At 62.1% G+C, this 56,222-nt stretch carries 56 protein-coding genes (2 of these 56 running past the window's edge); 13 read left to right on the top strand and 43 right to left on the bottom strand.

Annotated elements, in window-relative coordinates; all coding sequences use genetic code 11:
- The 4 genes from ASD07_RS32160 to ndk form a co-directional block, all read right to left on the bottom strand.
- Window positions 1-847, bottom strand: the 5' portion of a protein-coding gene (locus ASD07_RS32160; protein ID WP_055931587.1) for a helix-turn-helix domain-containing protein. Its footprint begins 341 nt before the window's first position; only the first 847 of its 1,188 coding nucleotides appear in the window; its start codon is at window positions 845-847; its stop codon lies off the left edge, out of view.
- Between the two features lie 13 nt (window positions 848-860).
- Window positions 861-1,676 (bottom strand): type IV pilus biogenesis/stability protein PilW, encoded by an 816-nt coding sequence (gene pilW, locus ASD07_RS15080; protein WP_055931584.1) that lies wholly within the window; start codon window positions 1,674-1,676, stop codon window positions 861-863.
- On the bottom strand, window positions 1,676-2,848 hold the full coding sequence (gene rlmN, locus ASD07_RS15075) for a 23S rRNA (adenine(2503)-C(2))-methyltransferase RlmN (RefSeq protein ID WP_055931581.1): 1,173 nt from the start codon (window positions 2,846-2,848) through the stop codon (window positions 1,676-1,678). Before rlmN ends, pilW begins: the two co-directional genes overlap by 1 nt.
- A gap of 88 nt (window positions 2,849-2,936) precedes the next feature.
- Window positions 2,937-3,362 (bottom strand): nucleoside-diphosphate kinase, encoded by a 426-nt coding sequence (ndk, locus tag ASD07_RS15070; RefSeq protein WP_050412223.1) that lies wholly within the window; start codon window positions 3,360-3,362, stop codon window positions 2,937-2,939.
- Between the two features lie 214 nt (window positions 3,363-3,576).
- On the opposite strand from ndk, the gene ASD07_RS15065 reads away from it, so the two are divergent.
- Both ASD07_RS15065 and ASD07_RS15060 read left to right on the top strand, forming a co-directional pair.
- On the top strand, window positions 3,577-4,260 hold the full coding sequence (locus ASD07_RS15065; protein ID WP_055931578.1) for a Bax inhibitor-1/YccA family protein: 684 nt from the start codon (window positions 3,577-3,579) through the stop codon (window positions 4,258-4,260).
- An 86-nt stretch (window positions 4,261-4,346) separates the two neighbouring features.
- A complete protein-coding gene (locus ASD07_RS15060) occupies window positions 4,347-5,306 on the top strand; it encodes a PHB depolymerase family esterase (protein ID WP_055931575.1) in 960 nt (319 codons plus the stop codon).
- A gap of 6 nt (window positions 5,307-5,312) precedes the next feature.
- On the opposite strand, the gene rlmD is transcribed toward ASD07_RS15060, so the two are convergent.
- The 7 genes from rlmD to ASD07_RS15025 form a co-directional block, all read right to left on the bottom strand.
- Entirely contained in the window at window positions 5,313-6,653 is a 1,341-nt protein-coding gene (rlmD, locus tag ASD07_RS15055) for a 23S rRNA (uracil(1939)-C(5))-methyltransferase RlmD (protein WP_055931572.1), read from the bottom strand.
- A gap of 67 nt (window positions 6,654-6,720) precedes the next feature.
- Window positions 6,721-7,734 carry an RNA polymerase sigma factor RpoS gene (gene rpoS, locus ASD07_RS15050; RefSeq protein WP_055931568.1) on the bottom strand — a complete coding sequence of 338 codons (1,014 nt, stop codon included), beginning with the start codon at window positions 7,732-7,734 and terminating at the stop codon, window positions 6,721-6,723.
- 10 nt (window positions 7,735-7,744) lie between these two features.
- Window positions 7,745-8,635, bottom strand: a complete 891-nt coding sequence (locus ASD07_RS15045) for a peptidoglycan DD-metalloendopeptidase family protein (RefSeq protein WP_055931565.1) — start codon at window positions 8,633-8,635, stop codon at window positions 7,745-7,747.
- 16 nt (window positions 8,636-8,651) lie between these two features.
- Window positions 8,652-9,533 (bottom strand): protein-L-isoaspartate(D-aspartate) O-methyltransferase, encoded by an 882-nt coding sequence (locus ASD07_RS15040; RefSeq protein ID WP_055931563.1) that lies wholly within the window; start codon window positions 9,531-9,533, stop codon window positions 8,652-8,654.
- Entirely contained in the window at window positions 9,530-10,267 is a 738-nt protein-coding gene (surE, locus tag ASD07_RS15035; RefSeq protein WP_055931561.1) for a 5'/3'-nucleotidase SurE, read from the bottom strand. The genes ASD07_RS15040 and surE overlap by 4 nt, the downstream gene beginning before the upstream one ends.
- Window positions 10,268-10,321: 54 nt before the next feature.
- Window positions 10,322-11,374, bottom strand: a complete 1,053-nt coding sequence (locus tag ASD07_RS15030) for a KGGVGR-motif variant AAA ATPase (protein ID WP_055931559.1) — start codon at window positions 11,372-11,374, stop codon at window positions 10,322-10,324.
- 22 nt (window positions 11,375-11,396) lie between these two features.
- Window positions 11,397-12,002: a toll/interleukin-1 receptor domain-containing protein gene (locus ASD07_RS15025; protein ID WP_055931556.1), complete on the bottom strand. Its 606-nt coding sequence runs from the start codon at window positions 12,000-12,002 to the stop codon at window positions 11,397-11,399.
- A 114-nt stretch (window positions 12,003-12,116) separates the two neighbouring features.
- On the opposite strand from ASD07_RS15025, the gene ASD07_RS15020 reads away from it, so the two are divergent.
- Complete coding sequence (locus ASD07_RS15020; protein WP_055931553.1) at window positions 12,117-13,091, top strand: NADPH:quinone oxidoreductase family protein; 975 nt, start codon at window positions 12,117-12,119, stop codon at window positions 13,089-13,091.
- A gap of 266 nt (window positions 13,092-13,357) precedes the next feature.
- Here the strand turns inward: ASD07_RS15020 and ASD07_RS15015 are convergent, their stop codons facing one another.
- Genes ASD07_RS15015 through ASD07_RS14975 form a run of 9 tightly spaced genes read right to left on the bottom strand, consistent with a single transcriptional unit; the run spans window position 13,358 to window position 18,958 of the window.
- Window positions 13,358-13,744 carry a hypothetical protein gene (locus tag ASD07_RS15015; RefSeq protein ID WP_156397999.1) on the bottom strand — a complete coding sequence of 129 codons (387 nt, stop codon included), beginning with the start codon at window positions 13,742-13,744 and terminating at the stop codon, window positions 13,358-13,360.
- A gap of 39 nt (window positions 13,745-13,783) precedes the next feature.
- On the bottom strand, window positions 13,784-14,518 hold the full coding sequence (locus ASD07_RS15010; protein ID WP_373922079.1) for a DUF899 domain-containing protein: 735 nt from the start codon (window positions 14,516-14,518) through the stop codon (window positions 13,784-13,786).
- Window positions 14,519-14,520: 2 nt separating this feature from the next.
- The gene (locus ASD07_RS15005; RefSeq protein ID WP_055931544.1) at window positions 14,521-15,174 is read right to left on the bottom strand and encodes a glutaminyl-peptide cyclotransferase; all 654 of its coding nucleotides are present in this window, start codon (window positions 15,172-15,174) and stop codon (window positions 14,521-14,523) included.
- 49 nt (window positions 15,175-15,223) lie between these two features.
- A complete protein-coding gene (locus ASD07_RS15000; protein WP_055931541.1) occupies window positions 15,224-16,435 on the bottom strand; it encodes a hypothetical protein in 1,212 nt (403 codons plus the stop codon).
- 6 nt (window positions 16,436-16,441) lie between these two features.
- A complete protein-coding gene (locus tag ASD07_RS14995; protein ID WP_200953798.1) occupies window positions 16,442-16,909 on the bottom strand; it encodes a hypothetical protein in 468 nt (155 codons plus the stop codon).
- Window positions 16,906-17,268 carry a GFA family protein gene (locus ASD07_RS14990; RefSeq protein WP_055931538.1) on the bottom strand — a complete coding sequence of 121 codons (363 nt, stop codon included), beginning with the start codon at window positions 17,266-17,268 and terminating at the stop codon, window positions 16,906-16,908. The genes ASD07_RS14995 and ASD07_RS14990 overlap by 4 nt, the downstream gene beginning before the upstream one ends.
- Entirely contained in the window at window positions 17,265-17,879 is a 615-nt protein-coding gene (locus ASD07_RS14985) for a DUF6683 family protein (RefSeq protein ID WP_229207145.1), read from the bottom strand. Before ASD07_RS14985 ends, ASD07_RS14990 begins: the two co-directional genes overlap by 4 nt.
- A 33-nt stretch (window positions 17,880-17,912) precedes the next feature.
- Complete coding sequence (locus ASD07_RS14980) at window positions 17,913-18,296, bottom strand: hypothetical protein (RefSeq protein ID WP_055931531.1); 384 nt, start codon at window positions 18,294-18,296, stop codon at window positions 17,913-17,915.
- Window positions 18,293-18,958 carry a DUF6683 family protein gene (locus ASD07_RS14975; protein WP_055931529.1) on the bottom strand — a complete coding sequence of 222 codons (666 nt, stop codon included), beginning with the start codon at window positions 18,956-18,958 and terminating at the stop codon, window positions 18,293-18,295. Before ASD07_RS14975 ends, ASD07_RS14980 begins: the two co-directional genes overlap by 4 nt.
- Window positions 18,959-19,068: 110 nt before the next feature.
- On the opposite strand from ASD07_RS14975, the gene ASD07_RS14970 reads away from it, so the two are divergent.
- A complete protein-coding gene (locus ASD07_RS14970) occupies window positions 19,069-19,833 on the top strand; it encodes an alpha/beta hydrolase (protein WP_055931526.1) in 765 nt (254 codons plus the stop codon).
- Here the strand turns inward: ASD07_RS14970 and ASD07_RS14965 are convergent.
- From ASD07_RS14965 to ASD07_RS14950, 4 genes are read right to left on the bottom strand one after another with little or no spacing between them, the layout of a single operon-like run.
- Window positions 19,830-20,672 (bottom strand): alpha/beta hydrolase, encoded by an 843-nt coding sequence (locus tag ASD07_RS14965; RefSeq protein ID WP_055931523.1) that lies wholly within the window; start codon window positions 20,670-20,672, stop codon window positions 19,830-19,832. The genes ASD07_RS14970 and ASD07_RS14965 overlap by 4 nt on opposite strands.
- Window positions 20,669-21,712, bottom strand: a complete 1,044-nt coding sequence (locus tag ASD07_RS14960) for a hypothetical protein (RefSeq protein ID WP_055931521.1) — start codon at window positions 21,710-21,712, stop codon at window positions 20,669-20,671. The genes ASD07_RS14965 and ASD07_RS14960 overlap by 4 nt, the downstream gene beginning before the upstream one ends.
- Before the next feature lie 15 nt (window positions 21,713-21,727).
- On the bottom strand, window positions 21,728-23,743 hold the full coding sequence (locus ASD07_RS14955; protein ID WP_055931519.1) for an ATP-dependent DNA helicase: 2,016 nt from the start codon (window positions 23,741-23,743) through the stop codon (window positions 21,728-21,730).
- A 26-nt stretch (window positions 23,744-23,769) separates the two neighbouring features.
- On the bottom strand, window positions 23,770-23,970 hold the full coding sequence (locus ASD07_RS14950) for a YdcH family protein (protein WP_055931517.1): 201 nt from the start codon (window positions 23,968-23,970) through the stop codon (window positions 23,770-23,772).
- A gap of 135 nt (window positions 23,971-24,105) precedes the next feature.
- Here ASD07_RS14950 and ASD07_RS14945 point away from each other — a divergent pair, with 135 nt between their 5' ends.
- Complete coding sequence (locus ASD07_RS14945) at window positions 24,106-24,912, top strand: PP2C family serine/threonine-protein phosphatase (RefSeq protein ID WP_055931514.1); 807 nt, start codon at window positions 24,106-24,108, stop codon at window positions 24,910-24,912.
- Here ASD07_RS14945 and ASD07_RS14940 read toward each other — a convergent pair.
- The 7 genes from ASD07_RS14940 to ASD07_RS14910 form a co-directional block, all read right to left on the bottom strand.
- On the bottom strand, window positions 24,909-25,625 hold the full coding sequence (locus ASD07_RS14940) for a hypothetical protein (protein ID WP_055931511.1): 717 nt from the start codon (window positions 25,623-25,625) through the stop codon (window positions 24,909-24,911). The genes ASD07_RS14945 and ASD07_RS14940 overlap by 4 nt on opposite strands.
- A gap of 13 nt (window positions 25,626-25,638) precedes the next feature.
- The gene (zapE, locus tag ASD07_RS14935) at window positions 25,639-26,736 is read right to left on the bottom strand and encodes a cell division protein ZapE (protein WP_055931508.1); all 1,098 of its coding nucleotides are present in this window, start codon (window positions 26,734-26,736) and stop codon (window positions 25,639-25,641) included.
- 75 nt (window positions 26,737-26,811) lie between these two features.
- Window positions 26,812-28,245: a dihydrolipoyl dehydrogenase gene (lpdA, locus tag ASD07_RS14930; protein ID WP_055931504.1), complete on the bottom strand. Its 1,434-nt coding sequence runs from the start codon at window positions 28,243-28,245 to the stop codon at window positions 26,812-26,814.
- Between the two features lie 12 nt (window positions 28,246-28,257).
- On the bottom strand, window positions 28,258-28,587 hold the full coding sequence (locus tag ASD07_RS14925; RefSeq protein ID WP_055931501.1) for a PspC domain-containing protein: 330 nt from the start codon (window positions 28,585-28,587) through the stop codon (window positions 28,258-28,260).
- Between the two features lie 132 nt (window positions 28,588-28,719).
- Complete coding sequence (gene odhB, locus ASD07_RS14920; protein WP_055931498.1) at window positions 28,720-29,958, bottom strand: 2-oxoglutarate dehydrogenase complex dihydrolipoyllysine-residue succinyltransferase; 1,239 nt, start codon at window positions 29,956-29,958, stop codon at window positions 28,720-28,722.
- Window positions 29,959-30,034: 76 nt separating this feature from the next.
- Window positions 30,035-32,890: a 2-oxoglutarate dehydrogenase E1 component gene (locus ASD07_RS14915; RefSeq protein ID WP_055931494.1), complete on the bottom strand. Its 2,856-nt coding sequence runs from the start codon at window positions 32,888-32,890 to the stop codon at window positions 30,035-30,037.
- Window positions 32,891-33,064: 174 nt separating this feature from the next.
- Window positions 33,065-33,964, bottom strand: a complete 900-nt coding sequence (locus tag ASD07_RS14910) for a LysR family transcriptional regulator (protein WP_055931491.1) — start codon at window positions 33,962-33,964, stop codon at window positions 33,065-33,067.
- 100 nt (window positions 33,965-34,064) lie between these two features.
- Here ASD07_RS14910 and ASD07_RS14905 point away from each other — a divergent pair, with 100 nt between their 5' ends.
- The 3 genes from ASD07_RS14905 (at window position 34,065) to ASD07_RS14895 (ending at window position 36,801) form a co-directional block, all read left to right on the top strand.
- Window positions 34,065-34,913: an MBL fold metallo-hydrolase gene (locus ASD07_RS14905; protein ID WP_055931488.1), complete on the top strand. Its 849-nt coding sequence runs from the start codon at window positions 34,065-34,067 to the stop codon at window positions 34,911-34,913.
- 198 nt (window positions 34,914-35,111) lie between these two features.
- Complete coding sequence (locus ASD07_RS14900) at window positions 35,112-35,483, top strand: BlaI/MecI/CopY family transcriptional regulator (RefSeq protein ID WP_055931485.1); 372 nt, start codon at window positions 35,112-35,114, stop codon at window positions 35,481-35,483.
- Window positions 35,484-35,529: 46 nt separating this feature from the next.
- On the top strand, window positions 35,530-36,801 hold the full coding sequence (locus ASD07_RS14895; protein WP_055931482.1) for a leucine-rich repeat-containing protein kinase family protein: 1,272 nt from the start codon (window positions 35,530-35,532) through the stop codon (window positions 36,799-36,801).
- Window position 36,802: 1 nt separating this feature from the next.
- Here ASD07_RS14895 and ASD07_RS14890 read toward each other — a convergent pair whose 3' ends face one another.
- The 10 genes from ASD07_RS14890 to ASD07_RS14845 all read right to left on the bottom strand — a co-directional run bounded on the left by ASD07_RS14890 (window position 36,803) and on the right by ASD07_RS14845 (window position 48,035).
- Window positions 36,803-40,198 (bottom strand): S41 family peptidase, encoded by a 3,396-nt coding sequence (locus ASD07_RS14890; protein WP_229207144.1) that lies wholly within the window; start codon window positions 40,196-40,198, stop codon window positions 36,803-36,805.
- A gap of 175 nt (window positions 40,199-40,373) precedes the next feature.
- The gene (locus tag ASD07_RS14885) at window positions 40,374-40,892 is read right to left on the bottom strand and encodes a hypothetical protein (protein WP_055931476.1); all 519 of its coding nucleotides are present in this window, start codon (window positions 40,890-40,892) and stop codon (window positions 40,374-40,376) included.
- Window positions 40,893-41,269: 377 nt separating this feature from the next.
- Window positions 41,270-42,058: a DUF6585 family protein gene (locus tag ASD07_RS14880; protein WP_055931473.1), complete on the bottom strand. Its 789-nt coding sequence runs from the start codon at window positions 42,056-42,058 to the stop codon at window positions 41,270-41,272.
- A 139-nt stretch (window positions 42,059-42,197) separates the two neighbouring features.
- The gene (gene gltA, locus ASD07_RS14875) at window positions 42,198-43,502 is read right to left on the bottom strand and encodes a citrate synthase (RefSeq protein ID WP_055931470.1); all 1,305 of its coding nucleotides are present in this window, start codon (window positions 43,500-43,502) and stop codon (window positions 42,198-42,200) included.
- A 44-nt stretch (window positions 43,503-43,546) separates the two neighbouring features.
- A complete protein-coding gene (locus ASD07_RS14870; RefSeq protein WP_055931468.1) occupies window positions 43,547-43,828 on the bottom strand; it encodes a succinate dehydrogenase assembly factor 2 in 282 nt (93 codons plus the stop codon).
- Window positions 43,829-43,833: 5 nt separating this feature from the next.
- Window positions 43,834-44,544 (bottom strand): succinate dehydrogenase iron-sulfur subunit, encoded by a 711-nt coding sequence (locus tag ASD07_RS14865; protein WP_055931466.1) that lies wholly within the window; start codon window positions 44,542-44,544, stop codon window positions 43,834-43,836.
- A 16-nt stretch (window positions 44,545-44,560) separates the two neighbouring features.
- Window positions 44,561-46,339, bottom strand: a complete 1,779-nt coding sequence (gene sdhA / locus ASD07_RS14860; protein ID WP_055931463.1) for a succinate dehydrogenase flavoprotein subunit — start codon at window positions 46,337-46,339, stop codon at window positions 44,561-44,563.
- A 3-nt stretch (window positions 46,340-46,342) separates the two neighbouring features.
- Window positions 46,343-46,708, bottom strand: coding sequence for a succinate dehydrogenase, hydrophobic membrane anchor protein (sdhD, locus tag ASD07_RS14855; RefSeq protein WP_055931459.1), 366 nt, complete (start codon window positions 46,706-46,708; stop codon window positions 46,343-46,345).
- Window positions 46,709-47,131 (bottom strand): succinate dehydrogenase, cytochrome b556 subunit, encoded by a 423-nt coding sequence (sdhC, locus tag ASD07_RS14850; protein ID WP_055931456.1) that lies wholly within the window; start codon window positions 47,129-47,131, stop codon window positions 46,709-46,711.
- A 127-nt stretch (window positions 47,132-47,258) separates the two neighbouring features.
- On the bottom strand, window positions 47,259-48,035 hold the full coding sequence (locus ASD07_RS14845) for a GntR family transcriptional regulator (protein ID WP_055931453.1): 777 nt from the start codon (window positions 48,033-48,035) through the stop codon (window positions 47,259-47,261).
- 174 nt (window positions 48,036-48,209) lie between these two features.
- Here ASD07_RS14845 and ASD07_RS14840 point away from each other — a divergent pair, with 174 nt between their 5' ends.
- The 5 genes from ASD07_RS14840 to ASD07_RS14820 all read left to right on the top strand — a co-directional run bounded on the left by ASD07_RS14840 (window position 48,210) and on the right by ASD07_RS14820 (window position 54,833).
- The gene (locus ASD07_RS14840) at window positions 48,210-49,199 is read left to right on the top strand and encodes a malate dehydrogenase (protein ID WP_055931451.1); all 990 of its coding nucleotides are present in this window, start codon (window positions 48,210-48,212) and stop codon (window positions 49,197-49,199) included.
- Window positions 49,200-49,292: 93 nt separating this feature from the next.
- The gene (locus ASD07_RS14835; RefSeq protein WP_055931449.1) at window positions 49,293-50,294 is read left to right on the top strand and encodes a CoA ester lyase; all 1,002 of its coding nucleotides are present in this window, start codon (window positions 49,293-49,295) and stop codon (window positions 50,292-50,294) included.
- Entirely contained in the window at window positions 50,294-50,695 is a 402-nt protein-coding gene (locus ASD07_RS14830; RefSeq protein WP_055931447.1) for a hypothetical protein, read from the top strand. The genes ASD07_RS14835 and ASD07_RS14830 overlap by 1 nt, the downstream gene beginning before the upstream one ends.
- 16 nt (window positions 50,696-50,711) lie before the next feature.
- Window positions 50,712-53,420 carry an aconitate hydratase AcnA gene (acnA, locus tag ASD07_RS14825; RefSeq protein ID WP_055931445.1) on the top strand — a complete coding sequence of 903 codons (2,709 nt, stop codon included), beginning with the start codon at window positions 50,712-50,714 and terminating at the stop codon, window positions 53,418-53,420.
- A gap of 144 nt (window positions 53,421-53,564) precedes the next feature.
- The gene (locus ASD07_RS14820) at window positions 53,565-54,833 is read left to right on the top strand and encodes a DUF2863 family protein (RefSeq protein WP_055931443.1); all 1,269 of its coding nucleotides are present in this window, start codon (window positions 53,565-53,567) and stop codon (window positions 54,831-54,833) included.
- Between the two features lie 180 nt (window positions 54,834-55,013).
- On the opposite strand, the gene ASD07_RS14815 is transcribed toward ASD07_RS14820, so the two are convergent.
- Together ASD07_RS14815 and ASD07_RS14810 are read right to left on the bottom strand one after the other, a co-directional pair.
- Entirely contained in the window at window positions 55,014-55,484 is a 471-nt protein-coding gene (locus ASD07_RS14815; RefSeq protein ID WP_055931440.1) for a CYTH domain-containing protein, read from the bottom strand.
- Window positions 55,485-55,488: 4 nt separating this feature from the next.
- On the bottom strand, window positions 55,489-56,222 hold the 3' portion of the coding sequence (locus tag ASD07_RS14810) for a M14-type cytosolic carboxypeptidase (protein WP_055931436.1). It continues 391 nt past the right edge of the window; the window shows 734 of its 1,125 coding nt (coding positions 392-1,125); its start codon lies off the right edge, out of view — the gene reads right to left on this strand; its stop codon occupies window positions 55,489-55,491.

Genomic DNA, 56,222 nt, shown 5'->3' with positions numbered 1-56,222 from the left:
TGACCGGAATCAATCCTGGCGAAGCGGGAGCCGTGCCTGCCGCCGGTACGGTGCCAGCGGCCGGTGCGCCGCCAACGGTCGGCGCGGCACGGTTGGCTGGCGCCACGCCCGCAGCAGGCGCACCTGCGGCATTGCCCGGCGCTGCAACGGCACCGGTAGTCGCGGCGCCCGGGGCAGCCGCCGGCGCAACGCCGCTCGCCTGCGCCGGCACGCCGACACCGGCCACCGCGTCCGGCGCAGAATTGCTGCCTGGCTGCGGCGGAACGGAAATCAGCGGCACGTTCTGTGTCTGCATCGGCGCCTCAGCGGGCTGCGCGCTCGGCTGCGCCACCACCGGCACTGGCGGCTCGGCCGGAGCGGCTGGCCCCGTCAAGCCACCACGGGCCGCCAGCGTCAGCGGCGCCAGCACGCCCATCTGCCAGGCGGCAGCCAGTCCGACCAATGCCAGCACGCCCACGCCGGCCACGATGGCGCCCAGCGGCTTGCCGTTATTGCGTTCATTCAGCGAAGGGAAGCGCGACTCCTGGAACGATGCCTTGACCCGGGTCGGGCGCACGGTCGCGTCGGCGTGCCCGACTGCCCCTTCCACTTCCACCATCGCCACCAGCGGCGCCGGATCAAGCCGCACCGCCTTGGCGTAAGCACGGATGAAACCACGCGTCACTGCGCGGTTCGGCAATGCATCGAAATCACCTTGCTCGATCGCCAGCACCTGGCGCGGCGCCAATTTCAGTTGGTCGGCCACCTGCTCGACCGACAGCCCCATGGCCTCGCGCGCCGCGGCCAGTTCTGCCCCGGGCGCGGAGGCATGCTGCTGGCTGGCCGGCTTGTCCTGCTCAGAATCCATTGGTTCCCCGTTCTCACTCATCAAACGCCCCACGCTGATACGCTGCATATTCCGGCGACTGGGCGTGATGACGCCGCAATTGCGTCGCAAAGCTCTGCTCCAGGGCCTGGTCGCCCATCCTGTGCTGTACCTTGATCGCCAGCCACAGTACGTCGGCAGGCAGGCTATCCACTTTCGCCACCTTGTGCAACTGCGTGATAAAGAAGCTCGCGCGCGGGTAGTCGCGCCGCGCATAGTACACCTTGGCCAGGCCGATATTCGTTTCCGGCACTTCCGGGGTCAGCTTCAACGCATCCAGCAGGTAGCGCTCGGCCAGGTCGATATCCTTGATCTTCAGCGCGCAATTGCCCGCATTGTTCAAGGCGCCGGCCGGCGAGCGGTAATTGCGGTTCGCCAGCGCGGCATCGAAATGCTTGAACGATTCCTTGACGCGCTCGTGCTGGCACAGGAAGGAACCGTAATTATTGTTCAGGTCGGGATCGTTCGGCGCCAATTTCAGGGCTTGCAGGAAGTTGTCGTTCGCCAGTTCCTTTTCGCCCATGCGCATGTAGATGATGGCGCGCAGGCTGTAGCCGTTCACGCCCTGCGGATCGGCGGCGATCGCCTTCTTCACCTCATCGAGCGCGATCGGGTAGTTACCCTGCTCGAAATAGCCGATCGCTAGCTGCATGCGGATCTCGGCGCGCTTTTGCGCCGAAGTCTGGTCGGAAATGGTCTTCAGGTCTTCTCTGCCGCTGGGGCCTTGCCCCAAAGTCGCGCAGCCCGCCAATAAACTGGCCAGCGCGACCGCGGCCAGGCACTTGAAGCGGCGCTGGGCGAAATCGGTCATCAGGAACGAATCTCCACTATCTTGCCAAAATCGGCGCCGTACTTCTTCTGGTATTCGGTCATCTTTTCCATCCGTTCAGCCACGCGGGTGCGATCTTTCACTTCGCCCGCCAACTGTCCGCAAGCTGCGTCGATATCATCGCCGCGCGTCTTGCGGATGGTGGTTACGATGCCCGCATTCATCAGAATTTCAGCGAAGGCCTTGATGCGCGGGTTCTTGGAGCGCAGCAGGCCCGATTCCGGGAAGGGGTTGAAAGGAATCAAGTTGAACTTGCAATTGACACCGAACTCCGGATGATTCACCAGCGCGATCAGCTCGCGCGCATGCTCATCCGTGTCGTTGTAGTTATCGAGCATGCAGTACTCGAATGTGATGAAGTCGCGCGGTGCGAACTCCAGGTAGCGTTTGCACGCCGCCAGTAGCTCCTTCAGCGGGTACTTCTTGTTCAGCGGGACCAGTTCGTCGCGCAGCTTGTCGTTGGAGGCGTGCAGCGATACCGCCAGCGCCACCGGCACGTCCTGCGACAGCTTGTCGATGTTCGGCACCACGCCCGAGGTGGACAGGGTCACGCGGCGGCGCGACAGGCCGTAGGCGTTATCGTCCAGCATCAGCTTGAGCGCGGTGGCGGTTGGCCCGTAATTCAGCAGCGGCTCGCCCATGCCCATCATCACCACGTTGGTGATCTGGCGCTCGCCCTTCGGGCCGGGTTCGATGCCTTTGGTTGCGCGCAGCGCGAATTCAGCCATCCACAGCTGGCCGATGATTTCGCCCACGGTCAGGTTGCGGTTGAAGCCCTGCTTGCCGGTCGAGCAGAAACGGCAATTCACGGCGCAGCCGGCCTGGGTCGAGATGCACAGCGTGCCGCGGTTTTCTTCCGGGATGAACACGGTTTCCACGGCATTGCCATTACCCACGTCCACCAGCCATTTGCGGGTGCCGTCGGTCGACGTATGGTCGCTGATGACGGCCGGCGCCACGATGTGGGCGCGCGTCTTCAGCTTCTCGCGCAAGGACTTGGCGAGGTCGGTCATGCTGTCAAAGTCGGAGGCACCGAACTGGTGGATCCAGCGCTGCAGCTGTTTGGCACGGAAAGGCTTCTCCCCCAGCTCGGCGCAGTAGGCGACTAGTTGTTCCGGATCGAAATCCAGCAGATTGGTGAGGGACGTTTCCATGCTTTTTTACTCAATTTCAAAAACGGCTTTGCCCCGGACCGAAGACCCGGGGCAAGGCGCAATACTACTTTACTACTTTTCCGTAAGATTAACGGGAGTAGACGTTCAGTGCTGGGAAGTAGTAGGCGATTTCCACGGCAGCGGTTTCAGCAGCGTCGGAGCCGTGAACAGCGTTGGCATCGATCGAATCAGCGAAATCAGCACGGATGGTGCCTTTTTCTGCCTTCTTCGGATCGGTAGCGCCCATCAGGTCGCGGTTCTTCAGGATTGCGCCTTCGCCTTCCAGAACCTGGATCATGACAGGACCGGAAACCATGAAGTCAACCAGGTCCTTGAAGAAAGGACGCTCGCGGTGCACAGCGTAGAAGCCTTCTGCTTCAGCGCGCGACAGTTGAGCCATACGGGCAGCGATCACTTTCAGGCCTGCGCCTTCGAAACGGCTGTAGATCTGGCCGATCACGTTCTTGGCTACTGCGTCAGGTTTGATGATCGACAGGGTGCGTTCGATTGCCATTATGAAAAACTCCAATAAAAAGAAAGGTTTAAAAGAAGAAATTAGATTCTCGATCAACCCTAGATTTTAACATAGTTCATTCTCTATGCCCAAGGAAACACTTCCAGGGCATATATAAGGGCTTCCCCTAAGCGTTTTTAAGTATTTCCTAAGCCAGGAAGCCCCCATCTGGTCAGCGGCATGCTATGCTTTTTGGTAAAGGAGGCATTTAAATATGCAAAACGTACATCATTTTGGTAGCTCTGTCGCCACCGACAATGCGCTGATCCGCAACCGCGTGCTGCGCAACACCTACTGGCTGCTGGCCCTGTCGATGATCCCGACCGTGCTGGGCGCCGCCGCCGGCCTGTTCTTCAACATACCGATTCCACGCGGCTTCATCGGCTTCATCGTGTTCATGGCAATCGCCTTCGGCTTCTTCTGGGCCATTGAAAAGAACAAGGATTCCGGCGTGGGCGTTGCCCTGCTGCTGGGCTTCACCTTCTTCATGGGCCTGATGCTGACCCCGCTGCTCAGCCGCACCCTCGGCTATTCCAACGGCCCGACCCTGATCATGACGGCCTTTGGCGGTACCGGCGCGATCTTTGCCGCACTGGCCAGCTACGCCACCGTGACCAAGCGCGATTTCTCGATGATGGGCAAATGGCTGTTCGCCGGCGTGATCGTGCTGATGCTGGCGTCGGTTGCCAACATCTTCCTGGGCATGAGCGCACTGTCGATCGTGATCTCGGTGCTGGTGATTGCCGTCTTCTCGGCTTACATCCTGTTCGACGTGCAGCGCATCGTCAACGGCGGCGAGACCAACTACGTCTCCGCCACCCTGGCCCTGTACCTGGACGTGTACAACATCTTCACCAGCCTGCTGAACCTGCTGGGCCTGGCCGGCGACCGCGAATAAGCGCATCCCGCACCAACAAAAAGGCCGGCCCTGGTGCCGGCTTTTTCTTTGCCCGACCGCTTGTGGCACGGTGTTATCATAAACTCATGAAAACCCTGCCTTTAGCCGCCTTCACCGCCCTGCTGCCGTGCGCCCTGCACGCGGCGACCATCACCGCCTCCGACATCCAGCGCCCCGAGGGCGCCCGCCACTACCTGCTGGCGGAGCCGCAGCAGCCGGCAGCAGGCAAGCGTCCGCTGGTGCTGGTGCTGCATGGGCACGCCGGCTCGGCCAGCCTGGTATTTGGCCGCGAACGCCTGCGCGTGCCGATGCAGCAATGGCTGGCGATCGCCGACCGCGAGCAAGTCCTGGTCATCGCGCCGGATGGCGCCAAGGGCAGCGACAACAAATCCGGCTGGAACGACTGCCGCGCCGATGCCAGCACCAGCCCTAAAACCGACGATGTCGGCTTCATCGCCGCGCTGGTCGACAAGGCGATTGCCGAACACAACGCCGACCCGTCGCGCATCTACGTGATGGGCATGTCCAATGGCGGCGGCATGACTTACCGCCTGGGCGTGGAACTGGGCCCGCGCCTGGCCGGCATTGCCGCCATGGCCGCGGTGTGGCCCGCCAACAGCCTGTGCGCCCCTCCCGGCACGCCCTTGCCGGTGATGGTCATCCACGGTACGGCCGACAAGATCGTGCCGTACGGCGGCGGCGAAATCGGGGGCATGCTGCTGCGCGGGCGCGGCACCGCGCTTCCCGTGGAGCAAACGCTGGCACTATGGCGCAAGCTGGACCAGTTGCCGGATGCGGCAACGCAGGACAGCACCCTTTCCCATCGCAAGGAATCGGGCGACACCACCGCCCACCACTATGTATGGGGCAGCGATGCGCGCGGCTTGCAGGTGGAGTTTTTCAAAGTTGCCAATGGCGGGCACACGGAACCCAGCATCCAGCACCGCTTGCAGTGGTATGCCGGTTTCCTGCTGGGCGCGCAGAACGCCGATTTTGAATCGGCGGAAGAAGCATGGCGCTTCTTCCGCGACAAGCGCCGCCCGTAGACCGGCTTAGGCCAGGTCGAACACCGCCATCGACTCCACGTGGGAGGTATGCGGGAACATGTTCATCACGCCGGCCTGTGACATGCGGTAGCCGGCACGGTGCACCAGCACGCCGGCATCGCGCGCCAGGGTCGATGGCGAGCAGGAAACGTAGACGATGCGCTTTGGCAGCATGTCCGGATTGCTTTCCTTCAGCTCGGCCAGCGCCAGCGACAAGGCCATGGCGCCATCGCGCGGCGGGTCGATCAGCATGCGGTCGAACTTGCCGAGGGCGAGCAGGTCGTCTTTGGTGATTTCGAACAGGTTGCGGCACTGGAAGGTGGTGTGGCCGTCGACGCCATTGACTTTGGCATTGGCCAGCGCGCGCTCGGTCAGCGCGGTCGAGCCTTCAATTCCCACCACCTCGCGCGCCTGGGTCGCCAGCGGCAGCGTGAAGTTGCCCAGGCCGCAGAACAGGTCGGCCACGCGCTCTTCCTTCTGCGCGTCCAGCAGGCGCAGCGCCTTGTGCACCAGCACGCGGTTGATGTGATGGTTCACCTGGGTGAAGTCGGTCGGCTTGAAGGGCATCTTGACGCCGAATTCCGGCAGCGTGTAATACAGCTCCTTGCCGGCCGGGTAGAACGGATAGGCGGTGTCCGGGCCTTTAGGCTGCAGCCACCACTGGATCTTGTACTCGTCGGCGAAAGCCTTCAGCTTGTCTTCGTCGCCCGCGCCCAGCGGCCCCATATTGCGCATCACCAGCACGGTATTGTCTTCGCCGACGGCCAGTTCGAGCTGCGGCACCTTGTCGAAGATGCTCAGCGAGTGGATCAGGGCGCGCAGCGGCATCAGCATGTCCGACACGTGCTTGGGCAGGATCTGGCAGCTTTGGATATCGGCCACGAACACCGATTTCTTTTCATGGAAGCCGACCAGCACCGTGCCCTTCTTGGCCACATAGCGCGAGGACAGGCGCGCGCGATAGCGGTAGCCCCAGGTCGGGCCGTACATCGGGCGCATCATGGTGTCGGACTTGACCTTGGACAGGTGCCACAGGTTGTCTTCCAGCACGCGCTGCTTGATCGCCACCTGGGCCGAAGCTTCCAGGTGCTGCATGGAGCAGCCGCCGCAGATCTCGAAGTGCTCGCACTTCGGCTTGACGCGCATCGACGATTCCTTGTGCAGCGCCGTCATGCGGCCCTGCTCCCAGTTCTTCTTCTTCTTCTGCAGTTCGAAGCTGACTTTTTCACCCGGCAGCGCGCCTTCGATGAAAACGACCTTGCCCGGCGAGCCGTCTTCGTTCTCGATGTGGCCAACGCCACGGGCATCCATGTCCAGGGATTTGATTTCGACGATAGTGTCTTGCATAGCGGTTAAGGTTGCAGCCGGCGCGTTGCGCGCCCAAAGCCCGCTATGATAGCAGAGAAGCTGCCTCTTAAAGCAGCGAATCGCGGACCACGCCGCGCGCCGCCATGGCCCGCTTCAGCTTGACCAGCGCCTCCTGCTGGATCTGGCGCACCCGCTCGCGCGTCACGCCCATTTCCTCGGCCAGGGTCTCCAGGGTGGCGGGATCGTCGTTATCCAGCCCGAAGCGGCGCATGATGACGATGCGCTGCTTGTCCGGCAGCTTGGTCAGCCAGTCGCGCACCAGCACCGTCATTTCGTGGTGCTCGGCGCGCGCATCGGGCGCATCCTCGGAATCGCCCGGCAGCATGTCCATCAATGAAGACTGGGGATCGTTATCCAGCGGCGCATCGAGCGAGGTGGCATGCTCGGATAAGGCCAGGATGTCCTGCACCTCCTCCACCGGCCGCCCCACCAGGTCGGCGATGTCCTCCGCCGTGGCGTCCTTGCCATTGTGGTGCTGCGCCTCCAGGTGGTACTTCCCGCGCAGGATCTGGTTCAGTTCACGCACCATATGCACCGGCAGGCGCACCGTGCGCGCCTGGTTCATGATGGCGCGCTCGATGCTCTGGCGGATCCACCAGGTGGCATAGGTGGAAAAGCGGAAACCGCGCTCCGGTTCGAACTTGTCGATGGCGCGCATCAGGCCGATATTGCCCTCCTCGATCATGTCGAGCAGGACCACGCCGCGGTTGATGTAGTGCTTGGCGATCGACACCACCAGCCGCAGGTTATGCTCGATCATGGTCTGGCGCGCGGAGAAATCGCCCTGCTTGGCCAAAGTCGCGAAATGCACTTCCTGCGGCGCCGTCAGCAAGGGACGGGTGCCGATCTGGTTCAGGTAGTGCTGGGTGGTGTCGGTGGAGAGCTCCGCCGCCAGCACTTTTTTCAGCTCGTCGACGGTTTCGATGACGGCACTGCTGCCCTCCACCGCAACCTCGCCGTCCGACTCCATGGAATCGATGGCTACTTCATCGACCGGCTCGTCCGGGAATTCCTCAGGAATCGAGTCGTCTTCCAGTTGGTCATTCGGCGAGCGTGTCATGGGTGCTTATCTAGCGGTTAGGCAGGAATTTCGATGGATCCACCGGCTTGCCCTGCTGCCTTATCTCAAAGTGCAGCTTGACCGTGTCGGTATCGGAGTCCCCCATTTCAGCAATTGCCTGGCCCCTGCGCACTTCCTGCCCCTCCTTCACCAGGATGGAGCGGTTATGGGCATAGGCCGACAACAGGCTGTTACTGTGCTTCACAATGACGAGATTACCATATCCGCGGATGCCGCTACCGGCATACATCACTTTTCCTCGTTCGGCTGCCAACACTTGTTGCCCGGAGCGGCCGGCAATGTCGATACCCTTGTTCTTGCCTTCATCAAACTGGGCCACCACGCGGCCATCGGAAGGCCAGGTCCACGACAGGTCGCGGTCTTCCGCGCTGACTGCCGCCGCCACAGCCGGCACCGGGACCGGCGCCGCGCTGGCCACCTGGGCCGGTTTTTCCGGGCGCTCGTCGGTTTTCTGCAAATCCGCCACCGCGGCATCGGAATATGGACGCTTCTCCCCCTTCGGCGCCGACTTGCGCGGCGGCGGCGGGGTTTTCTCGATCTGCGGCGGGGTCGGCACGGCGGCCACTTGCACCCCTTCCGGCTGCGTCAGGCGCAATACCTGGTCGACCTTGATATCGTCCGGGTTGGCCAGGTTGTTCCAGGCCGCCAGGTCGCGGTAGTTCAGGCCGCGGTCGAAGGCGATGCGGATCAGGGTGTCGCCCTTGTGGACGGTGTAGTAGCCTTCCTTGTCTTTCGCTGGCTCCTCCGAGGCCGGTTTCGGCGACGTCGGCGCCAGCGGCGTCGAGCGATCCTCGACCGGGGCCGGCTGCGTCATGGTTTCACATGCGGTCAGCATGACCAGCGAGGCGGCCATCAGGAAAAGGGAATATTTCTTCGTCATTCTATTGATCTGTGTGTTAAACGGTGCCAGGGCGCAGCGGCACAAAATGGCAGTCTTCCAGCGTCTGGCGCACCCATTCGTTCTTGCTGACACGGGTCACCAGTTCGAGATGCTGGGTGCGAGCCCCGACCGGAGCGACCAGGCGGCCGCCGATATTCAGTTGATCCAGCAAGGCCTGCGGCACTTCCAGGCCGGCGGCGGCAAGGATGATGCCATCGAAAGGCGCCGCCTGCGGCAAGCCTAGCATACCATCTCCGTAGTGCAAACGCAGGTTCGGCACCCGCATCGGGCGCAAGTTGGCCTTGGCCAGTTCGTGCAGGGACTTGATACGCTCGATCGAATACACCTCTTTCGCCACGCAGGCCAGCACCGCCGCCTGGTAGCCGCAGCCGGTGCCGATTTCCAGCACGCGGTGCACATCCTGCCCGGCGCGCATCACCTCGATCATGCGCGCCACGATATAAGGCTGGGAGATGGTCTGGTGGTGGCCGATCGGCAGCGATGCGTCGATGTAGGCCTGGGGCGCCAGGCCTTCGTCCATGAACATATGGCGCGGCACGGTGTCGAGCGCGCCCAGCACCACCGGGTCGCTGACGCCCTGCTTGGCCACCCGCTGCACCATGGCGCGGCGCACCCCGTCCGACACCAGGGCATTCTGGCGCGGCGCCGGCATCGAGCCAAGCTGCACCTGGGCGCGCTCCTGGGCGTAGGAATGAGCGCGCGAAGGCGAGGCAACCGGCTGCGGGCGCCAGCCGCCGGCGTTGGCAGCGGCCGTGCGCGCGGCGTTCTGGGTTGCGGTTTGTGGCGTGGCCACGGTGTTGTAGACCGGCTTCTTCGCCGGGCTCTTGTCGGTAACGGATGACAGGGGCAGCGGGAAAGTGCGGGTCTTTTCGCTCATGCGATGGCCTTTGCCAGGGAATCGAGTTGTTGGCGATGGGTCAGGTCGATCTGCAAAGGCGTCAGCGACACGCGGCCATTGGCAACTGCATGGAAGTCGGTGCCCTCGCCGGCATCCTTGCAGGCGCCGGGCGGGCCGATCCAGTAGATTTCGCGGCCGCGCGGGTCGAGCGCCTTGACCACGGGTTCGGCCTGGTGGCGGCGGCCCAGGCGGGTCGGCGTCAGTGCCCCCAGCTGCTCATACGGCAGGTTGGGGATGTTCACGTTCAGCAGGTAGGGCCGCTCCAGCAATTCCAGGTAGCGCTGCACCAGGTCGCGCGCCACGCGGGCGGCGGCATCGACATTGGCCCAGCCGTAGGAGCCCTGCGAAAAGGCCATGGCCGGCACGCCGAACAGGTAGCCTTCGGTGGCGGCGGCCACGGTGCCCGAGTACAGGGTGTCGTCGCCCATATTGGGGCCGTTGTTAATGCCCGACACCACCAGGTCCGGCACATGGTCGAGCAAGCCGGTCAGCGCCACGTGGACGCAATCGGTCGGCGTTCCATTGACAAAATAGAAACCATTGGCCGCCTGGTGCACCGACAAGGGACGGTCCAGCGTCAGGGAATTGGAGGCGCCGGAGCGGTTGCTGTCGGGCGCCACAACCACGATATCGGCAATAGGCTGCAGGGCTTCTGCCAGCGCATTGATGCCAGGCGCCAGGTAGCCGTCGTCGTTACTGATAAGGATTCTCATACAGGGAATTTTACCTGAAGCAACGACTGGCGCAGCGCGCCGGCGCAGACAAATTTATATCGCCGCCGGCATTGGCCAGTAGACGGTGCGTTCCTGCTCGAGCGGCAAGGCATGGTGGTGGTTGAGGGTGGCCGGTGCGGCTTGGGGCAGGCGCTGCCAGGGGCAGAGCCCTTCGGAAAACCATTGCATGAATGCTGAATAACCTTGCTGCAGGGCCAAAGCCGGCAGCGGCTCGCCGCAAGCCAGGCTGGCGCAGTGCGGCAGTTGCACCGCATCGAAATAGGCTTCCAGCGACAGCCAGGGCAAGCCGTAGGCCTGGCCCAGCAGGCCTTCGAACAGGGGCTGGTAGCCGCCCGCCCCATCCGCTCCGCGCCGCCAGAGCGTGCATTGCCCCTCGTTCGAAGTATCGATGCGCGATGGCAGCGGGTAGACCAGCAAAGGCCGCTGTTCGTCCTCATGGCAGCTGCGGTAGCCGGTGGCGCGCGACACCAGGTCCTGCAAGCCATCCAGGTTCTGCCGGTTCGGCGCAAACACCAGCACCAGCCGCGTCGGCAGCAGCGTGGTGCAGATGGCCGCGCAGTCGGCGCGCCCGCTGCGGGCGTCGACCAGCACATGGCCGAAATGGCGCGCCAGGCGCGCGGCAAACGTGCGGAACAGCGCGGGGCATGCGTCGAACAGGCTTTGCCAGTCCAGCATTGCCGCACGTTCCGCATGGCTGCCGTCGCACCGCCCGGCGCGCAGCAGCCAGAGTGGCCGGTCATCGCATGCCCTGACCAGGTACTGCTCCCAACGGAGCGCGTCGACCACCGCATCGGCCAGCGCCTGCTCGCTGGCGTAGCGGCCGGCGCGCTCCTGGAGCTGGTCGCGGCATTCCTCGAACAGCTCCAGCACGCCCGCGGCCTGCGCGGCGCCGGGGAAGTAGTAATGCAGGCCGGGGGCTTCCAGGTCCCAGTCGACCAGCAATACCGGCGCCGTACGGCGGCAAGCCAGCATGTGCCCAAGGTTGGCCAGCGCCATGGTGCGGCCTGCGCCGCCTTTGTACGAGTAGAAAGTGGTGACTTCGCCGGCTGCGGGCAGCTCTGGCAGGTGCAGGCGTAGGTGATCCATGGCGCTCTCTCAGTGGATTTTTCTAGCGTGGGAAATGCGGTGGGGCCGGCGGGCGCCATTCCGGCGGTACCGGCGGCAGCACGAACTGCCTGCAGTCGTGGCCGGGCGGGATGCTCGCCTTCACGCAGTGGTAATGCATCGTGATGCGGTCCACGATGCGCCGGATATCGGGCAGGAAATCGGGGTTGGTCTTCAAGTCCCCGGTTGCCAGCGTGTAGCGCGAAAAATCGACATACATGCCGGGCTCGCTGATCTGGCGCGGCAGGTTCAGTGGATGGCGGGTCATGATGACGGGAATGATCAGGTGGCTGGGCAGCTCGTACCAGCCACTGCGCTCAGCCTCGATCATCTGCATGGCCGCGAATTCGCGCCGGGTATACGGGTGCGCCTCGTACTTCGGGGTGTAGATCACAATCATCGTGGCGCTCTGGCACATGGCCAGGGCGAGGCGGCGCTCGATATCGTCCCCGCCGCCCAGCTGCTCGCTATCGACAAAGAGTTCGGTCTCGTTGTCGAAATGGGGCTCAAGATAGCACTTCAGGGCATCGACCAGGTCGTCCTTGAAGTGGCTCATATATGCGTGCTGGCCATGCGCGTAACTGAAAAAGCAGCCGTACCGGATACTCATGGCAATCGCCTCCCCTGCCAGCCAAATGTATCCCCGGCGCGGGCGCTGAACTTTGTGCAGGCGCAAAGTGATCTCGGGCATAATCGTACGATCGTTCGATAAGGAGACTGTGACATGAAGGCTATCGTTTGCAAGGAGTGGGGTCTGCCCGACACGCTGGTGCTGGAAGAAGTGCCCGACCCGCAGCCCGGCCCGGGCCAGGTGGTGCTGCAGGTGATGGCAGCCGCCGTCAACTTCCCCGATGTGCTGATCATCCAGGGCAAGTACCAGTACCAGCCCACCCTGCCCTTCACGCCGGGCAATGAAGTTTCAGGCGTGGTGCTGTCGGTTGGCGAAGGCGTGCAGGGCTTCAAGCCGGGCGACAAGGCAATTGCCTTCTCCGCCCATGGCGGCTTTGCCGAACAACTGCTGGTGCCCGCGGCTTCGCTGATGCCGATGCCGCCGGGGATGGATTTCGATACGGCCGCAGCAATCACCCTGACCTACGGCACCTCGCACCACGCGGTGGTGGACCGCGCCCTGTTGAAGGCCGGCGAGACCATGCTGGTGCTGGGCGCCGCCGGCGGCGTCGGGCTGGCCGCAATCGAGATCGGCAAGGCGCTCGGCGCGCGCGTGATTGCCGCCGCTTCCAGCGAAGAAAAGCTGGCGGTGTGCAAAGAGCATGGCGCCGATGTCCTGATCAACTACAGCAGCGGCGACCTGCGCGAGGCGATCAAAGCCGCCACCGATGGCAAAGGCCCGGACGTGATTTACGACCCGGTTGGCGGCGAGTATGCCGAACCTGCCTTCCGCTCGATCGGCTGGCGCGGTCGCTACCTGGTAGTGGGCTTTGCCAACGGCGAAATCCCCAAGCTGCCTTTGAACCTGGCGCTGCTGAAAGGCGCTTCACTGACGGGCGTGTTCTGGGGCGAATTCGTCAAGCGCGAGCCAAAGGCCAACCTGGCGGGCATGATGCAGCTACTGGGCTGGCTGGGCGAAGGCAGGATCCGCCCGCACATTTCCGCGCGCTATTCGCTGGCGGACACGCCGCAGGCCCTGAACGCCATGGCGGCGCGCAAAGTGACGGGTAAGGTGATCATCAAGCCCTGACCGGGCTACTTCTTTTTCGCGCCGCGCAGTTGCTCAAGCGCGGTACATGCGCCAGCCCTGCATATCCGCCTCCAAAGGCACGCCGGGGGGGCCTGGATTGAATAATCGACCATCCCGTTCTGCGCAGCGGACTTTTTCTCAAGTACGTCACTCAGCTGCAAGGTCACCTTGTCTTTTTGCGCGAGTACCGTCTTTCCAGCGGAGGTTTGCCGGACAGTCTATGGCTTGTGCGGCAGGAAGTACTGCCAGGAGAAGCAAGGTGCATATCATGCGCATGGTGTCGCGAGCCGTTTTGTCAAGAAAAAGGCGATATATGCAATGACGCCGTTTGCTGCGAGCATAACCGCCATGTGGCTACCCATCGCGCACAGGGCAAGCAGCGCCGGCCCCACTGCGCCGCGCCCGCAGATCGTCATCAGGGACGGCATCAGCACGTAGCCGGCGCCATGGGCAGTGGACATGATAAAGGTCCACAGCGCCATGCCCACCGGCCCCGCCAACGCATGCCCCCGGCGCAAGCGGCAAGCCAGTGCAACGAGGAGCAGGACGCCGGCTCCCCATTGCATTGCGGGCCGGTCCAGCGGCAGCCGGAAGGCTACCGCCGCTGCCACTGCGGCCATCGATGCCAGATGGCCGCAGGCGATCGCGGACACGGCCCTCCAGGGCCGAAAGCCAGGCATGGCTTCCCCGCTTCAGCCGTGGGAGCAGCAGGAGCCGGCGGCCGGCGCCTGCTGGTAGCTGTCGTGGTGTTTCACCCAGGCCATCGTGTAGGGCAAGCCTTCCTCGTGCCGCCCCAGCGGCGTGATATCGAGGAAACGATAGGTGTGCATCATCACTTCCACGCCGCGGCCGAAGGTCGAATAGGTGTGGTAGACCACGCCCGCGTCGTCCTTGTAGAACACGCTGACGCCAGGCGCGTCTTCAAACGGGAATGCCTGCCCGGTGTAGTTGTAATAGACCTCGCCTGCGGCCATTTCTTCCGGCGCGAAGCTGACGTGGAAGTCGTAATTGAAATCGCTTGCGCCGGAGGACACCCACTTGAACTGCCAGCCCATGTCCCGGCGCATGCGCTCAAGGCTGGCCAGCGGTGCGCGCGACACCGCCACCAGGCTGACGTCGCGCTGCGCCAGGTGCGACAGCGCGCCGTCGGTATGGTCGGCCATGTAGGAGCAGTGCGCGCAGCCCCGCTCCTCCCCTGGCGCAAACATGAAGTGCTGCACAACTAGCTGGCTGCGCCCTTCGAACAGGTCGGACAGCGAACGCTTGCCCTGCGGCGTATCGAACACATACTGCTTGTCCACGCGCACCCAGGGCAGCGCGCGGCGGGCGCTGGCCAGCTGGTCCTGCTGGCGCATCAGTTCCTTCTCGCGCACCAGCAATTCCTTGCGCTGCGCAACCCATTGCTCTTGATTGACGACGGTATTCATGATCATGCTCCCCGCGGGCGGCGCACTGCGCGCACCTTGCCGCTGTTCTCGCCGCCTGCATAGAACAAGCCGGCGCCATCGGATTCCAGGCCGCTGACGAACACGCCGGGCGGCATTTCCAGCAGCTCCAGCACGGCGCCGCTCTGCGGGTCAACGCGCCGGATGTCGCTTTGCTCGCCCTCCCAGGTGCCGTGCCACAGCTCGCCGTCCACCCACGTCACGCCGGTGACGAAGCGGTTCGATTCAACCGTGCGGATTACCGCGCCGGTCTCGGGATCGATCTGGTGGATCTTGCGGTCGCGGTATTGCCCCACCCACAGGCTGCCTTCCGCCCAGGCCAGGCCGGAATCGCCGCCCTTGCCGGGCGCCGGGATCGACGACAGCACCGTGCCGCTGGCCGGATCGATCTTGTTGATCCGCTCCGCCGCGATCTGGTACAGGAACTTGCCGTCGAATGCCGTCCCCGCGTCGGCGGCCAGTTCCAGGGTCCGTGCCGGCTTGCCGTTTTCCGGATCGAAGCCGATCAGGCGGGCGCCGGTGGCCGCCCATACCAGATGGCCGTCGTAGGTCACGCCGCCGACCTTGCTCACGCCCTCGAACGGGCCGTACTCGCGCAGGACTTCAGCCTTGCGCACCTTGTTTGAATTGAGAGTCATTGCCTTGCTCCTTATGAGGCGCGCCGTTGATCGGCGCCGCAAGTGAACTTTATTCCAATGGCAGCGCGGAAGGGAGTAACAAGATTGTCGTGAATCCGGCCAGCGGCGGCGCCAGCCAGCGCCGGGTGCGGGCATGACCGATCGAGCGCACACGCCCGGCCGCTTCCAGCTCTGCCAGCGCGCGCTGCACGGTGCGCTGGCTGGCGTCCAGCGCCAGCGCCAGCGCTGAGGTCGACCAGGCGGCTCCGTCCGACAGCAGCGCCAGCAGCGACGCCTGCTCGCCATCGATGGGCGGCTCCAGCACGGCCAGCACGCTGCCATTCAGGGTCCGCATCGCAAAGCCGAGCGGCGTGGCGTCAATGCTGGCAAGGCCTTTGACCAGAGCACGCAGGCGGCCGATCTCGACCCGCAGCCGTGCGCGGTGGGTTTCGTCGGGTCGGCGGATATTGAAGGCCTGTTCGATCAGCAAGTCGCGACCGGCTTCCCCCGGCCAGGCCTCGGCCAGGGTACGGGCCAGCACGAACAGCACGGGTCTGCGCGCCAGCGGGCGCCAGGTGCCGCCGCCACCCAGACCGCGCCGGCAGGCGTCCAGCACCAGCGTGCCGGACGCCTGCAGCGCAGCCACCTCGTCGAGCGACATCTCGCCGCCGCCATGCCGTCGCGCGGCAGGACGCTGCAGCGCGGCGCCAGCTTCCATTACTTCGGCCAGCAGCTCCGGTACCCCCGAGCGCGCGGCGGCCGCCTGCGCATTTACCAGCGCCGCCCGGGCCTGCGCCGGGCGCAGCGAACGCATGGCCAGTTCGGCTGCCGCCAGCTGCGCCACTGCGGCCAGGGCCGGAGTCAGGGCCCGGATATCGAGTCGGGACAGTTCCGCGGCGGCGGCCTGCAGGCGGCCGAGCAGAAGGAGTTTTCTGGCGGCGATCAGGCGCGCCTGCAGCGCATTGCCATAGTCGCCATGCGCTTCCAGCACCGCCAGCGCCGCCGCCAGCACGCGCGGTGGGCCGCCGAAGTCGCGCATCGCCATCGCCACTTCGGCCTCGGCAACGACGCAGCGGGCACGGGCCAGTTCTTCATGCGCACCGAAGCCGCGCGCAGCGCGGCGCAGCAAGTCGCGCGCCTTGGCGAAATCGCCCAGCCGCGCCATGGCGATGCCGCGCAAGGCCAGCGCAGGCGGATCTGCACGCAGGGCGACATGCTTCAGGGCGCCCAGCACATCACCGCTGGCAAGGGAGCGGGCCGACGCGGTGATCAGGGAGTCCATCGCAGTTCAGGTCCTGAGCACGCGCGACGCCGCCGCACGCAACAGGATGCGCGAATAGAGCTTATGGAAACCAAGCAGCGCGCGAAACACGCCCCCCTGCCGCGATCGCACGACGGCCGAACCGAAGTACAGCCGCGTGCCCTGCCCGGCCGGCAAGGCCATCAGCCATGAGCGCGTGCTGCCGGCGTAATCGCACATCAGCAATTGGCCGGGCGCCCGCCCCTCCACCGACCAGGCGGCGAACTGCTGGCGCTGGCCGCTCGCCAGCTCGCGCGCTTCCGCATCGCGCGAAGGGCGCGCGACGAACAACGCCAGCAGCAGGCGCTCCAGCTTGAATACGGCCGACGTGTAGAAAGCTTCGACAAACGCCGCATGCGGCACCTGGCCCGGCACGTCGATGGCGAAACAATCGGTATAGGCGCCCTGCTCGCGGTAGCGCTGCAGCAAGGCGTCCTGCGGCAGGTCGGCGATCACAAGTAGGTCCAGCTGGCGGCGCCGTCGAACTTGCGCACTTCCAGCGCAGCGACAACTTCAGGTGCGAAGTTGGCCATATTGACGCCCATGCGGCCGTCGCCGTTCGGCTGCAGCGACTTCCAATGCGTGACGCAGCCGCAAGACCGGCAGCGCACCGTGCGCAGCGACTTGTCGCCCCAGACGTAATCCTCGGTGTGCGCCGGATCGCCCCCGACGCGAACCGCTTCTTCCGGGTAGAAGGCCCACAGGGCACGCGTGCGGCGGCAGATCGAGCAGTTGCAGTCGATCAGGTATGCCGGAGCATCGGGTACCTCGATCGTGATAGTGCCGCAGTGGCAGGAACCGTTAAGGATGGTCATTTGACAAGGATAACACCTCGCTCGTCGGTCTGCAGGCGCTCGGGGTCCGTCCCCAGGACCAGCTTCAGGTTTTCGCGCGCGCTGTCGCGCAGGTTGGCAGCCACATTATCCGGCTGCGCCTTTTGCTGCTGCGACTTATAGGCCAGCGCCATGAAGGCACCCACCATGGCACTCTTTTCGTACAGGTTGCGGATCGTTTCCGCGCTTTGCTGCTCGGCCACTGCCGCGAATTGCGCATCCTGTACTTCACGATTGGCGAACACCATGCAATTGCCGACGATGAAGGCGGCCATCGCACCATCCAGGTCGTCGCGCAGCCAGCCCATTTTGGCGGCGATCTGCTGGTAGATGTCCATGCTTTGCCGGAAAGCCTCGGCCATTGCAGCCTGGCTCGATGGCGGGAACACCCTGGCCACCTCCCGCGCATTGCGCTGTACCGCCGGCGGCGCATCCAGACGCGCCGGCTTGCTGCGCGAACGGCTGCCCGTGTTCATCGAATTGTTGTTCATCACCGCCATATTGGCGAAGTTGAGCATCGGCGCTGTCGTCATCGAGTAATCGGGTCCCAAGCCCACGAAACCCTGTGCCTGGGCCGCCGATGCCTCAAGCATTGCGGCGCACAACATGGCACGCAGCAGGCGCCCTCATGCGCTCATCACCTGGCTGGGCAGCAAGTCGGACATATTCTCCGCCACGCTGCGGGCATTGAAGCAGCGGAAGCGGAACTCGCCGCCATCTTCCAGTTCAACCACCACGATGCCGGTCAGGATGCCGAATACGCGCCGCACCGAACGCACGTCGCGCAGGGGGATATGCACCGGCTGCAAATCATCATGCACCGCCTTGTTCATGATGTTCGGAATCCAGTCCAGCGCGTCGGCCGACACGGTGACGATACCGCCGACCCATAAGCCGCCGATGGCGGCGCCTATTGCTTCGACACTGCGCCCCGCTGCCCCGCCGATGCGGCGATTGACCACCGCATCGGTGATGAAGGCATTGCACATCTTCTTGATGAAGATCGTCATTGGAACCTCATGCCGTTTTTGTCGATTGACAGGTTGCCCGGATCGCCTTTCAACACCAGCTGCAGGTTTTCGCGCGCCGCGTTGCGCATGTTTTCATGGACGACCGGCGGCTGCGGCTGCTGCTGGTGCGATTTATAGGCCAGCGCCATGAAGGCGCCGATCATGGCGCTTTGCTCGAAGACGTCGCGCACCTTGTCCGCCTCGTTGCGGTCATTGATGTTCTGCAGCCTGTCCTGTGCGCGGATCTGCCTGGCGACGGCGTTGAAGTCTTCGTCCGAAACTTCGGTGTTTTTCAACACCATGTAATTCCCGACCAGGAAAGCCGCCAGCCCGCCGGCCATGTCGCGCGGAGTCCAGCCCATTTTCTTTTCGACCTGGAGATAGACGTCCATGCTTTGCACATAGACTTTCTCCATCTCCGCGCGCTTATCGGCCGCGAAGTGCTGGGCAAGCTTGTGCGCGTTGGCCTGCACGGCTGGTTTCGATTTCGGCAGGATTGGCGGGGCCTTCTTCGCATTGGCGGCGGAAGGAACCGGGATGCGCAAATCCGGCTGCGGCCAGACCACAACGTTATCGTAGCTCATGCCATAGCCGCAACATTGGCTTTGCGCGGCGGGCGCCAGCGCAGTCGCCAGCACGCCCAGGATCAACTTGCACTTCATCGCGTCACCTCGACTTTTGCGTAAAATGTTGTCGGAGAATATACAATTTCAGGCAATGCGCCAATTGAATCAAGGTGCGTGAAAGTCACTCGGCACAGGAGGATTGTCCCATGGAGATTCGCACGCTGGCATTGCTTGCCCTCGCGCTGCACGGCGTAGTGCAGGCTGGTGAAGTCCTGCTGGATATCCCGACGCGGCCCGGCGCCACCGTGCGCGTGCTGGAGATGACTGGCGAGCACGCGGTCGGCCACGTCGTGCTCTACCTGGCGGGCGGCTCGGGCCAGCGCGGGCTGCAGGGCGCCTGGCCTGGCAGCCTGCCTGCCGATCCGGATACCTTGTTCGGTGCACAGCGCCAGATGGCGCAACAGATAGGAGCGATGGTGGCGCTGGACACCGCCAGCGACCATGAGGTGCTGGATATCGACAGTCGCCAGGGCTCCGCGCACCGGCAGGATATCGCCGCCGTAGTCGACTTCATGCGCAAGCGCCACCCGCAGGCGCGCATGGTCCTGATGGGCAGCAGCGACGGCGCCTTCTCGGCCGCCTATGCCGCGAACCGCCTGCCCGCTGTCGATGCCGTGGTGCTGGTCAACGGCAGCGCCGAGGCCTGGGCCGAAGTGCCGCACCTCAAGATTCCCGTGCTCGGCGTGCATCACCGCCGCGACGCCTGCCTGCCCTTTCGCGACAGCTATCGGAAAGCGCGCTTCTTTCCGCTGATCGCTGTCGACAGCGAAGCCTTCCCGCCGGTCCATGCCGGCACCCGCCGCGACTGCAGCCGTGAAAGCGCACACGGCCTGCAGGGCCAGCGCTCGCAAGTCTATCGGGCGATCGGCAACTGGCTCCTGAGCGGTCAGGTGGCGCCGGAACTGCACTAGCCCGGCGCAGCTCGCAGCGTATCGAGGAAGCGCAGCAGGCGAAGCCGGTATTCGGTCGGATGGAATCGGTAAAGGTCTTCGTGGGCTGCGCCCTCGACCAGCCAAAGGGTTTTCGCTCCGCCCGCCGCTTCGAACATATGCCGCGTTTCTGCCGGCGGAGTCTGGCTGTCGCGCGTGCCGCCAGCCACCAGCACAGGCGCCCGCACCCTGCTGATGGCCTGGACAGGGCGCAGTTCCTCGCGCCCTACGCCTGTGCGCAAGGGAAGCTGCCAGTAAAGGAGTGGCGCAGCAAGACGCCCCACAGCCCCGAAGCGGACTGCGAGCCGGTTGGCGACGGCGTCTTCTATGGTGGGATAGACCGATTCAAGCACGAATCCATCGGCCGCCACCGGGCCTTTGCCCAACAGGGCTGCGGCGCCGCCCAATGACTGGCCGATGACGGCCACGGTCGCACATCCCTGGGCGCGCAAATAGGCAACCCCATTGCGGGCGTCGGCAGCCTCGCGGTGGCCGAATGTAATCATCTCGCCTGGCGTTTCGCCATGCGCTTGCAGGTCAATTGCGAGGGCGGTCCAGCCGGCGTCACGCAGGAACGCAGCGCGCTCCGCCATCGCGCGCCGATCGCCGCGGATGCCATGCATCAGCAGTACGCAGCGTGTCGCGCCGGGCGCGCGCAGCAGGGAGCCGTGCGTCCCGCCAGCCAGCACCCGCTCGAAGCCAAGGGCCGCCGGCATGGCGACCGGATGATTGACCGGCTGGGAGAGCGCCCAGCCGACCGCCCACAGGCCGAGCAGCGCGCCAGCGGAAAACAGGAGTGCAAGCGCGTTGCGCAGCTTCACGCGGCGCGGCGTTCGACCAGCAGGCGCACGGGACCAGGCAGCAATTGGCGCAGGCTGGCGCCGATCCGCGCTTCGCGGCGCTGCCAGAACACGCCGGCGGCGATGATGGCAATGCCGATCGCAGTCAGTGCGACCGGGAACAGCAGGCTGTCGCGGAAAACGGTGTAAGACAAGTGGCCCAGGTAGCCAGCAAGGCCAAAGCCGCCGAATACCGCGAACACGCGGCGCGACAAGGCGGCGCCGAGACCGATCATCACGACGTTGATCAGGCAATAGACCAGCTTGCCGAACTCGCTGCCCGAGTCCATCGAAGACAAGGCGCCCCAGAACGCCAATACGCCCCAGATGTACAGCCAGAACGCATAATCCTTGCTGCTGCGGTTGCGCAGGTCGATCCACAGCGCGACCAGCGTCATGCCGACACCAAACACCGCCGAGATGATTTTGCCTTCACGGGAAAACAGGCCGTAATGGCCAAGCAGCATTTCGGCCACATCCATGCTCATGTACCACAGGGTCACCGCCAGCGGCATCACGGTGAACGGCATACGGTAGCGCCACAGCACCACCGCCCCGGCAGCCAGCGTGGCCAGCTCCATGAAGATCCAGCGCCAGTCGACGTAGTAGTGGTAGTTGCGATACGAACTGCCGGCTTCGCCGCCTGCCCACAGGCCGAGCATATGCTGCAGGCCATAGACCGCCAGCGGCACCAGCGCCACCGCGAACGCGGCCAGCACGCCCGCAGGCAGCACCAGGCCGCGCACGCGCAGCCATTCGACCGCGCCCAGCGCCGCCGCCATATAGCAAAGGGAGATGAACAGCAGGCCGGTGCCGCCGAACGACTCCCAGCCCAGCGTCATGAACAGCGACATGGCGCCGATGGCGATCAAGCCGCCCAGGTAATACAGGATGTGCGCCGGCTTGAAACCCGGCGTATGCTGCTCACGCTCCACCAGGAACTGCCACAGCCGCCCTGCCTGGCCTTCATCCAGCAGGCCCCGGCCTGCGGCTTCGTCCAACATTGCGCGTGTCAACTTCATTGACTCTCTCCGCGATTAATGACCCTTGAAAAATTCTATGACATCCGCCGCTTCGCGCGTGCGCTTGAACGGCGGCAGGCTTTGCCAGATGCGGCGGCCGTAAGGCTTGGAGATCACGCGCGGGTCGCACAGCATCAGCACGCCGCGGTCGCCTTCGTCGCGAATCAAACGGCCGGCGCCCTGCTTCAGGTTGATGATCGCTTCCGGCAGCGTATGACCCATGAAGCCGTTCAGGCCCTGGCGCTCCATCACTTCGATACGAGCGGCCAGCACCGGGTCGTCAGGCGGAGCAAAAGGCAGCTTGTCGATGATCACCAGCGAGAGCGCTTCGCCGCGCACGTCCACGCCTTCCCAGAAGCTCTGGGAACCAATCAGCACGCCGTTGCCGGCCTTGCGGAACTGGTCGAGCAGCTCGGTACGGCCACGGTCGCCCTGCACGAACAGCGGGAACTTCAGGCCGCGCTTGTCGAATTCATCGCGCAATCGCTCGGCCGCGCGCTTGACCGCGCGCAGCGTGGTGCACAGCAGGAAGGTGCGGCCGCCGGCCGCTTCGATGATCGGCAGCGCCGCATCCAGCACGGCGTCGGTGTAGCCCATCGAATTCGGGTCCGGCAGGCCCTGCGGCACGTACAGGAAGCCCTGCTCTTCGTAATTGAACGGGCTGGGCCAGTTGCGCGCGACTTCGTTCTCCAGCCCCAGTTGCTGGGCGAAGTGGGTGAAATCGTTTTTCACCGCCAGCGTGGCGGAAGTGAAGATCCAGCTGCGCGGCACGCCTTCGCGCTGGCCGTTGAAGATCGGCGCAATCGACAGCGGCGTCTTATGCAGCTGCAGCGAGCTTTGGAAGGCTTCCACCCAGAACACCGCTTCTTCGCCGGCAGCCACCTTGGCCTTCGGGTCGAACTTCCAGGCTTCCAGCTTGGCCGACAGCTCGCTGCCGCGCACACGGCATTGTTCGATGGTCTCGGCGCGCTCAGCGTTCTGCTCCAGCACGGCCACCATATCGATCAGTTCATCCTTCAGCGTCTGCAGCGCGGGGAAGAAATCGCTGGACGGCGCGATCTGCGGCAGCGACATGCGCACGATGTCCTGCGTGAAGGTCAGGCGCAGGTCGCGCGCCGCCTTCTCCACCGGGGTGACGACCTTGGCCCACTCGGCGCCGTCGCGCGCATGGGCCAGGCCCTCGGCCAGCACGTCGCGGCACAGCTCCAGTACGTGCGAAGTCGAAACGCTGTCGCCAAAGAACAAAGTGGCCGTATCGGGCAACTGGTGCGCCTCGTCGAAGATCACGGTATTCGCCGATGGCAGCAGCTCGGCCACGCCGGTGTCCTTCAGCGCCACGTCGGCGAAGAACAGGTGGTGGTTGACCACCACAACGTCGGCCTGCTGCGCCTCGCGGCGCGCCTTCATCACGAAGCAATCCTGGTAATACTGGCACTCCTGCCCCATGCAGTTTTCGCGGGTCGACGTCACCAGGTTCCACACCAGCGCATTTTCCGGCACGCGCGCCAGTTCGGCCTTGTCGCCGGTGCTGGTCATCTTCAGGAAACGCGAAATCTCACGCAGGTAGCCCACGTCCTCGCGCGAGGTCATGCGGCCGTTCTGCAGCGTGCGTTCCAGGTGATAGTGGCACAGGTAGTTGGAGCGCCCCTTCAGCAGCGCGACCGACACCGGCGCCTGCAGCGCCGCACGGATGGTCGGGATATCGCGCAGGAACAGCTGGTCCTGCAAGTTCTTGGTGCCGGTGGAGACGATGGTCTTGCCGCCCCACAGCAGCGCGGGCACCAGGTAGGCGAAGGTCTTGCCGGTGCCGGTGCCGGCTTCGGCGATCAGGGTCTGCTGCTTGGCGATGGCATCGGCGATCGCCTTGGCCATCTCGGTCTGCGATTTGCGTGGACGAAAACCGCCCACCGCCGGGCCCAGGGGGCCGCCGGGTCCAAACAGGCGCTCAATATCGGCGTCATGCGCCCCTGGAGCAAAAACCGGCTCGTTCGGCGCGCCGGGAGCGGCGGTCGGCTGTTGTGGATCTGTCAAGTTAGTAGAAGAATGAGTGGCCCTGCTCAGGCCGGTACGTCGGGCACCAATTGCATTTTCAGCAGGGTGATATAGTCTTTCAATTGCAACTTACGCTTCTTGAGGCGGCGCAATTGAAGTTGATCGTGGTGACCATCCAGGGTCAACATTTCAATGACTGCATCCAGGTCGCGGTGCTCGACATCGAGCTCAACGATGCGACGCTGAATTTCTTCTTTGTTGATCATAAATGGTAAGTCGGCACGATTTCGTTTAACGTTTGCTTACAGTTTCGTACGGACAACAGGCTATACTTGCTACGAAACTGCACACTGTGCATAGTTTAACTCAGGTAGTCATTGGAAAGAAGCTGTCAAGTCCCTATGAGCACGTACAAAATCGAGGCCGGAACCGCGCAACACATCGGTAGCCGGCCCCAACAAAATGACCGTGTCGCGTTGTTTACTGCGCAAAAAGCGCCCGGCTATGTGCTAGCCGTACTGGCTGATGGCATCAGCGGCGGTGCCACTGGTGCGGAACAGGTGCTGCATACGGCTAAACAATTGTTTGAAGAATACCGGGCCGCGGAGTCCGTCCACTTGCCGCGCCTGCAAGAATTACTGCGCGAGATCGCGCACGATGTGCACCAGATCCTGGTGATGGACCCGCGCACGGGTGCCAGCGAACCGCAGTCGAGCATGGTGTTGATGGTGCTGACGCCTGAACGCCAGGCTGTCTGGGCCATCGTCGGCGACTCACGGCTGTATCGTTTTGACAACAAGGAATGCCTGGCCCGCAGCAGCGATGCCGAATACGTCGCCCACCTGATGGCAAAGGAAAACCTGCCGGAAGAAGCGGCGCGCAAGCACCGCCAGGCCAAACTGCTCAACAACGCGCTCGGTAACAAGAACCGGGAGCCGTTCGTCACGTTTGGCGTGCAGGAAGACCTCAAGGCAGGCAATGCATTCCTGCTTTGCTCGGACGGCCTGTGGTCGTATTTTGCGGATGTGGAACTGGCGAGCGCAATCGCCAAGAAATCGCCGCGCGAAGCGGCCGAACTGCTGATCAACAAGGCGCGCGAACGTGCGCAGGGCAAGGGCGACAACTGCTCGATGGCGATCATCAAGCTGGTCGCGCCGCCGAAAGAAGCGGTCAACTACACCGTGCAGAAGCTGCGTAAAGCCGTTTAAGGCTTATTCGCGGCTTCGGCCTTTGCTGCTTTGGCCTTCGCTGCTGCCTCGGCTTTTGCGGCTTCGGCTTTCTGCGCCTCCGCAGCATGGCGCTTCTTCTCTTCCTTCTCGGCCAGCTTGGCCTTGACTTGCGCCTGCCGCTTTTCCGATTCCACCTTCTTGCGCTCGAATGCCTCGGCTTTGGCCGCGCGTTCCGGTGCGGCCGAGGCTTCCTGCGCGGCGCGGGCGCGTTCGCGGGCATCGTGTTCCGCCTGGCGCTGCTGCACCGACACGGCAGCCGGTTTCCGCGCAGCCTTCAGTTCAGGATTGGGCTTTGGCGGCTTTGGATGGGCGGCATTATAGGCCGCTTCGGCAGCATCCTTCTGGTTGCGCTCTTCCAGTTCGCGATCGCGCACTTCCACCGCACTGCGGCGCTTGAAGTAGCTCGCTTCCACTTCCACCGAGCGTAATTCGGCCAGGCGCAGGCGGCGCTGTTCCTTCGCCTTGTCGATACAATTGTTGACGAAGAACTTCTCGTAGCAAAGCTGTTCGCTGGCGCTGAACTCCGCCTCGACCGCTTCGCGGTCCTTCCTCACCTGCACCAGGCGCGCGTCAGCCTGTTCGACCGAATGGGTTTCCGGAATGCGCGGGGCGCCAGTCAGCGCCGGACGGCCGATGTCCTGCGCCAGCACAGCGCTTGGCAGCAACATGGCCAGCCAGATCCAGTTCTTCAAATCTTTCTCCTTGTCAGGACAGCTTTTCGGCAGCGCCGCGCTGTTCCTTTTCCATATATTCGCGCGATTGCATCTCGACGATGCGCGACACGGTGCGGTGGAATTCGTTGGACAGCACACCGGAGGTGTACAGCTCTTCCGGCTCCACCTCGGCCGACATGATCAGCTTGACCTTCTGGTCATAGAACACGTCGATCAACCAGGTAAAGCGGCGCGCTTCGGACGATTGTCCGGCCGACATCATCGGAATACCGGACAATATCACGGTATGGAAGCGGCTGGCGATTTCCAGGTAGTCATTCTGCGAGCGCGGGCCGCCGCACAGTGTGGCGAAGTCAAACCAGATGATGGTGCCGGCGCGGCGCAGGGCTTTCAGCTCGCGGCCCTCGACATGGATGCGCGGGTCTTCATCCGAGGTTTCGGCGACGCGCGCGAAAGCCTCGCGCAACTGGTGGTCGGTATTGGCGTTGAGCGGTGTGTAGTAGGCATCCACCTGCTCCAGCGCGCGGCCGCGGTAGTCGACGCCGGCGTCCACGTTCAGCACGTCCATCTTTTCCTTCAGCAGGGCGATGGTAGGCAGGATGCGGTCGCGGTGCAGGCCGTCCGGGTACAGGGTGGACGGCTCGTAATTCGAAGTCATGATGAAGGATACGCCGTTGTCGTACAGCGCCTTCATCAGGTTGTACAGGATCATGGCGTCGGCCACGTCCGATACGTGGAATTCATCGAAGCAGATCAGGCGGTACTTCTTGGCGATCCGTTTTGCTACTTCATCCAGCGGGTCTTCCACGCCGCGCAGCTCGTCGAGCTGCATGTGGACGTCGCGCATGAATTCGTGGAAGTGCAGGCGCGTCTTGCGCACCAGCGGGATCACCGAATAGAACGAATCCATCAGGAAGGATTTGCCGCGCCCCACCCCGCCCCACATGTACACGCCGCGCGGCGGCGTCGGACGGTTGATCAGGCGTTTGAAGGAATTCGAGCGCTGCGATTTGTACTCGACCCACGCGTCGTAGCACTGCTGCAGGCGGTCGACGGCGCGCTGTTGGGCGGCGTCGGCTTTGAAGTCGCGCTGCGTGAGCGCATGCTGGTAAAACTCTTGGACGTTCATTGAGAACCATGGGGTCAGGCAGCCGACATGAAACACGCTGCGCGTGCCTCATGTCGGAGCCAGACCCCGGCCTTATCAGAAGTTCAGCGTACGCTTGTCAACAGCGAGCGCTGCTTCCTTGGTCGCTTCGGACAGCGATGGGTGTGCATGGCAGATGCGCGCGATGTCTTCGGCAGAAGCCTTGAACTCCATCGCCACCACCGCTTCGGAGATCAGCTCGGAAGCCATCGGGCCAACAATGTGCACGCCCAGGATCTCGTCGGTGCTTGCATCGGCCAGGAACTTCACCATGCCGTTGGTATCGCCCAGCGCACGTGCGCGGCCGTTTGCCAGGAATGGGAAGGTGCCGGCTTTGTATGCCACGCCTTCAGCCTTCAGCTGCTGCTCGGTCTTGCCCACGGAAGCGATTTCCGGGTGGGTGTAGATGACGGACGGCAGGGTGTTGAAGTTGGTGTGGCCATGCTGGCCGGCGATACGCTCAGCCACGGCAACTGCTTCCTCTTCCGCCTTGTGCGCCAGCATCGGGCCGCGCACCACGTCGCCGATTGCCCAGACGTTCGGCAGGTTGGTCTTGCAGTCTTCATCCACGGTGATCATGCCGCGCTCGTCGACAGCCAGGCCCACTTTGTCGGCGCCCAGGCCGATGGTGTTGGCGGTACGGCCGATCGAGACGATCAGCTTGTCGAACACGGACTTCTGGGCTTCGCCCTTGGCGTCGGTGTATTCAACGGTGACGTTGTTCTTGCCGGCTTCAACCTTGGTGATCTTGCAGGACAGGTTGATCGACAGGCCTTGCTTGGTCAGCAGCTTCAATGCTTCCTTGGCGATCTGCTCGTCGACTGCGCCGAGGAAGGTCGGCAGGCCTTCCAGCACGGTCACTTCCGAACCCAGGCGGCGCCACACGGAGCCCAGTTCCAGGCCGATCACGCCGGCACCGATCACGCCCAGCTTGGCCGGTACGGATTCAATGTTCAGGGCGCCGGTGTTCGACAGGATCAGTTTCTCGTCGAATGGCGCGCCTGGCAGTGCGCGTGGATTGGAGCCGGTAGCAACGATGATCTGCTTGCCGGTGATGGTGTCGGTGGTCTGGCCCGAAATGGCGATCGGGTAGCCTTCCGCGCCAGCGGCGCCGGCGAACGCGCCGCGACCGTGGAAGAAGGTGACCTTGTTCTTCTTGAACAGGAACAGGATGCCGTCGTTGTTTTGCTTCACAACGGTGTTCTTGCGCTTCAGCATCTGGCCGACGTCGAAGGACAGGCCTTCCACGTTGATGCCGTGCTCTTTGAAGCCGTGCGATGCGTGGTCGAAGTGTTCCGACGATTGCAGCAGCGCTTTCGATGGGATGCAGCCTACGTTGGTGCAGGTGCCGCCTGGGGCTGGCTTGCCGGCGTCGTTGCTCCATTCGTCGATACAGGCTACGGAGAAGCCCAGTTGCGCCGCGCGGATGGCGGCGATGTAACCGCCAGGACCGGCGCCGATAACTACTACGTCAAATTGTTTGTTGCTCATGTCTATTCCCAATCATTGGTCGTCCGTGGGGACGAAAATCCACATAAGGATGTAAATCAGGCCGCCGAAGCCGAGGCATGATGCGACCAGAACGAAGATCAGGCGCCAGATCCAGGACTCGATGCCGGATTGCCTGGCGATGCCGCCGCACACGCCGCCCAGCCAGCGGTCGGTGGTGGAGCGGCGCAGCCTGCCGACTTCGGCGACGAAATCGTCGCCTGCCTGCTGGCTGCTGCCGCCGGCTTGCAGCATCTTTTCCTTGGCACGGGCGAATTCTTCATCGCTCAGGGCACCAGCCTGGTGCAGTTCGTGCAGGCGCTTCAGTTCTTCGGAGACGCTCATGTGACCCCCTTCGATTTTTTAAACCGGTAACCCGGTGTCCGACCCACAGGGTCAGACACCTATCAGGCGGCGGTCGCTGACTTGCAGGCCAAGTGCCTGACCCTGCGGGTCAGGCACTGACTTACCGGTTTATTACAGGTCCAGCAGCAGGCGTGCTGGATCTTCCAGGGCTTCCTTCATTGCGACCAGGCCCAGGACAGCTTCGCGGCCGTCGATGATACGGTGGTCGTAGGACATCGCCAGGTAGTTCATTGGGCGAATCACGATCTGGCCGTCAACGACAACAGCGCGGTCCTTGGTGGCGTGCACGCCCAGGATTGCGGATTGTGGTGGGTTGATGATCGGGGTCGACAGCATGGAGCCGAAGGTGCCGCCGTTCGAGATGGAGAAGGTACCGCCGGTCAGGTCTTCCAGGGTCAGCTTGCCTTCCTTGGCTTTCTGGCCGAATTCGCCGATCTTCTTCTCGATCTCGGCGATGCTCATCTGGTCTGCATTGCGCAGGATAGGCACCACCAGGCCGCGTGGGGAACCCACAGCGATACCGATGTCGAAGTAGCCGTGGTAGACGATGTCGTTGCCGTCAACCGAAGCGTTCAGGATCGGGTACTTCTTCAGCGCGTGCACAGCGGCCTTGACGAAGAAGGACATGAAGCCCAGCTTCACGCCGTGTTCCTTCTCGAACTTGTCCTTGTACTTGTTACGCAGGTCCATGACCGGCTTCATGTCGACTTCATTGAAGGTGGTCAGGATGGCGTTGGTGGACTGGGACTCAACCAGGCGCTCGGCGATACGTGCGCGCAGGCGGCTCATCGGCACGCGCTCTTCCGGACGGTCGCCCAGGTTGGCGGCGGCTGGAGCAGCAACCTTCTGCAGCTGCGCCTTAGGAGCGGCTGGTGCCAGCGGAGCTGGAGCAGCTGGTTTTGGCGCAGCGGCGGCAGCCAGGGCGTCGCCCTTGGTCACGCGGCCGTCTTTGCCGGAACCGGCAACGTCGGAAGCGGCGATGCCGGCTTCGGACAGGATCTTGGCGGCGGCTGGCATGGCAACGCCGGACTTGTCGGCGGACGCGGCTGGGGCGGCGGCAGCTGGTGCAGCGGCAGCGGCTGGAGCCGAAGGAGCGGCGCCTGCGGCGGCGTCGGTATCGATGATGGCGATCACTTCGCCGGCAACCACGGTGGCGCCGTCGGCCTTGATCACCTGCACAACCACGCCTGCGGCCGGTGCCGGCAGTTCCAGGACAACCTTGTCGGTCTCGATGTCGATCATGTTTTCGTCGCGGGCCACTGCCTCGCCGACTTTCTTGTGCCAGGCCAGCAGGGTCGCTTCAGCGACGGATTCCGACAGTTGAGGAACTTTGACTTCGATTTGTGCCATTTGTTTTTCACTCCGAATTTTGTGTATTTTTTGCGCCGCCCGCACCTGGCGGGCGGCTCACCCGCTTGATGCGTGATTACTTGGTCAGGATGAAGCCCTTCAGCTTCGAGAACGCGGTTTCCAGCAGGTCTTTCTGCTGCGCGTAGTGCTTGTCGTAGTAACCCACGGCAGGCGAAGCGGAAGCTGGGCGGCCGGCGTACGCCAGCTTCTGGCCCGATTCCATAGCCTCGAAGATGTTGTGCTGGATCTGGAACCAAGGACCCTGGTTCTGCGGCTCGTCCTGCGCCCACACCACTTCGGTCAGGTTCGGGAACTTCTTCAGTTCAGCAGCGAACGCCTTGTGCGGGAATGGATACAGCTGCTCGATACGCACGATGGCGGTATCGGTCGCGCCGCGGGTCTTGCGGGTGTTCACGATGTCGTAATACACCTTGCCGGAGCAGGCGATCACGCGCTTGACCTTCTTGGCGTCGATCGACTCGTCCACCTCGCCGATCACGGTCTGGAACGCGCCCTTGGCCAGTTGCTCCAGCGGGGAGCCAGCGTCCTTGTTACGCAGCAGCGACTTAGGAGTCAGGATCACCAGCGGCTTGCGGAACTGGCGCACCATCTGGCGGCGCAGCACGTGGAAGATCTGCGATGCGGTGGTCGGCTGCACAACTTGCATATTGTTGTCAGCGCACAGCTGCAGGAAACGCTCTGGGCGGCACGACGAGTGCTCCGGGCCCTGGCCTTCGTAACCGTGCGGCAGCATCATGACCAGGCCGGAAGCACGGCCCCACTTCACTTCGCCGGAGCTGATGAACTGGTCGATTACAACCTGGGCGCCGTTGACGAAGTCGCCGAACTGGGCTTCCCAGATGGTCAGGGTGTTAGGCTCGGCGGTCGAGTAGCCGTATTCGAAGGCCAGCACTGCCTCTTCGGACAGCACGGAGTCGATCACGGTGAACGGCGCCTGGCCTTCGGAGATGTTCTGCAGCGGGATGTAGGTACCGGCATCCCAGCGCTCGCGGTTCTGGTCGTGCAGCACAGCGTGGCGGTGGGTAAAGGTGCCGCGGCCGGCGTCCTGGCCGGTCAGGCGCAGCGCGTAGCCGGAGGAAACCAGCGACGCGAACGCCAGGTGCTCGCCCATGCCCCAGTCCAGGTTCATGTCGCCCTTGCCCATGCTGGCGCGGTCGGCCAGCACTTTTTCCACCAGCGAGTGCACCTTGAAGCTTTCCGGCACGGTGGTGATGGCAGTGGCCAGGCGCTTCAGCTCAGTCATCGGCACGGCGGTATCGGCCGCGTCGGTCCATTTGCGGTTCAGGAACGGCAGCCAGTCGACGGCGTACTTGTTCTTGAAGTTCGAGATCACAGGATCGACGGTGTGCTTGCCAGCGTCCATCGCAGCGCGGTAGGCGGCCACCATGGCGTCGCCGCCGTCGGCCGGGATCACGCCCTGGGTTGCCAGCTTGTCCGCGTACATCTTGCGGGTGCCTGGGTGCTTGGCGATCTTCTTGTACATCAGCGGCTGGGTCAGCGCCGGGGTATCCTGTTCGTTGTGGCCCAGTTTGCGGTAGCAAATGATGTCGACAACGATGTCTTTCTTGAACTGCAGGCGGTAGTCCAGGGCGATCTGGGAAGCCAGTACCACGGCTTCAGGATCGTCGGCGTTCACGTGCAGCACAGGCGCTTCGATCATCTTCACGACGTCGGAGCAGTAAATGGTGGAACGCGCATCGCGCGGATCGGAGGTGGTGAAGCCGATCTGGTTGTTGATCACGATGTGCACGGTGCCGCCGGTGCCGTAGCCGCGGGTCTGCGCCAGGTTCAGGGTTTCCATCACAACGCCCTGGCCGGCGAATGCCGCGTCGCCGTGCACCAGGATCGGCAGCACTTGCGCGCCGTGCGCGTCGCCGCGGCGGTCCATACGGGCCTTGACCGAACCTTCAACCACAGGGTTGACGATTTCCAGGTGGGACGGGTTGAACGCCAGCGACAGGTGGACCGGGCCGCCTGCGGTGGAGATGTCGGACGAGAAGCCTTGGTGGTATTTCACGTCGCCGGCCGGCAGGTCGTCGGCGTGCTTGCCTTCGAACTCTTCGAACAGATCCTTAGGCGCCTTGCCCAGGGTGTTCACCAGCACGTTCAGGCGGCCGCGGTGGGCCATGCCGATCACGATTTCCTGCACGCCTTTTTCACCGGCGCGCTGGATCACTTCGTCCAGGGAAGCGATGAAAGTCTCGCCGCCTTCCAGCGAGAAGCGCTTCTGGCCGACGTACTTGGTGTGGAGGTAGCGCTCCAGGCCTTCAGCAGCGGTCAGGCGCTCCAGGATGTGCTTTTTCTTTTCGGCGGTGAATGCCGGGGTCGAACGGATCGATTCCAGGCGCTCCTGCAGCCAGCGCTTTTCGGCCGGATCGGAGATGTACATGTACTCCGCGCCGACGGAGCGGGTGTAGGTGTCCTTCAGCAGGTTGGTCAGGTCGCGCAGGGTCGCGGTCTCCGGGCCGAAGTAGGTGTTGCTGATGTTGAATACGGTGTCCTGGTCGGCGTCGGTGAAGCCATAGAACGACGGTTCCAGTTCAGGAATGCTCGGACGTTCCTGGCGCTGCAGCGGATCCAGGTTGGCCCAGCGAGAGCCCAGGTAGCGGTAGGCTGCGATCAGCTGGGTGGCGGCCACGCGCTTGCGGCCCATTTCGGCGTCGGACGAAGCGACGATGGTACGGATTGGACCCGCTTTCGCGCGTTCGGCGAAGGAGGCGATGACGGACGAATGGACGACGTCTGGCTTGGCGCTGCCGTCAACTGCCGGCACGTTCTGCATGGCGTCGAAGTACTGGCGCCAGTTGTCTGGCACGGAGCCAGGATTTTCAAGATACGCCTCGTACAGTTCTTCTACGTACGGCGCGTTCCCACCAAACAGGTAGGAATTGGACGTCTGTTGTTGCATCATTTCTTTGCTCACCTTTCTTCGCGCTTCGCGAGGAATTAGCGGGTTGTTCAAACCTTCCGCGACACGGCCTGACCGGTTAGCGGATTGCACATCAAGTTGTGGGGAAGGGCTCTGTTGTTTCCAGATTTTCCAAAAACGGTCGCCTAGCATAGCACTGTCGTTGAACTGAAACAACTAAAACTCCGCGCCGCGCCGGGCGAACCAGTCGGCCAGGTAATCCAGCAAGGCCCGCAGCGCAGGCGGCATGTGCTGGCGTGATGTGTAAATGGCATGAATCCCCAAAGCCTGCGGTTGCCAATCCGGCAATACCTGCACCAGCCGGCCCTGCGTCACCAGTGGCTGCACCACGAAGCGCGGCTGCATGGCAATGCCGGCGCCCTGCCCGGCCGCCGCCAGCAAAGCCATCGACTCGTTCGAAGAGAGATTGCCGCCCACCGGCACCTCCTGCGGCGGCTCGCCATCGCGCGCCAGCATCCACACACTCCTGCCGAAATAGCTATACGCCAGGCAGTTATGCCGCGCCAGTTCCTGCGGATCGGACGGCGCGCCATATTCGGCCAGGTAGGCCGGCGCCGCCGCCAGCATCGAGCGGCACTCACCCAGCTTGCGCGCAATCTGGTTCGGCTCCAGCGCATTGGTAATACGGATCGCCAGATCGATGCGCTGTTCGACCAGGTTTACGGCGCGGTTATCGACCTGCAGGTCGACCGTCACCTGCGGATACCGGCGCAAGAATTCCGCCAGCGCATCGGCCAGCGCCGCCTGTGCCAGGAACTGCGCGCAAGCCACCCGCAGCAAGCCGCGCGGCTCCCCGGCTCCCGCATCGCCCGCCGCCGGAATCGCCCCGGCCAGCGCCAGCAGCTCACGGCAACGCGCCAACGTCAGCTCCCCCGCCGCGGTCAGGCCCAGGCGGCGCGTAGTCCGGTGCAGCAAGCGCGCACCCGCCCACTCCTCCATCTCCGCCAGGTAGCGCGTGACCATGGCACGCGACATGTCCAGCGCCTCCGCCGCCCCGGCCAGGCTGCCCCGATCGGCGATAGTGACAAAGACATTAGCGGAAGCGATACGGTCCATATGAGCGATTTATGCAATAAACAGTTTCAATATACGCTATTTTTCGATCATGTCATAAGGCCTACACTGGCGCCATCCAATCACCGAAAGGAATACAGAGATGATCAAGCACACCCTCGCAGCAGCCGCATTCGCAGCAAGCACCGTTGGCGCCTCCGCCGCCCCGCTGACGCTGGAAGTTTTCAACCCGGGCGAAGCCGCCATCTTCCCGGTTGCCTCAGTACTGGTAAAAGGCGAGAAAGACGCCGTGCTGGTGGACGCCCAGTTCTCGCGCGCCGAAGCTGAAAAGCTGGCCGCCCAGATCAAAGCCAGCGGCAAGCGCCTGACCACTATTTATGTCAGCCACGGCGACCCGGATTTCTACTTCGGCCTGGACGTGCTGAAAGCCGCCTTCCCGCAAGCGCGCATCGTGGCACGCGGCACCACCATCGCCGCCATGGAAAAGAAAGCCCAGGCCAAGGTTGCCTACTGGGGCCCGATCCTCGGCGCCAACGCCCCTAAAGGCGTGGTGATGCCGGAACTTCTGCAAGGCGACATCGAACTGGAAGGCCAAAAGCTGCAAGTCAAAGGCCAGGGCGACCGCAGCTATGTATGGATCCCATCGATCAAAGCCGTGGTCGGCGGCGTGGTGCTGTTCAAAGGCCTGCACGTATGGGTTGCCGACACCCAGACAGCGGAATCGCGCGTCCAATGGCTGTCCGTGCTTGACGAAATTTCCGGCCTGAAGCCAACCACCGTCGTCCCCGGCCACTTCGCCCCCGGCTCCGCCCTGACGCCGGACGCCATCAGCTACACCGCCGACTACCTGCGCCGCTTCGAAGCCGCCACCCCAGCCGCCGCAAACAGTGCAGCCCTGGTCGCAGCGATGAAGGCCTCCTACCCGCAAGCCGGCCTTGAAAGCGCCCTGCAACTGAGCGCCAAAGTCGCCAAAGGCGAACTCGCCTGGTAAAAGCACCACAGCCCAGCCCGTGTCACACCATGGGGTCACACCCCAAGTGTGACACGAGCTCGGCTGTGCGACGCTTGAGACCGTGTCCCCTTTGGGGTGTGACCCCAAGGTGTGACACGGAGTCAGCCGTTCGCGAGTGTAGACTTTTATGTCTAGATAATTTATTCTAGATCCATCGATGTTCTTCCTGGATCTATCATGGCCCTGCCGAAACCTACCCCTAGCGAACTGGAAATGCTGCGCCTCTTGTTTGCGCTAGGCCCGGCGACTGCGCGGCAGGTGCATGAGGCAGCGGTGGCAACACGGCCGGATATGCAATACGCCACGGTGCTGCGCCTGCTGCAAGTCATGCATACCAAGGGTCTGCTGAACCGCGATGAAAGCCAGCGCGCCCACGTCTACTCACCTGCCGAGCAGCAGGACTCGATCCAGACCTCGCTATTAAAAGACTTGATCCACAAGGCTTTTGCCGGTTCCGGCAAGGCGCTGGTGATGGCGGCGCTGCGCGGCGGTCACGTGTCAGCCAAAGAGCGCGCGGAAATCCAGAAAATGCTGGACGAGGAAAGTTGAGCGCAACAAGCTATACTGCGCCCTCCAAAACTCCCCAAGAGACCAGATGCAAACGCTTCAACAACTGCGCTCCGGTGAACTGGCCGGCGCAGTGCGGCTGCAATTGCGCTGCGCCCTGACTGAATTCCCGCGCGAGATATTCGACCTGGCCGAAACGCTGGAGATCCTGGACCTTACCGGCAACTCCCTGTCCTCCCTGCCGGACGACCTGCCACGCCTGCGCCGCCTGCGCATCATCTTCTGTTCCGAAAACCAGTTCACCGAGCTGCCGGCAGTACTGGGCCGCTGCCCTTCGCTGATGATGATCGGCTTCAAGGCGAACCGGATCACGAGCGTGCCCGCCGCCGCCCTGCCCCCTCGCCTGCGCTGGTTGATCCTGACCGACAACCGCATCGAACAACTGCCCGGTGAAATCGGCAAATGCATCGACATGCAGAAGCTCATGTTGTCAGGTAATCGCCTAAGTGCATTGCCGTCCGCGCTGGCGAACTGCAGCAAGTTGGAACTGCTGCGCATTTCGGCCAACAGGCTCCCCGAACTGCCGGACTGGCTGCCTGCCATGCCGCGCCTTGCCTGGCTGGCATTTGCCGGCAATCCTTTCAGCGAGGCGGCCATCCCGCCCGCCGCCAGCATTTCCTGGGACGAGCTGCAAATCCAGCACAAGCTGGGCGAAGGCGCGTCCGGCGTGATCCACCAGGCTATACTCAATGGAGAGCCTGTGGCGGTCAAAGTGTATAAGGGCGCCATGACCAGCGATGGCCTGCCGGCACAGGAAACCGCCGCCTGCATCGGAGCCGGCAAGCATCCCAACCTGATTCCCGTTCTTGGAACTATTCCGGACCATCCCGCAAGCCTGCCGGCACTGGTCATGCCGCTGGTCGACCCGGATTTACGCAACCTGGCGGGCCCGCCGAGCTTCGCAAGCTGTACGCGCGACGTCTACGCCGACGACCAGCACTTCACTACGGAAGCCCTGCTTGGCATTGCCCGTAGCATTGCTTCCGCAGCAGCACATTTGCATGAACGCGGCATCATGCACGGTGACCTGTACGCGCACAATATCCTCAACTGCGGCAAGGGCAATGCAGTGCTGGGAGATTTCGGCGGGGCCTCATGCTTCGCGCCGGGCACCGTACGCGCATCCGCGCTAGAGCGGCTGGAAGTAAGGGCCTTCGGCTATTTGCTGGAAGAACTGCTGGAACGCGGCGAAGAAGAATTGCCCCAGGTGCGGGCACTGGCAAATGATTGCCTGCACCCGGCACCTGAAACACGCCCTGCATTTGCCGAAGCTGCAGCAAGGCTGGAGGCAGCGGATTGAATCAACGGCTCTTGTCCGGATAAGCGGGGCGCGGCGGACGGCTTGGCGGTGACTTCGCCAGTTCGGCCTTGATCACCTCGATCGCTTTTTCAAGCTGCGGGTCGCGGCCCGCAATCACATCCGCCGGATTCTGGTCGACTTCAATATCCGGCGCAACGCCTTCATTCTCAACTCCCCAACCGCCTTCGCGTGTCCAGAACGCCAGGTTCGGCGCCGTGATCGTGCCGCCATCCAGCAGCACCGGGAAGCCGAGGATGCCAACCAGTCCGCCCCAAGTGCGCTTGCCGATCAGCGGGCCAAGCTTATTCTTGCGGAACATCCACGGCAGCAGGTCGCCGCCCGAGCCGGCCGTTTCATCGATCAGCATCGCGCGCGGGCCCTGGATCGAAGCGGATGGTGTCTTCATGTCCGCACCATAACGCATGGCCCACCACGCGATCTCCTGCTTCTGCAGCAGCTCGATGTAATAGTCGGCCAGGCTGCCGCCGCCATTGAATCGCTCATCGACAATGATCGCGTCCTTGTACGACTGCGGATAGAAGTAGCGTTTGAAGTAAGTGTGCCCCAGGCTCGCAGTATTCGGCACGTAGACATACGCCACACGCCCGCCGGTTGCGGCATCCACTTTACGGATATTCCCCTCTACCCAGTCGCGGTTGCGCAGCGCATCTTCGCTCGCCACCGGCACTACCGTAATGTGGCGCGCGCCCTTGCCATCCGCGCTCGGGCCGACCGTAATTTCCAGCGACCTGTTTGCGGTATTTTCGAAGGCGCTATACAGGTTGGTCGGCGGCGCCAGCGGACGGCCATCAACCGCCAGCAGGTACTCGCCCACTTTCACGTTAAGACCCGGCTCGGTTAATGGCGCACGCAGCGTCGGGTTCCAGTTCAGGCCACCGTAGACCTTCTTGAAGCGATAGCGACCATTGGCAATTTCGTAGTCGGCGCCAAGCAGTCCGCCCGGCACCGGTTTGGCATCGATGAAATTATCGCCGCCGCCGCCACGGTGGTGGCCGACCGCCAGTTCGCTGCACAGCCACTGGATCACACGATTCAGGTCGCTGCGCGTGGCGACGTCAGGCAGGAACTGGGCGTATTTGTCGCGCATGGCTTTCCAGTTCACGCCATGCATATGCGGGTCATAGAAGTAGTCGCGGTTGATGCGCCAGACTTCATCGTAGATCTGCTTCCATTCCGCACGCGGGTCGGCCTTGGTTTCGATGGCTTCCACACGCAGCTTGCCCTCGGACGGCGACAGCAGCTTGCCGGTGGCGGAGCCCATATTCCACTGCTCTTTCAAACGCCAGGCGATCTTCTTACCGTCAGCGCTGATTTCGAAGTCCTCCGCGTCCGCAACAATGGTTTCGGTCTTGCGCTCTTTCAGGTCGAAGCGCTGGACCTGGCGCTTGCCATCCACTTCGCGCAGGAAGAAGATTTGCCCTTCCCCGCCGGCTTCGAGATCGAAGTATTCGGATACCGGCGGCGGCATGTCGATCACTCGGGTCGAAATACCCTCCCAGTCGATGCGCATCGGAGCCGGCGGCTTGGCCGTCGCAGCGGCGGCTTTCGCCTTGGCGTCCGCGCCGCGGCTAGTGGAAGTGTCGGCCAGAACGCGTTCTTCATTTTTGTCGCCTGCGGCACCATCCTTCGGTGGCTCCTTCGGCGCAGGCGGTGCACTTGCCGCACCCTTCTCTTCATCACTTTCGCGCACCAGCGGCGACGGAACATCGTTCCTCAGCACCATCAGCCAGAGTGAACGCGTCGGGTGGTTATCCTGGTTCTGCAGCGAGAACCAGTTGTTGCTCGGTCCCGCATCGGTGGATGCGAAGAAGTACAAGTACTTGCCATTGCGGTCGAACACCGGGTTGGCGACATCGGATAGCCCGTCCGTCACCGCATGGGATTTATCTTCTTCCAGCGCATAGATGTAGGCCGTGCGCGTGTAGCTCAGCGAATTGAGCGTGTAAGCGATGAAGCGCGAATCCGGCGACCAGGTGCCGCGCAGCGACTTGTCGACGCCGTACATGGGTTCGGTAGCAACCTTCGTCTGCACGCCCGTCGCCAGGTCGATGAAATACAGCGTCCAGGAATTATCGATAAAGGCAATCTTCTTGCTATCCGGCGACCAGGCCGCGCGCTCGAAAAATCCGGAGCCATTCAGTTTGAACTTGCGCAACTCGCCCTTGCCGTCTTGTTGTCGGACATGCAAAGCGTACTCGCCACTTTCATCCGAAAAGTAGGCAACCTGGCGCCCATCCGGCGACCAGGCTGGCCCGCGCTCGTGAGCCCCCGGCGTCTGCGTCAAATGGCGAATATCGCCCTTCTCAGCCGGAAGCGTGACGATGTCGCCGCGGAATTCAAACGCCACCCTTGCCCCCGATGGCGACACTGAAGCCGCGCGAATATATTTCGCCCCACGCACCCAGCGCTCCCGCGACAAGCCCAGGTCGGCGCTGACGCCGATCGCGAGCCTGCGGCCGGCAGCCACACCACTGTCGAGGTCGAGCATATGCAGATAACCTGCCTGCTCATACACAATTCTTCCACCGGATAATGCCGCATTCAATACGGGAAAATCGGTATGCCGGGTCAGTTGGCTAATTGCTTTGCTGCGCGTGTCGTAAACGTAAAGATTAAATTCCCCATCGCGATCAGAACGGAAATAGACTTTATCTCCCACCCACATCGGATCCGCGTCATTAACACGGCTGGCAGGTTGCGGAATTCGCTCCACCACCAGAGTGTCGCGATTAAACAGCCAGATTATCGAATTCAAGCCACCACGATAACGCTTCCATTGCAAGAATGCCGGCGAAGTCGGGTTATAAGCGATGGACCGCCCATCAGGCGAAAGAGTCGCACGCGCGGCGTTTGCGATCTCAAGCTTCGTTTCGACGCCACCCCCTACCGGAACGGTAAATAGATTGCGGTACCGGTTATTAAACGCCACGCGCGGCGACGTGAATAAGACCTGCGCCCCATCCGGCGTAAAACCTTGCACCACGTCCGCACCCGGGTGCCAAGTCAAACGGCGTGGAATCCCGCCGGCAATCGGCAGGATAAACACATCCGTATTGCCGTCTATATTCGCACTATAGGCGATTGACCGGCCATCGGGAGAAAAGACCGGATTAGACTTTTCGCCGATATCCGAGGTTAGACGCCGCACATCCCGGCCATTCTGGTCGGCCAACCAGACGTCGCCAGCATAGATAAATGCAATGTTTTCTTTGGAAATCGCCGGCTCGGATAGCAGTCGGGTATCGGAAGTATTCGGGACAGCTTGGGCCGCAACAGGGATTGCCAGCGCGGTGGCGAGAATGAGGGTACGACGGGTGAACAAGCAAGCCTCCGTGAAATGAGAAAGTACTTGGCTGCAGTAGCTGGATGGGCTCAACGATAACAGAACCCGTCACTACCTGGAGGACTACAATGCCGTCAAACCAAAATTAAGCCTAAACGTGCCAAGTTGCAGCATGACTGGCCACAGTAAAAAAATATGGCAAGAAAAAGCGAGCCGTAGCTCGCTTGATCCAGTTAATCCGCGCTCGACGAATTTCTGTCTTGACGTCCTACTTTTTGGTTGGAGGGCGTGACTTGAACTGGTCAGCGCTATCAGGGCAACTCTTCAGCGTCATTTGCAACGAAACGCCAAAGGATTCGCTTCCTTTGATAAGCCTATCAATTGAAGCATAAGCGCCCGGCCCTTCCCAATAACTAAAGCGCGTGCCACCCTGCTCGACCACGGTCGTTTTGACCATCTTATGTGCAGTAAGCAGAGCCGCGATATTCTGACTCAGCTTTTCGGTTTCAACAGCGCTTGTATTCGAGAACCCAATTGCAGCCGAACACCCGCGCCCGCTTTCGAAGCCACGCATATATCCCCGCACCGAGAATCCCAATTCCTTTTTATCCTGGGGCACAGGAGAATACATATGCCAACCGTTTTGCCCCACCGCTTCCGGCCGCACCTTGATGAAATCCGCATATGGAATTGACAGCCGCATCCCATCGACTCGCAGCTCTTGAATATCAGCAGACCAGGCACGAGCCGCCAACAGAGAAGCCGCCAGAAAAATCCATTTCAACATCCGCTATTTCCTCGCCAAATTTAAGAATTGGCATGATGGCAGGCTGGATTTCCATATCCAAGGGAAATCAACCTTAATCGCCAGCGTTAACATGGCGCTCCCACAGGTAGCAGATGACGATACCTAATCGGGCGGATACGTTGCCAGAATTCGGTGCCGAATTCGGAGCCAGAATTCGGTGCCAGGTCTGTCATTTGGACAATGCGCACGCACCTTTGATCAATCTCAAGACGCACCAAGTTGGTGAGCATGATTCATCAATATATTCGTCAAAGGACAACATCTTGAGTTAGATCAAACGTGCAGCTTGCGTGTCCAAATGACAGACCTGGCACCGAATTCTTGATTACTCAACGATCTCGTCAAACGGCGCTTGCTCAAGCCAATGCAACCATTTGTTGCGGAATCTTAGCCGGGCCAGTATCGATTTGAGTGAAGTGTTCAAGTACCGCCAGAAAAACGAAGAGGTTCTTGATCTGGAAGGAGTGAGGCCGCCCCCAAGGAATCCGGCGCCCCTTTTTCTTGATGATGACTTGCCCCGCCCTTAGTTCTGCATCACCGACTTCTGCCCAGGAAACCTTGCCGAAGCGCCTGCGGAGCCCGTCACGGCTGACCTTAAGCGCACCAAAATCCACCGTCTCCCCATGCTCCATTTTCGCAATCACAAGCGGAACCATCTCCGCCGCTGTCAGCGTGAGAAGGTTGATGCCAAGCACGAAAACCTCCTTATAGCTGTCGGAGAACTTCAGGGTGGTCTGGGGCGCCAACCTTACCTTGACCCATGTGCGTCGAGTGGGGAAGCCGAGCAATTTGGTGGCGCGAACAGTCACGTACTGCACCTCGCGCCAGCCGAAGAAATGGGTTTTGCCCCTGAGCCTATAGGCCATTCCCTTCTCGAACACCGTCAGGCTTGAGCCTTTGAGCCTATACCAGCGGACGGCAATGACGATGGCAAGCAATCCGCATATTCCAGCAATTATTCTCAAGAATACAGGCAAGTCGACATCCCTCACCGTGGCCTGGGCGTCGGCGGCGACGAAGGCCAGTGCAATAGCCGTGACAATCAGCAAGACGGCAAGCACAGGATAGAGCAGGCCCAGTCGCCCAATCGGGTGGATACTGACAATTTTCCCGCACTGGCTCGCTTGATGAACGTTCGCAGACAAGTTGATTCCTTAAATTCGCAGAAGAAGACGTCGAACCCGATAGTATTATTGAAATCTTTCGAATTGACAACATTTTGCCTTCGCTGGGAATAAAAAAAGCGAGCCGAAGCTCGCTTTTTCCCCGAGAAGGCTGCAAGGACTACTTGCGGTCTTTCAGCGGAGGCACGTCGCGCACTGCCGAGCCAACGAACAGCTGGCGTGGGCGGCCGATCTTCTGCTCCGGGTCGGCGATCATTTCGTTCCACTGGGCGATCCAGCCGATGGTACGGGCCATGGCGAAGATACCGGTGAACAGGGACACCGGGATGCCCAGGGCCGACTGCACGATGCCGGAGTAGAAGTCCACGTTCGGGTACAGCTTGCGGGAGACGAAGTATTCGTCGTTCAGCGCAATCTTTTCCAGTTCCATGGCCAGCTTGAACAGTGGGTCGTCTTGCAGGCCCAGCTCTTGCAGCACTTCGTGGCAGGTTTCGCGCATCAGCTTGGCACGTGGGTCGAAGTTCTTGTACACGCGGTGACCGAAGCCCATCAGCTTGACGCCGGAGTTCTTGTCTTTCACCTGGGCGATGAAAGCCGGGATCTTGTCGACGGTGCCGATTTCTTTCAGCATGTTCAGTGCAGCTTCGTTCGCGCCGCCGTGGGCAGGGCCCCACAGGCAAGCGATACCGGCAGCGATACAGGCGAATGGGTTGGCGCCCGAGGAACCGGCCAGACGGACGGTCGAGGTCGAGGCGTTCTGCTCGTGGTCTGCGTGCAGGATCAGGATGCGGTCCAGGGCGCGCACCAGCACGTCGTTGACCTTGTACTCTTCGCATGGATTGCCGAACATCATGCGCATGAAGTTGGCGGAGTACGACAGGTCGTTGCGTGGGTACACGAACGGCTGGCCGATCGAGTATTTGTATGCCATGGCAACCAGGGTTGGCAGCTTGGCGATCAGGCGGATGGCCGAAATCTCACGCTGCTTGGCATCGTTGATGTCCAGCGAGTCGTGGTAGAACGATGCCAGCGCGCCGACGGTACCAACCAGTACCGACATCGGGTGCGCGTCGCGGCGGAAGCCGCGGAAGAAGAATTGCATCTGTTCGTGGACCATGGTGTGCTTGGTCACGGTGTCGACGAACTGTTTCTTCTGCACTGCGTTCGGCAGGTCGCCGTTCAGCAGCAGGTAGCACGATTCCATGAAGTCGGCGTTCACGGCCAGCTGTTCGATCGGGTAGCCGCGGTATTGCAGCTCGCCCTTGTCACCGTCAATATAGGTGATCGAGGAGTTGCACGACGCGGTGGACATGAAGCCTGGGTCGTAGGTGAATTTGCCGGTGGTGCCGTACAGCTTGCGGATGTCGATGACGTCCGGGCCCACGGTGCCCTTGTAGATCGGCATTTCGACCGATGGGCCGCCGTCGGAGAACGATAGCGTTGCTTTGGTATCAGAGATGTTCATGGACTCTTCCTTTGGGAGAGATGCAGCAAATAAAAAAACTTAACTCAGGCTTGGCGCAGGCGAGCCAGTAACGCATGTACATGCGGCAGGTCTATTTCGCCTTCCGGCTCCTTGCGGGCCAAGACCAGATCCATCAGTGCATTGTCCGACAAATCGAGGAGTCGCGTGAACGCGTCCACTTCCTCGTCGGTCAATCCTGCTTCGTGCGCATCGAGGAAACGAGTCAGGATAAGGTCGTTTTCCAGCAGGCCCCGTCGTGCGCGCCAGCGTAGGCGCGCACGGTTGGTCGGATCGGCCTGATGCGCTCGTTTTTCGAGTTCGGCCATGTTTATTAAATGGCGCGACGCACCATCAGTTCCTTGATCTTGCCGATCGCCTTGTTAGGGTTCAGGCCTTTCGGGCACACGTCGACGCAGTTCATGATCGAGTGGCAACGGAACAGACGGTACGGGTCTTCCAGGTTATCCAGGCGCTCACCGGTGGCTTCGTCGCGCGAGTCGGCGATGAAGCGGTAGGCTTGCAGCAGGCCGGCTGGACCGACGAACTTGTCCGGGTTCCACCAGAACGACGGGCAGGAAGTCGAGCAGCAGGCGCACAGGATGCACTCGTACAGGCCGTCCAGTTCTTCGCGTTCCGCAGGCGACTGCAGGCGCTCTTTCTCCGGAGGGATCGAGTCGTTGATCAGGAACGGCTTGATCGAGTGGTATTGCTTGAAGAACTGGGTCATGTCGACGATCAGGTCGCGCACCACCGGCAGGCCTGGCAGCGGGCGCAGCACGATAGGCTCGCTCAGCTCGTTCAGGTTGGTGGTGCAGGCCAGGCCGTTCTTGCCGTTGATGTTCATCGCGTCGGAACCGCACACGCCTTCGCGGCAGGAGCGGCGCAGCGACAGCGAATCATCGACATCGGACTTGATGCGCTGCAGTGCATCCAGCAGCATCTTGTCGGTGTCTTTCAGTTCGACCGTCAGGTCTTGCATGTAAGGCTTGGCGTCCTTGTCCGGATCGTAGCGGTAAATCTTGAATTTGAGAGTGCGTGCCATGTTGTGAGGCCCTTGCTTAGAAAGTACGTGCTTTTGGCTTGAAGGTTTCGACCGTCAGCGGCTTGGTGACGACTGCCTTGTATTCCAGGCGGTTGCCTTCGGAGAACCACAGCGTGTGCTTCATCCAGTTTTCGTCGTCGCGTTTCGGGTGGTCGTCCTGGGCGTGGGCGCCGCGGGATTCCTTACGCGCATTGGCCGATACGATGGTCGCTTTTGCAGTTTCGATCAGGTTGTCCAGTTCCAGCGCTTCCACGCGGGCGGTGTTGAACACCTTGGACTTGTCGTTGTACGAAACGTGCTTGCGACGCTCGTCCAGCTTCAGGATTTCTTCTACGCCTTTGGCCAGCATGTCGTCGGTACGGAACACGCCGCAGTACTTCTGCATGGTGGCGCGGATGTCGTTGGCGACGTCTTGCACGCGCTCGCCACCGGTAGCGGTTTCCAGGTGGTTCAGGCGGTTCATTGCGAAGTCGGCTGCGTCCTTCGGCAAAGGCTTGTTTTCCTTCTGCTTCAGGTTCTGTGCCACCACGTGGTTGCCGGCTGCGCGGCCGAACACCACCAGGTCCAGCAGGGAGTTGGTGCCCAGGCGGTTTGCACCGTGCACGGAGACGCAGGCGCATTCGCCGATGGCGTACAGGCCGTTCACGATCTTCTGGCTGCCGTCGCCGTTAGGCACGACTACCTGGCCGTGGATATTGGTCGGGATGCCGCCCATCTGGTAGTGGATGGTCGGAACGACCGGGATCGGTTCCTTGGTCGCGTCGACGTTGGCGAACTTGTGGCCGATTTCCAGGATCGACGGCAGGCGCTTCTGGATGGTTTCGGAGCCGATGTGGCGCAGGTCCAGCAGAACGTGGTCTTTATTAGGACCGCAGCCGCGGCCTTCCTTGATTTCCTGGTCCATGGAGCGGGACACGAAGTCGCGTGGCGCCAGGTCTTTCAGGGTCGGAGCGTAGCGCTCCATGAAGCGTTCGCCGTTCGAGTTGATCAGGATGCCGCCTTCGCCGCGCACGCCTTCGGTGATCAGCACGCCCGCGCCGGCCACGCCGGTCGGGTGGAACTGCCAGAATTCCATGTCTTGCAGCGGCAGGCCGGCACGTGCCGCCATGCCCATGCCGTCACCGGTGTTGATGAAGGCGTTGGTCGATGCTGCGAAGATGCGGCCTGCGCCGCCGGTTGCGAAGATGGTGGTCTTGGCTTCCAGGATCATGCATTCGCCGGTTTCCATTTCCAGGGCAACCACGCCAACCACGTCGCCGTCGGCATCGCGCACCAGGTCCAGGGCCATCCACTCAACGAAGAAGTGGGTGCGGGCGCGCACGTTGCGCTGGTACAGTGTGTGCAGCAGTGCGTGGCCGGTACGGTCGGCCGCGGCGCAGGCGCGCTGCACTGGCTTCTCGCCCAGGTTCGCGGTGTGGCCGCCGAACGGACGCTGGTAAATGGTGCCGTCCGGGTTGCGGTCGAAAGGCATGCCGAAGTGTTCCAGCTCGTAGACGACTTTCGGTGCTTCGCGGCACATGAATTCAATCGCATCCTGGTCGCCGAGGTAGTCGCCACCCTTGACGGTGTCGAACATGTGCCAGTACCAGTTGTCTTCCGACATATTGCCCAGCGAGGCGCCGATGCCGCCCTGCGCTGCCACGGTGTGGGAGCGGGTCGGGAACACCTTGGACAGCACGGCTACATTCAGGCCGGCTTCCGCCAGTTGCAGGGAGGCGCGCATGCCGGAACCGCCGGCGCCAACGATCACCGCGTCAAAACGACGGGTTGGGATTGCAGATTTAATAGCTGCCACGATTTACACACTCCACAGAATTTGCAGCGACCAGGCGGCGCAGGCGACCAGCCAGCCAATGGTAGCGATTTGCAGGAACAGGCGCAGGCCGACCGGCTTGATGTAGTCCATCCAGATGTCACGGATGCCGACCCAGGCGTGATAGAACAGGGCCAGCAGGGTCACGGCGCTGAACAGCTTGAACCACTGCTTGGCGAACAGTTCCGCCCAACCTTCGTACGACGGGGTCGACGAGGTGAAGATCATGAAGAACAGGACGGCGGTGTACACCACCATCAGCACGGCGGTCACGCGCTGGACCAGCCAATCCTTGACGCCGTAGTGGGCGCCGACAACCAGGCGTTTTGGGCCGATGTTATTGTTAGCCATTTAGAACACTCCAAACAATTTCAGGGCGACCAGCGCGGTCACGATGACAGTGATCACGACCACCACGGTGGCGGACTTGCGCGCGGAATCCTTGTCCAGGCCGACGTGGGTATCCATGACCAGGTGGCGTACGCCGGCGCAGAAGTGCTGGGCGTAGCCCCAGACCAGGGCCAGCATGACCAGCTTCGCGATCGGGTGGGAGGCGATGAGCATGAAGTTGGCGAAGGTGTACTCGGAGCGCAGCGACTCCTGCAGCAGGTACAGCACGAACGGCAACAGCAGGAACATCAGGGCGCCGCTGATGCGGTGCAGGATGGAGACGATGCCAGCCATCGGCAGTCGGTAGTTCATCAGATCCGTAACGTGGATGTTACGGAATTCTGGCCGCTCTTTTTTTGGGGTTTCCCGCACGGCTTCAGTCATATACAACCTCCCTATGCTTTATTACAAATGATTTGCCAAACTTGGCGAAGCTACGATTTTCGCCGATTTTTGCACTTACGACCAATATGTATTGTTACATATCACCAAAATATTATTGCAGCGCACCTTAACTGAGATCATTTTGATAATGATGCCGTTCCGTCAGGTACAGGCCGCGGCGCAATTCGACCGGTTTATCGCCATAAGTGAAGGACACGCGTTCGGCGCACAGCAGCGGCATGCCTGCCGCAACTTTGAGCAGCGCGGCATCGCCCTCCTCGGCACACACAGCCCGGATCTTTTCTTGTGCACGGATCATGCGAGTGCCGAATTCGGACTCGAACAGGCCGTACATCGGGCCTTTGTATTCATTCAGGCGCTCTGCCGTCAGGCCTTTGAAGATCACGCCGGGCAGCCACAGCTCTTCGACGATGGTTGGCACGTTGTCGAAACTTTGCACGCGCTTGATGTAGACCACGGCGTCGCCCGATTTCAGGTCGAGCAGGCGCGCCACTTCGGCGGGCGCACGCAGGCGCTTGACTTCAATAAACCGGGATTCGGGGTAATGCGGCACACCTTCGTCCGGCACCAGGCGCAGGAAACGGAAGTGCGCGCGCGCCTCATGGTGGGTGGACACGAACGTCCCCTTGCCCTGGCGGCGCATCACCAGGTTTTCCGCCGCCAGCTCATCGATCGCCTTGCGCACCGTGCCCTGGCTGACCTTGAAGCGGTTGGCTAATTCGACTTCGCTGGGGATCATCTCGCCCGGCTTCCATTCGCCGGACTGCAGGCTCTGGGTAATCAGGCCTTTGATCTGCTGGTACAGGGGAGAGAATGTGGGGGACGGAGCGCCGGCCGCGCCTAAGGCGTCAGAAGTGGTCTGGTTGGGCGTGACGGGATTCATAGCCCGCTATTCCACCACATCCAACCCCTCACGTCCAGAAAAATCCTATAACTTATATGTCTTATATAAGACATAAGATAGGATTGACAGCCAGTCGACAGGCGCCTACACTCGCCCGAATTGTCGTATCATTACGAGCTTACACCGTTTTCACGTCCACTTTGGAGATTCACCATGGCTAAAACCCCAATGCGTGTTGCCGTTACCGGCGCCGCCGGCCAGATCGGCTATTCCCTGCTGTTCCGTATCGCCAACGGCGACATGCTGGGCAAAGACCAGCCAGTCATCCTGCAACTGCTGGAAATCCCTGACGAGAAGGCCCAGAAAGCGCTGAAAGGCGTGATGATGGAAATCGACGACTGCGCGTTCCCCCTGGTTGCCGGCATGAGCGCCCACTCAGACCCGATGACCGCCTTCAAGGACGCCGACGTGGCCCTGCTGGTTGGCGCCCGTCCTCGCGGCCCAGGCATGGAGCGTAAAGACCTGCTGGAAGCCAATGCGCAGATCTTCACCGTGCAAGGCAAGGCGCTGGACGCCGTCGCTTCGCGCAACATCAAGGTTCTGGTGGTGGGCAACCCAGCCAACACCAACGCCTACATCGCCATGAAGTCCGCTCCATCGCTGCCAGCGAAGAACTTCACCGCCATGCTGCGCCTGGACCACAACCGCGCCCTGTCCCAGATCGCCACCAAGACCGGCAAGGCCGTCAAGGACATCGAAAAGATGTGCGTATGGGGCAACCACTCGCCAACCATGTACGCCGACTACCGCTTCGCCACCATCGACGGCGCATCGGTCAAGGACATGATCAACGACCAGGAATGGAACGCCAACACCTTCCTGCCAACCGTGGGCAAGCGCGGCGCAGCGATCATCGAAGCACGCGGCCTGTCCTCGGCAGCTTCGGCAGCTTCGGCAGCAATCGACCACGTGCGCGACTGGGTCCTGGGCACCAACGGCAAGTGGACCACCATGGGCATCCCATCCGACGGCTCCTACGGCATCCCTGAAGGCACCATGTTCGGCTTCCCGGTGATCTGCGAAAACGGCGAATATAAGATTGTCCAGGGCCTGGACATCGACGCCTTCTCGCAAGAGCGCATCAACATCACGCTGAAGGAACTGACCGAAGAGCGTGAAGGCGTGAAGCACCTGCTGCCATAATCGTCTCTTACAGTGGAACCGGTTAAACCACCGCTCCGCCGTACCCGCCGCGCTGCCGATGGCAGCGCGGCTGTTGTTTCATCTAACGCACCAATGCATCCATCCGAGGTTTTATTCCAGGGCACACGCCAGCCGCTGCTGCTCCCTGCCTGCGACCACTACGCCGGCAGTGAAAAGCTGATGCGCAAATCCATGGCCCTGCAACAAGAGCTTGGTCCCCTGTTCGACATCACCTTCGATTGCGAGGACGGCGCCGCCGCCGGCAACGAAGAATCCCACGCCAAGCTGGTCGCCCTGCTGCTGCTGGACGAAGCCAATGCCTTCAACCGCATCGGCGCCCGCGTGCACGACGTCAACAGCGCGTTCTTCGAGCGCGACGTCGAAATCATCTGTACCGAAGCAGGCCACAAGCTGGCCTATATCGTGATTCCCAAGCCGGAAAGCGTGCAGGAAGTCGCGCGCGCTATCGAACTGGTGAACAAGCATGCCGCCAGGTCCGGCCGCACATCGCCGGTGCCGGTGCACGTGCTGATCGAGACCCACGGCGCGCTGCGCGACGTGCACGATATCGCCGCCCTGCCCCAGGTGGAATGCCTGTCCTTCGGCATCATGGACTTCGTCTCGGCCCACTACGGGGCCGTGCCGGGCAGCGCGATGCGCACGCCGGGCCAGTTCACCCACCCGCTGGTGGTGCGCGCCAAGCTGGAAATCGCCGCCGCCTGCCACGCGCACGGCAAGGTGCCGTCGCATAACGTCACCACTGAAATCAAGGACTCCGCCGTGGTGGCGACCGACGCCCAGCGCGCAGCTGCGGAATTCGGCTTCACGCGCATGTGGAGCATCCACCCGAGTCAGATAAAACCTGTCATAAAAGCATTTACGCCGCGTGCATCCGAGGTAAACGAGGCCGCAACCATCCTGCATGAGGCAGAGAAGGTACAGTGGGGCCCGATTAACCAGCATGGTCGCTTGCATGACCGCGCGAGCTATCGCTATTATTGGACGGTTCTGCAGCGAGCCAAGCTCGCAGGCCTGCCGCTGCCGGACTCCGTTGCCGCCCTAGTCGGGGTGGCCGAATCAAAAGGAACCCAATAATGTCGTTTATGAAACTGATCACCGCCTGCGCCATGGCCCTCGCCATCGCCGCCCCATCCGCACATGCAGCCCCTAAAAAAGCCGCCAAACCCGCCGCCACCCAAGGCGAGTCGGAATCGAGCGTGAGCGGGCGCACGGCGACCAATTACGCCTGCGAGCTGGGCAACAAGATCACCATTTACAGCAGCGCCGACGACGGCAACAGCATCGTCATGCGCTGGAAGAACCGCCTGCACCGCCTGACTCGCGAAGCCACCTCCACCGGTGCGCAACGCTTCGAGAACAAGATTGCAGGCCTGATCTGGATCGGCATCCCTGCCAAGGGCATGCTGCTGGATTCCAAGGTGAACCGCCAACTGGCGAACGAATGCAAGACATCTGATCAAGCGCTCGGACTTTAATCAATAAGGAGAGGACATGTCCCGCAACACACTGAATACGCTTAAGGATTTCCCGATCGGGGCAAAGAAGGGTAAGTTCTACTCCCTGCCAGCCCTGGAAAAGGAACTGGGCGCCAAGATTTCCCGCCTGCCGGTATCGATTCGCGTCGTACTGGAATCCGTTCTGCGTAACTGCGACGGTAAGAAAGTGACCGAAGAGCACGTCAAGCAGTTGGCTAACTGGGGCGCCACCGCTGCCCGCACCGACGAAATCCCATTCGTCGTAGCCCGCGTTGTGCTGCAGGACTTCACCGGCGTTCCGCTGCTGGCCGACCTGGCTGCCATGCGCAACGTCGCCTCCAAGATGGGCGTCAACCCTAAGAAGATCGAACCGCTGGTGCCGGTGGACCTGGTGGTTGACCACTCGGTCACCATCGACCACTTCCGCGAGCCGAAGGCCCTGGACCTGAACATGAAGCTGGAGTTCTCGCGCAACAACGAGCGCTACCAGTTCATGAAGTGGGGCATGCAAGCCTTCGACACCTTCGGCGTGGTTCCTCCAGGCTTCGGTATCGTCCACCAGGTGAACCTGGAATACCTGGCACGCGGCGTGCACAACGGCTCCGGCGTGTACTACCCTGACTCGCTGGTAGGCACCGACTCCCACACCACCATGATCAACGGTATCGGCGTAGTGGGCTGGGGCGTGGGCGGCATCGAGGCGGAAGCCGGCATGCTGGGCCAGCCGGTGTACTTCCTGACCCCGGACGTGATCGGCGTCAACCTGACCGGCGCGCTGCGCGAAGGCTGCACCGCGACCGACCTGGTGCTGACCATCACCGAAATGCTGCGTAAAGAAAAAGTCGTGGGCAAGTTCGTCGAATTCTTCGGCGAAGGCACCGAGTCCCTGTCCGTGACCGACCGCGCAACCATCGCCAACATGGCGCCTGAATACGGCGCGACCATGGGCTTCTTCCCGGTCGACGACGCCACCATCGAATATTTCGAAGGCACCGGCCGCACCAAGGAAGAAATCGCTGCATTCCAGGCCTACTTCAAGGCACAGGGCATGTACGGCGTGCCGAAGAAAGGCGACATCGACTTCACCCGCGAACTGCACCTGGACCTGTCCACCGTTGCACCGTCGCTGGCCGGTCCTAAGCGTCCGCAAGACCGTATCGAAATCGGCAACGTCAAGTCCACCTTCACCGAACTGTTCTCGAAGCCAACCACCGAGAACGGCTTCAACAAGAAGGCCGACGAACTGACCAAGACCTACACCACCAGCAATGGCGTGAACGTGAAGAACGGCGACGTCCTGATCGCTGCCATCACCTCCTGCACCAACACCTCGAACCCGAGCGTGCTGCTGGCAGCCGGCCTGCTGGCAAAGAAAGCTGTGGAAGCCGGCCTGACCGTGGCTCCGCACATCAAGTCGTCGCTGGCTCCTGGCTCGCGCGTTGTGACCGAGTACCTGACCGCTGCCGGCCTGCTGCCATACCTGGAAAAACTGGGCTTCGGCGTGACCGCTTACGGCTGCACCACCTGCATCGGCAACGCTGGCGACCTGACCCCGGAACTGAACGCCACCATCACCGGCAACGACATCGTCGCTGCTGCGGTGCTGTCCGGCAACCGTAACTTTGAAGCGCGTATTCACCCGAACATCCGCTCCAACTTCCTGGCATCGCCACCGCTGGTCGTCGCTTACGCGATCGCCGGCAACGTGACCCGCGACCTGATGACCGAACCAGTCGGCCAGGGCAAGGATGGCAAGGACGTGTACCTGGGCGACATCTGGCCGACCTCGAAAGAGATCGCCGCCCTGATGAAGTTCGCGATGAACTCCAAAGTGTTCAAGTCCAACTACGCCGACGTCAAAGGCAACCCGGGCAAGCTGTGGGAAGCCGTATCGTCGACCGAAGGCCAAGTGTACAACTGGCCTGACTCGACCTACATCGCAGAACCTCCATTCTTCGATGGCTTCGCGATGACCCCGAAAGCTGCCGAAACCGGCATCAAGGGCGCGCGCGCACTGGGCGTGTTCGGTGACTCCATCACCACCGACCACATCTCGCCAGCAGGCTCGATCAAGGAAGACGGCCCGGCAGGCAAATGGCTGAAGGAAAACGGCGTGATGAAGGCCGACTTCAACTCCTACGGCTCGCGCCGCGGCAACCACGAGATCATGATGCGCGGCACCTTTGCCAACGTGCGTATCAAGAACAAGATGATCCCGGCCAAGGCCGACGGTTCCGCTGTTGAAGGCGGCATCACCATCCACCAGCCATCGGGCGAACAACTGTCGATCTACGACGCGGCAATGCGCTACGTTGAAGAAGGCACCCCGACCATGATCTTCGGCGGCGAAGAATACGGTACCGGCTCCTCCCGTGACTGGGCGGCCAAAGGCACCCAGCTGCTGGGCGTGAAGGCTGTGATCTGCCGTTCCTTCGAGCGTATCCACCGTTCCAACCTGGTGGGCATGGGCGTGCTGCCGCTGCAATTCATCGGCAACGACTCCGTTGAATCGCTGGGCATCACCGGCAAGGGCGAAACCTACGACCTGAAGGGCCTGGAAGGCGAAATCAAGCCTCAACAGCAAGCCACCCTGGTGATCCACCGCGCCGACGGCTCGAGCAAGGAAGTGCAAGTACTGCTGCGCATCGACACCCCGATCGAAGTGGACTACTACAAGCACGGCGGTATCCTGCCATTCGTGCTGCGCCAGCTGCTGGCTGCCTAAAAAATGGGGACGTACCCCATTTTTTAAGCAACTAACGCCACCTTCGGGTGGCGTTTTTTATTGTCCTGTTCATTTGCCGCCAACTCTTGCCGAATCCACTACAATAAGGGTACCAAGGTTTCCTTTTTCATTAAGAAAAGCGCTATGCGTCGCCCATCCAAAGATTCAACCCACAAATTATCTGCCGACAGCCAGCGCCTTATCTCCCTCGCCCAAGCCCTGGGCCAGGCCGCCAGCCGCATTGAAGAGCGTAACTGGGAGCGGGCGCTGGATGTCCAACTGCACAAATTGCTGCGCACAGGACACCAGGATACTGTCGACTCGGCCCTGAACTCGCTGTTCAGCCTGGACCTGCCTGCCTACGACATCCTGATGGACAGCGTGGAAGCGGTCAGCGAATCCGACACCATCGTGGTGGAAGTCGACGGCGAATCGCGCGAGTACGACATCCTGCTGGTGGCAGCACCGGTGCTGGCCTGGACGCGCTTCTCGATTGCCTCGGGCCAGATCCCGTCCGACATCCTGAACACCCTGTCGGCGCACTTCTCCGCCCACCTGCTGGCCGATGGCACGCATATGGCGATGTCGTCCACCCTGTATTCGATCGACCAGCTGCCGCGCACCCATGCCGAAGCCTATTCGAAGGTGCACAAGCTGGCGCAAGCTGCGCTCAAAGGCCAGGCCGTCAAATCCGACAGCAAGGTGGTGGAAACCGCGCCCTTCCTGGCCGATACCCGCTACCTGATGGTAGCCGTGGTGGCGCCGCACAATGGCCCCTTGTTCCGCTGGCAGGAGCCCGCCCATCACGCCGCCCAGGCCGAAGCTCGGCGCGATGCGCTGGCAGCATGGACCACGCAAGCCACGCCGACCGTGGCGCGCCTGTTGCCGGGTTGCGGCGTCGAACTGCTGCTGCCGGAAGCCTATTACACCGGCTGCCGCGAAGCCGACAAGCTGATCCGTCCGGTCTCGATCCGCGCCGCCGTGCATTACCTGACGCATTCGCTGGATTGCGAGCCGTCCGACCTGCGTGCGGTGATTGCCGGCTTCGGCGATGAATCCGCGCCGGATGGCCAGGTGGATGAATACCGCGTCGCCTTCACGCGTCGTTCCGACAGCGACGTGATGTACGGCGTGGTGTGGCCGCTGTACGGCCAGGAGGACGAGGAAGGCACGCCGGCCGAAGGCTTGTCCGGCACCACGCTGGCCGAACTGCTCAAGCCGCGCACACCGGTCGAGGAGATCGTCGAGCACCTGAACGCCGCCGGCGTATCGCAGGTGAAGAAGCTGGGCGAAAAGTATGTCGCCGAATACTGCGACGACTGCGGCGCGCCCCTCTTCGCCGATCCATCAGGCGAGCTGGTCCACGCCGAAATGCCGGAAGACTCCGCCACCGGCACCGAGCACTTCCACTAAGACAAAAAAGCCCGCGATCAACGCGGGCTTTTTTAATCCGGTGCCAGGTCTGTCATTTGGACAGCTAGCGCTATCGTTTGATCTTTCTCAATACGCAAAATGCGTCTTAATTGCGTATTGAGGAAGATCAAGCAAATCGACTGGATGTCCGAATGACAGACCTGGCACCGAATTCCCGTTTCATCGCTTCCAAGTGGAGTACGGCTGCTTGATCAGGTTTGAATTAAAGTAGCGCAAATCGTGGGTGACTTCTTCGCCAGCCCAGTCCGGCTTGTCAAATAAAGCATCCTCAGCCGGCAATTCAATTTCCGCGACAACGAGGCCCGCATTCTCGCCGAGGAACTCGTCCACTTCCCATACGAAGCCGCCGACAGGAATACGGCGGCGGTACTTCTCGATCAGCGGCCGCTCGCACAGCCGGTCCAGCAGTTCAGCGGCGTCGGCAATGGGCACGGGATACTCCCACTCCCCGCGCGCCGCGCCCACGCTCTTGCTCTTGATGGTCAAGACCGCCCGCTCACCCTCGATGCGCACACGCACCGTGCGCTCGGCATGCGAGGACAGGTAGCCCTGGCGCAGCAGCACCGGCTCGCCTTGCGTGCGCCAGCCGTCACCGGCGACCAGGAACTTGCGTTCGATCTCGATCCCCATCTGCTTACTCGTCCAGCGACAGCAGGATAGGCTGCAGGATTGCCGCACCCAGCGCCGCGCTACGCGCACCGTTCCAGCCGACGGCAGGAACCGGCAGGTCCGCGTTATCCTTGAACGGCATTTCCAGCGTCAGCGACAGCACCTGGAAGTGGTGGCCGATGTATTTGGACGCCAGGGTCAGCATGTCTTCCTTGTACTTGGAAGGCGCATAGCCAACCGCATCCTGGAAGTCCGGCGTGGCGTTCTTGTAGCGGTCGATGAAGTTCTTCTGGCGCGCCATCTGCTCCGGCGTGAAGTTCTCCAGCATTTCATTACCGGCCACGAAGTTGTAAGGCAGCGCCTCATCGCCGTGGATGTCGAAGAACATATCGACGCCGGTTTCGTGGATCTTCTGTTTCACGCACAGCACTTCAGGCGAACGCTCCAGCGAAGGCGTCATCCATTCGCGGTTCAGGTTTGCGCCTGCCGCGTTGGTGCGCAGGTTGCCGCGGGTCGAGCCGTCCGGATTCATGTTTGGCACGATGTAGAAGCAGCAGCGCTGCAGCAGCTTGCGTGCGATCGGGTTGGCGTCGTCCAGCAGGGAATCGATCAGGCCTTCGGTGAACCATTCGGCCATCGATTCGCCTGGGTGCTGGCGGGCGATGAACCAGATTTTCTTTTCAGCTTCCGGCTCGCCAATGACGACCAGGTTCATGTCGCGGCCATCGACGGTGGAGCCGATATCCAACACGCGCGCGA

Source organism: Duganella sp. Root336D2 (genome assembly GCF_001425005.1).
Classification (GTDB): domain Bacteria; phylum Pseudomonadota; class Gammaproteobacteria; order Burkholderiales; family Burkholderiaceae_D; genus Rugamonas.
This window is presented reverse-complemented; position numbering and strand designations above follow the sequence as displayed.

Bases quoted from the DNA above. Each gene is read 5' to 3' on its own strand.
- pilW (WP_055931584.1), bottom strand. From the start codon at position 1,676: ATGACCGATTTCGCCCAGCGCCGCTTCAAGTGCCTGGCCGCGGTCGCG.
- rlmN (WP_055931581.1), bottom strand. From the start codon at position 2,848: ATGGAAACGTCCCTCACCAATCTGCTGGATTTCGATCCGGAACAACTA.
- ndk (WP_050412223.1), bottom strand. From the start codon at position 3,362: ATGGCAATCGAACGCACCCTGTCGATCATCAAACCTGACGCAGTAGCC.
- ASD07_RS15065 (WP_055931578.1), top strand. From the start codon at position 3,577: ATGCAAAACGTACATCATTTTGGTAGCTCTGTCGCCACCGACAATGCG.
- ASD07_RS15060 (WP_055931575.1), top strand. From the start codon at position 4,347: ATGAAAACCCTGCCTTTAGCCGCCTTCACCGCCCTGCTGCCGTGCGCC.
- rlmD (WP_055931572.1), bottom strand. From the start codon at position 6,653: ATGCAAGACACTATCGTCGAAATCAAATCCCTGGACATGGATGCCCGT.
- rpoS (WP_055931568.1), bottom strand. From the start codon at position 7,734: ATGACACGCTCGCCGAATGACCAACTGGAAGACGACTCGATTCCTGAG.
- ASD07_RS15045 (WP_055931565.1), bottom strand. From the start codon at position 8,635: ATGACGAAGAAATATTCCCTTTTCCTGATGGCCGCCTCGCTGGTCATG.
- ASD07_RS15040 (WP_055931563.1), bottom strand. From the start codon at position 9,533: ATGAGCGAAAAGACCCGCACTTTCCCGCTGCCCCTGTCATCCGTTACC.
- surE (WP_055931561.1), bottom strand. From the start codon at position 10,267: ATGAGAATCCTTATCAGTAACGACGACGGCTACCTGGCGCCTGGCATC.
- ASD07_RS15030 (WP_055931559.1), bottom strand. From the start codon at position 11,374: ATGGATCACCTACGCCTGCACCTGCCAGAGCTGCCCGCAGCCGGCGAA.
- ASD07_RS15025 (WP_055931556.1), bottom strand. From the start codon at position 12,002: ATGAGTATCCGGTACGGCTGCTTTTTCAGTTACGCGCATGGCCAGCAC.
- ASD07_RS15020 (WP_055931553.1), top strand. From the start codon at position 12,117: ATGAAGGCTATCGTTTGCAAGGAGTGGGGTCTGCCCGACACGCTGGTG.
- ASD07_RS15010 (WP_373922079.1), bottom strand. From the start codon at position 14,518: ATGAATACCGTCGTCAATCAAGAGCAATGGGTTGCGCAGCGCAAGGAA.
- ASD07_RS15005 (WP_055931544.1), bottom strand. From the start codon at position 15,174: ATGACTCTCAATTCAAACAAGGTGCGCAAGGCTGAAGTCCTGCGCGAG.
- ASD07_RS15000 (WP_055931541.1), bottom strand. From the start codon at position 16,435: ATGGACTCCCTGATCACCGCGTCGGCCCGCTCCCTTGCCAGCGGTGAT.
- ASD07_RS14990 (WP_055931538.1), bottom strand. From the start codon at position 17,268: ATGACCATCCTTAACGGTTCCTGCCACTGCGGCACTATCACGATCGAG.
- ASD07_RS14985 (WP_229207145.1), bottom strand. From the start codon at position 17,879: ATGCTTGAGGCATCGGCGGCCCAGGCACAGGGTTTCGTGGGCTTGGGA.
- ASD07_RS14980 (WP_055931531.1), bottom strand. From the start codon at position 18,296: ATGACGATCTTCATCAAGAAGATGTGCAATGCCTTCATCACCGATGCG.
- ASD07_RS14975 (WP_055931529.1), bottom strand. From the start codon at position 18,958: ATGAAGTGCAAGTTGATCCTGGGCGTGCTGGCGACTGCGCTGGCGCCC.
- ASD07_RS14970 (WP_055931526.1), top strand. From the start codon at position 19,069: ATGGAGATTCGCACGCTGGCATTGCTTGCCCTCGCGCTGCACGGCGTA.
- ASD07_RS14960 (WP_055931521.1), bottom strand. From the start codon at position 21,712: ATGAAGTTGACACGCGCAATGTTGGACGAAGCCGCAGGCCGGGGCCTG.
- ASD07_RS14950 (WP_055931517.1), bottom strand. From the start codon at position 23,970: ATGATCAACAAAGAAGAAATTCAGCGTCGCATCGTTGAGCTCGATGTC.
- ASD07_RS14945 (WP_055931514.1), top strand. From the start codon at position 24,106: ATGAGCACGTACAAAATCGAGGCCGGAACCGCGCAACACATCGGTAGC.
- zapE (WP_055931508.1), bottom strand. From the start codon at position 26,736: ATGAACGTCCAAGAGTTTTACCAGCATGCGCTCACGCAGCGCGACTTC.
- lpdA (WP_055931504.1), bottom strand. From the start codon at position 28,245: ATGAGCAACAAACAATTTGACGTAGTAGTTATCGGCGCCGGTCCTGGC.
- ASD07_RS14925 (WP_055931501.1), bottom strand. From the start codon at position 28,587: ATGAGCGTCTCCGAAGAACTGAAGCGCCTGCACGAACTGCACCAGGCT.
- odhB (WP_055931498.1), bottom strand. From the start codon at position 29,958: ATGGCACAAATCGAAGTCAAAGTTCCTCAACTGTCGGAATCCGTCGCT.
- ASD07_RS14915 (WP_055931494.1), bottom strand. From the start codon at position 32,890: ATGATGCAACAACAGACGTCCAATTCCTACCTGTTTGGTGGGAACGCG.
- ASD07_RS14910 (WP_055931491.1), bottom strand. From the start codon at position 33,964: ATGGACCGTATCGCTTCCGCTAATGTCTTTGTCACTATCGCCGATCGG.
- ASD07_RS14905 (WP_055931488.1), top strand. From the start codon at position 34,065: ATGATCAAGCACACCCTCGCAGCAGCCGCATTCGCAGCAAGCACCGTT.
- ASD07_RS14900 (WP_055931485.1), top strand. From the start codon at position 35,112: ATGGCCCTGCCGAAACCTACCCCTAGCGAACTGGAAATGCTGCGCCTC.
- ASD07_RS14895 (WP_055931482.1), top strand. From the start codon at position 35,530: ATGCAAACGCTTCAACAACTGCGCTCCGGTGAACTGGCCGGCGCAGTG.
- ASD07_RS14885 (WP_055931476.1), bottom strand. From the start codon at position 40,892: ATGTTGAAATGGATTTTTCTGGCGGCTTCTCTGTTGGCGGCTCGTGCC.
- gltA (WP_055931470.1), bottom strand. From the start codon at position 43,502: ATGAACATCTCTGATACCAAAGCAACGCTATCGTTCTCCGACGGCGGC.
- ASD07_RS14870 (WP_055931468.1), bottom strand. From the start codon at position 43,828: ATGGCCGAACTCGAAAAACGAGCGCATCAGGCCGATCCGACCAACCGT.
- ASD07_RS14865 (WP_055931466.1), bottom strand. From the start codon at position 44,544: ATGGCACGCACTCTCAAATTCAAGATTTACCGCTACGATCCGGACAAG.
- sdhD (WP_055931459.1), bottom strand. From the start codon at position 46,708: ATGGCTAACAATAACATCGGCCCAAAACGCCTGGTTGTCGGCGCCCAC.
- sdhC (WP_055931456.1), bottom strand. From the start codon at position 47,131: ATGACTGAAGCCGTGCGGGAAACCCCAAAAAAAGAGCGGCCAGAATTC.
- ASD07_RS14845 (WP_055931453.1), bottom strand. From the start codon at position 48,035: ATGAATCCCGTCACGCCCAACCAGACCACTTCTGACGCCTTAGGCGCG.
- ASD07_RS14840 (WP_055931451.1), top strand. From the start codon at position 48,210: ATGGCTAAAACCCCAATGCGTGTTGCCGTTACCGGCGCCGCCGGCCAG.
- ASD07_RS14835 (WP_055931449.1), top strand. From the start codon at position 49,293: ATGCATCCATCCGAGGTTTTATTCCAGGGCACACGCCAGCCGCTGCTG.
- ASD07_RS14830 (WP_055931447.1), top strand. From the start codon at position 50,294: ATGTCGTTTATGAAACTGATCACCGCCTGCGCCATGGCCCTCGCCATC.
- acnA (WP_055931445.1), top strand. From the start codon at position 50,712: ATGTCCCGCAACACACTGAATACGCTTAAGGATTTCCCGATCGGGGCA.
- ASD07_RS14820 (WP_055931443.1), top strand. From the start codon at position 53,565: ATGCGTCGCCCATCCAAAGATTCAACCCACAAATTATCTGCCGACAGC.
- ASD07_RS14815 (WP_055931440.1), bottom strand. From the start codon at position 55,484: ATGGGGATCGAGATCGAACGCAAGTTCCTGGTCGCCGGTGACGGCTGG.